This window comes from Formivibrio citricus (assembly GCF_900115065.1).
Classification (GTDB): Bacteria; Pseudomonadota; Gammaproteobacteria; order Burkholderiales; family Chitinibacteraceae; genus Formivibrio; species Formivibrio citricus.
Genome location: NZ_FOVE01000002.1, coordinates 169,089 through 226,142, shown reverse-complemented (window position 1 = coordinate 226,142; position 57,054 = coordinate 169,089). Strand labels below are relative to the sequence as shown.

Annotated in this window: 54 protein-coding genes and 1 pseudogene (2 of these 55 running past the window's edge); 17 read left to right on the top strand and 38 right to left on the bottom strand. The window is 60.5% G+C overall.

The features are described 5' to 3' along the window. A protein-coding gene (locus BMZ36_RS02275; RefSeq protein ID WP_091190693.1) for a cation-translocating P-type ATPase crosses the window boundary here: on the top strand, positions 1-159 show its 3' portion. 2,370 nt of this gene lie to the left of the window's left edge; the window shows 159 of its 2,529 coding nt (coding positions 2,371-2,529); its start codon lies off the left edge, out of view; its stop codon occupies positions 157-159. Between the two features lie 4 nt (positions 160-163). On the opposite strand, the gene rlmD is transcribed toward BMZ36_RS02275, so the two are convergent. Then, positions 164-1,489, bottom strand: coding sequence for a 23S rRNA (uracil(1939)-C(5))-methyltransferase RlmD (gene rlmD / locus BMZ36_RS02270; protein WP_091190687.1), 1,326 nt, complete (start codon positions 1,487-1,489; stop codon positions 164-166). A 66-nt stretch (positions 1,490-1,555) separates the two neighbouring features. On the opposite strand from rlmD, the gene BMZ36_RS02265 reads away from it, so the two are divergent. Continuing rightward, a complete protein-coding gene (locus BMZ36_RS02265; RefSeq protein ID WP_308417361.1) occupies positions 1,556-3,205 on the top strand; it encodes an electron transfer flavoprotein-ubiquinone oxidoreductase in 1,650 nt (549 codons plus the stop codon). Between the two features lie 68 nt (positions 3,206-3,273). On the opposite strand, the gene BMZ36_RS02260 is transcribed toward BMZ36_RS02265, so the two are convergent. Beyond that, entirely contained in the window at positions 3,274-3,477 is a 204-nt protein-coding gene (locus tag BMZ36_RS02260; RefSeq protein ID WP_091190683.1) for a cold-shock protein, read from the bottom strand. A gap of 275 nt (positions 3,478-3,752) precedes the next feature. Between BMZ36_RS02260 and clpS the strand changes: the two genes are divergently transcribed. After that, a complete protein-coding gene (gene clpS, locus BMZ36_RS02255) occupies positions 3,753-4,064 on the top strand; it encodes an ATP-dependent Clp protease adapter ClpS (RefSeq protein WP_091190680.1) in 312 nt (103 codons plus the stop codon). Then, on the top strand, positions 4,061-6,322 hold the full coding sequence (gene clpA / locus BMZ36_RS02250; RefSeq protein ID WP_091190676.1) for an ATP-dependent Clp protease ATP-binding subunit ClpA: 2,262 nt from the start codon (positions 4,061-4,063) through the stop codon (positions 6,320-6,322). Before clpS ends, clpA begins: the two co-directional genes overlap by 4 nt. Positions 6,323-6,438: 116 nt before the next feature. On the opposite strand, the gene rpoD is transcribed toward clpA, so the two are convergent. The 7 genes from rpoD to BMZ36_RS02215 form a co-directional block, all read right to left on the bottom strand. Beyond that, positions 6,439-8,391: an RNA polymerase sigma factor RpoD gene (gene rpoD, locus BMZ36_RS02245; RefSeq protein ID WP_091190673.1), complete on the bottom strand. Its 1,953-nt coding sequence runs from the start codon at positions 8,389-8,391 to the stop codon at positions 6,439-6,441. A gap of 96 nt (positions 8,392-8,487) precedes the next feature. Next, the gene (gene dnaG, locus BMZ36_RS02240; protein WP_245747747.1) at positions 8,488-10,287 is read right to left on the bottom strand and encodes a DNA primase; all 1,800 of its coding nucleotides are present in this window, start codon (positions 10,285-10,287) and stop codon (positions 8,488-8,490) included. Positions 10,288-10,291: 4 nt separating this feature from the next. Continuing rightward, positions 10,292-10,732, bottom strand: coding sequence for a GatB/YqeY domain-containing protein (locus BMZ36_RS02235; RefSeq protein WP_091190864.1), 441 nt, complete (start codon positions 10,730-10,732; stop codon positions 10,292-10,294). A 74-nt stretch (positions 10,733-10,806) separates the two neighbouring features. After that, positions 10,807-11,019 (bottom strand): 30S ribosomal protein S21, encoded by a 213-nt coding sequence (gene rpsU, locus BMZ36_RS02230; RefSeq protein WP_091190669.1) that lies wholly within the window; start codon positions 11,017-11,019, stop codon positions 10,807-10,809. A gap of 12 nt (positions 11,020-11,031) precedes the next feature. Further along, positions 11,032-11,928, bottom strand: coding sequence for a dihydropteroate synthase (gene folP, locus BMZ36_RS02225; RefSeq protein WP_091190859.1), 897 nt, complete (start codon positions 11,926-11,928; stop codon positions 11,032-11,034). A 60-nt stretch (positions 11,929-11,988) separates the two neighbouring features. Next, on the bottom strand, positions 11,989-13,899 hold the full coding sequence (gene ftsH / locus BMZ36_RS02220) for an ATP-dependent zinc metalloprotease FtsH (protein WP_091190665.1): 1,911 nt from the start codon (positions 13,897-13,899) through the stop codon (positions 11,989-11,991). A gap of 49 nt (positions 13,900-13,948) precedes the next feature. Next, on the bottom strand, positions 13,949-14,569 hold the full coding sequence (locus BMZ36_RS02215) for an RlmE family RNA methyltransferase (protein WP_091190662.1): 621 nt from the start codon (positions 14,567-14,569) through the stop codon (positions 13,949-13,951). Between the two features lie 36 nt (positions 14,570-14,605). Here BMZ36_RS02215 and yhbY point away from each other — a divergent pair, with 36 nt between their 5' ends. Continuing rightward, positions 14,606-14,917, top strand: coding sequence for a ribosome assembly RNA-binding protein YhbY (gene yhbY / locus BMZ36_RS02210; RefSeq protein ID WP_091190660.1), 312 nt, complete (start codon positions 14,606-14,608; stop codon positions 14,915-14,917). 117 nt (positions 14,918-15,034) lie between these two features. Here yhbY and BMZ36_RS02205 read toward each other — a convergent pair whose 3' ends face one another. The 4 genes from BMZ36_RS02205 to carA form a co-directional block, all read right to left on the bottom strand. After that, entirely contained in the window at positions 15,035-15,472 is a 438-nt protein-coding gene (locus BMZ36_RS02205; protein ID WP_091190657.1) for a DUF4149 domain-containing protein, read from the bottom strand. Between the two features lie 95 nt (positions 15,473-15,567). Beyond that, entirely contained in the window at positions 15,568-16,050 is a 483-nt protein-coding gene (greA, locus tag BMZ36_RS02200; RefSeq protein ID WP_177187740.1) for a transcription elongation factor GreA, read from the bottom strand. A 103-nt stretch (positions 16,051-16,153) separates the two neighbouring features. Further along, the gene (gene carB / locus BMZ36_RS02195; RefSeq protein WP_091190653.1) at positions 16,154-19,363 is read right to left on the bottom strand and encodes a carbamoyl-phosphate synthase large subunit; all 3,210 of its coding nucleotides are present in this window, start codon (positions 19,361-19,363) and stop codon (positions 16,154-16,156) included. A 137-nt stretch (positions 19,364-19,500) separates the two neighbouring features. After that, entirely contained in the window at positions 19,501-20,631 is a 1,131-nt protein-coding gene (gene carA / locus BMZ36_RS02190) for a glutamine-hydrolyzing carbamoyl-phosphate synthase small subunit (RefSeq protein WP_245747746.1), read from the bottom strand. A gap of 230 nt (positions 20,632-20,861) precedes the next feature. Here carA and BMZ36_RS02185 point away from each other — a divergent pair, with 230 nt between their 5' ends. Beyond that, positions 20,862-21,503: a cysteine hydrolase family protein gene (locus BMZ36_RS02185; RefSeq protein ID WP_091190645.1), complete on the top strand. Its 642-nt coding sequence runs from the start codon at positions 20,862-20,864 to the stop codon at positions 21,501-21,503. Here BMZ36_RS02185 and BMZ36_RS02180 read toward each other — a convergent pair. From BMZ36_RS02180 to BMZ36_RS02160, 5 genes are all read right to left on the bottom strand, one after another. Then, a complete protein-coding gene (locus BMZ36_RS02180) occupies positions 21,494-21,946 on the bottom strand; it encodes a GNAT family N-acetyltransferase (RefSeq protein ID WP_091190642.1) in 453 nt (150 codons plus the stop codon). The two genes, BMZ36_RS02185 and BMZ36_RS02180, sit on opposite strands and share 10 nt — an antisense overlap. Positions 21,947-22,061: 115 nt before the next feature. Next, on the bottom strand, positions 22,062-23,132 hold the full coding sequence (gene mnmA / locus BMZ36_RS02175) for a tRNA 2-thiouridine(34) synthase MnmA (RefSeq protein WP_177187745.1): 1,071 nt from the start codon (positions 23,130-23,132) through the stop codon (positions 22,062-22,064). After that, positions 23,116-23,568 (bottom strand): NUDIX hydrolase, encoded by a 453-nt coding sequence (locus tag BMZ36_RS02170; protein WP_091190633.1) that lies wholly within the window; start codon positions 23,566-23,568, stop codon positions 23,116-23,118. Before BMZ36_RS02170 ends, mnmA begins: the two co-directional genes overlap by 17 nt. Before the next feature lie 68 nt (positions 23,569-23,636). Further along, a complete protein-coding gene (locus BMZ36_RS02165; RefSeq protein WP_091190628.1) occupies positions 23,637-24,482 on the bottom strand; it encodes a pirin family protein in 846 nt (281 codons plus the stop codon). Between the two features lie 25 nt (positions 24,483-24,507). Next, on the bottom strand, positions 24,508-25,104 hold the full coding sequence (locus tag BMZ36_RS02160; protein WP_091190624.1) for an FMN-dependent NADH-azoreductase: 597 nt from the start codon (positions 25,102-25,104) through the stop codon (positions 24,508-24,510). A 94-nt stretch (positions 25,105-25,198) separates the two neighbouring features. On the opposite strand from BMZ36_RS02160, the gene BMZ36_RS02155 reads away from it, so the two are divergent. Together BMZ36_RS02155 and BMZ36_RS02150 are read left to right on the top strand one after the other, a co-directional pair. Next, entirely contained in the window at positions 25,199-26,107 is a 909-nt protein-coding gene (locus BMZ36_RS02155) for a LysR family transcriptional regulator (RefSeq protein WP_091190620.1), read from the top strand. A gap of 101 nt (positions 26,108-26,208) precedes the next feature. After that, positions 26,209-26,589, top strand: a complete 381-nt coding sequence (locus BMZ36_RS02150) for a 50S ribosome-binding protein YggL (RefSeq protein WP_091190617.1) — start codon at positions 26,209-26,211, stop codon at positions 26,587-26,589. A 118-nt stretch (positions 26,590-26,707) separates the two neighbouring features. Here the strand turns inward: BMZ36_RS02150 and BMZ36_RS02145 are convergent. Further along, positions 26,708-27,241: pseudogene (locus BMZ36_RS02145) on the bottom strand (rRNA large subunit pseudouridine synthase E); the annotation flags it as partial. A gap of 268 nt (positions 27,242-27,509) precedes the next feature. Here BMZ36_RS02145 and icd point away from each other — a divergent pair. Further along, entirely contained in the window at positions 27,510-28,781 is a 1,272-nt protein-coding gene (icd, locus tag BMZ36_RS02140) for an NADP-dependent isocitrate dehydrogenase (protein ID WP_091190614.1), read from the top strand. A 121-nt stretch (positions 28,782-28,902) separates the two neighbouring features. Here icd and BMZ36_RS02135 read toward each other — a convergent pair whose 3' ends face one another. From BMZ36_RS02135 to ubiE, 7 genes are all read right to left on the bottom strand, one after another. Then, positions 28,903-29,487 carry a tetratricopeptide repeat protein gene (locus BMZ36_RS02135; protein WP_091190611.1) on the bottom strand — a complete coding sequence of 195 codons (585 nt, stop codon included), beginning with the start codon at positions 29,485-29,487 and terminating at the stop codon, positions 28,903-28,905. A 106-nt stretch (positions 29,488-29,593) separates the two neighbouring features. Further along, complete coding sequence (gene murB, locus BMZ36_RS02130) at positions 29,594-30,610, bottom strand: UDP-N-acetylmuramate dehydrogenase (RefSeq protein WP_091190846.1); 1,017 nt, start codon at positions 30,608-30,610, stop codon at positions 29,594-29,596. Positions 30,611-30,783: 173 nt separating this feature from the next. Then, positions 30,784-31,227: a hypothetical protein gene (locus tag BMZ36_RS02125; RefSeq protein WP_143085951.1), complete on the bottom strand. Its 444-nt coding sequence runs from the start codon at positions 31,225-31,227 to the stop codon at positions 30,784-30,786. 37 nt (positions 31,228-31,264) lie between these two features. Further along, complete coding sequence (gene ubiB / locus BMZ36_RS02120; RefSeq protein ID WP_091190604.1) at positions 31,265-32,785, bottom strand: ubiquinone biosynthesis regulatory protein kinase UbiB; 1,521 nt, start codon at positions 32,783-32,785, stop codon at positions 31,265-31,267. Positions 32,786-33,058: 273 nt separating this feature from the next. After that, positions 33,059-36,238: a PAS domain S-box protein gene (locus BMZ36_RS02115; protein ID WP_091190600.1), complete on the bottom strand. Its 3,180-nt coding sequence runs from the start codon at positions 36,236-36,238 to the stop codon at positions 33,059-33,061. A gap of 243 nt (positions 36,239-36,481) precedes the next feature. Then, positions 36,482-37,030, bottom strand: coding sequence for a ubiquinone biosynthesis accessory factor UbiJ (locus BMZ36_RS02110; RefSeq protein WP_091190596.1), 549 nt, complete (start codon positions 37,028-37,030; stop codon positions 36,482-36,484). Further along, positions 37,030-37,764, bottom strand: coding sequence for a bifunctional demethylmenaquinone methyltransferase/2-methoxy-6-polyprenyl-1,4-benzoquinol methylase UbiE (gene ubiE / locus BMZ36_RS02105; RefSeq protein ID WP_091190593.1), 735 nt, complete (start codon positions 37,762-37,764; stop codon positions 37,030-37,032). Before ubiE ends, BMZ36_RS02110 begins: the two co-directional genes overlap by 1 nt. Before the next feature lie 167 nt (positions 37,765-37,931). Here ubiE and ushA point away from each other — a divergent pair, with 167 nt between their 5' ends. Further along, positions 37,932-39,569 carry a bifunctional UDP-sugar hydrolase/5'-nucleotidase UshA gene (ushA, locus tag BMZ36_RS02100; RefSeq protein WP_091190589.1) on the top strand — a complete coding sequence of 546 codons (1,638 nt, stop codon included), beginning with the start codon at positions 37,932-37,934 and terminating at the stop codon, positions 39,567-39,569. 7 nt (positions 39,570-39,576) lie between these two features. Here ushA and BMZ36_RS02095 read toward each other — a convergent pair whose 3' ends face one another. From BMZ36_RS02095 to glyQ, 6 genes are all read right to left on the bottom strand, one after another. Then, complete coding sequence (locus BMZ36_RS02095) at positions 39,577-40,260, bottom strand: M48 family metallopeptidase (RefSeq protein ID WP_091190585.1); 684 nt, start codon at positions 40,258-40,260, stop codon at positions 39,577-39,579. After that, the gene (locus tag BMZ36_RS02090; RefSeq protein ID WP_091190582.1) at positions 40,257-40,994 is read right to left on the bottom strand and encodes a lysophospholipid acyltransferase family protein; all 738 of its coding nucleotides are present in this window, start codon (positions 40,992-40,994) and stop codon (positions 40,257-40,259) included. Before BMZ36_RS02090 ends, BMZ36_RS02095 begins: the two co-directional genes overlap by 4 nt. Beyond that, entirely contained in the window at positions 40,991-41,554 is a 564-nt protein-coding gene (gene gmhB / locus BMZ36_RS02085; protein ID WP_091190579.1) for a D-glycero-beta-D-manno-heptose 1,7-bisphosphate 7-phosphatase, read from the bottom strand. The genes BMZ36_RS02090 and gmhB overlap by 4 nt, the downstream gene beginning before the upstream one ends. 112 nt (positions 41,555-41,666) lie before the next feature. Next, positions 41,667-43,736, bottom strand: a complete 2,070-nt coding sequence (gene glyS / locus BMZ36_RS02080; protein WP_091190575.1) for a glycine--tRNA ligase subunit beta — start codon at positions 43,734-43,736, stop codon at positions 41,667-41,669. A gap of 40 nt (positions 43,737-43,776) precedes the next feature. After that, positions 43,777-44,262, bottom strand: coding sequence for a surface-adhesin E family protein (locus BMZ36_RS02075; protein WP_091190572.1), 486 nt, complete (start codon positions 44,260-44,262; stop codon positions 43,777-43,779). A 31-nt stretch (positions 44,263-44,293) separates the two neighbouring features. After that, positions 44,294-45,184, bottom strand: a complete 891-nt coding sequence (glyQ, locus tag BMZ36_RS02070) for a glycine--tRNA ligase subunit alpha (protein ID WP_091190567.1) — start codon at positions 45,182-45,184, stop codon at positions 44,294-44,296. 239 nt (positions 45,185-45,423) lie between these two features. On the opposite strand from glyQ, the gene pstS reads away from it, so the two are divergent. The 7 genes from pstS (at position 45,424) to phoR (ending at position 52,031) form a co-directional block, all read left to right on the top strand. Further along, positions 45,424-46,479, top strand: coding sequence for a phosphate ABC transporter substrate-binding protein PstS (gene pstS, locus BMZ36_RS02065; RefSeq protein ID WP_091190563.1), 1,056 nt, complete (start codon positions 45,424-45,426; stop codon positions 46,477-46,479). Positions 46,480-46,676: 197 nt separating this feature from the next. Further along, positions 46,677-47,633, top strand: a complete 957-nt coding sequence (gene pstC / locus BMZ36_RS02060) for a phosphate ABC transporter permease PstC (protein ID WP_091190556.1) — start codon at positions 46,677-46,679, stop codon at positions 47,631-47,633. A gap of 6 nt (positions 47,634-47,639) precedes the next feature. Further along, positions 47,640-48,479 (top strand): phosphate ABC transporter permease PstA, encoded by an 840-nt coding sequence (gene pstA / locus BMZ36_RS02055; protein ID WP_091190552.1) that lies wholly within the window; start codon positions 47,640-47,642, stop codon positions 48,477-48,479. A gap of 11 nt (positions 48,480-48,490) precedes the next feature. After that, positions 48,491-49,273, top strand: a complete 783-nt coding sequence (gene pstB, locus BMZ36_RS02050) for a phosphate ABC transporter ATP-binding protein PstB (protein WP_177187739.1) — start codon at positions 48,491-48,493, stop codon at positions 49,271-49,273. A 69-nt stretch (positions 49,274-49,342) separates the two neighbouring features. Further along, positions 49,343-50,041: a phosphate signaling complex protein PhoU gene (phoU, locus tag BMZ36_RS02045; RefSeq protein WP_091190549.1), complete on the top strand. Its 699-nt coding sequence runs from the start codon at positions 49,343-49,345 to the stop codon at positions 50,039-50,041. Beyond that, complete coding sequence (phoB, locus tag BMZ36_RS02040; RefSeq protein WP_373277396.1) at positions 50,035-50,739, top strand: phosphate regulon transcriptional regulator PhoB; 705 nt, start codon at positions 50,035-50,037, stop codon at positions 50,737-50,739. The genes phoU and phoB overlap by 7 nt, the downstream gene beginning before the upstream one ends. Further along, positions 50,736-52,031, top strand: a complete 1,296-nt coding sequence (phoR, locus tag BMZ36_RS02035; RefSeq protein WP_091190541.1) for a phosphate regulon sensor histidine kinase PhoR — start codon at positions 50,736-50,738, stop codon at positions 52,029-52,031. The genes phoB and phoR overlap by 4 nt, the downstream gene beginning before the upstream one ends. Positions 52,032-52,097: 66 nt before the next feature. Here phoR and siaD read toward each other — a convergent pair whose 3' ends face one another. From siaD to BMZ36_RS02005, 6 genes are all read right to left on the bottom strand, one after another. Next, complete coding sequence (gene siaD, locus BMZ36_RS02030) at positions 52,098-52,904, bottom strand: biofilm regulation diguanylate cyclase SiaD (RefSeq protein ID WP_091190537.1); 807 nt, start codon at positions 52,902-52,904, stop codon at positions 52,098-52,100. Then, positions 52,894-53,274 (bottom strand): biofilm regulation phosphoprotein SiaC, encoded by a 381-nt coding sequence (gene siaC / locus BMZ36_RS02025; RefSeq protein WP_091190531.1) that lies wholly within the window; start codon positions 53,272-53,274, stop codon positions 52,894-52,896. Before siaC ends, siaD begins: the two co-directional genes overlap by 11 nt. A gap of 21 nt (positions 53,275-53,295) precedes the next feature. Next, positions 53,296-53,838 (bottom strand): biofilm regulation protein kinase SiaB, encoded by a 543-nt coding sequence (gene siaB / locus BMZ36_RS02020; protein WP_091190525.1) that lies wholly within the window; start codon positions 53,836-53,838, stop codon positions 53,296-53,298. Positions 53,839-53,850: 12 nt separating this feature from the next. Next, the gene (gene siaA / locus BMZ36_RS02015; protein WP_091190523.1) at positions 53,851-55,845 is read right to left on the bottom strand and encodes a biofilm regulation protein phosphatase SiaA; all 1,995 of its coding nucleotides are present in this window, start codon (positions 55,843-55,845) and stop codon (positions 53,851-53,853) included. 288 nt (positions 55,846-56,133) lie between these two features. Next, positions 56,134-56,694, bottom strand: coding sequence for a hypothetical protein (locus BMZ36_RS02010; RefSeq protein WP_091190521.1), 561 nt, complete (start codon positions 56,692-56,694; stop codon positions 56,134-56,136). Then, on the bottom strand, positions 56,694-57,054 hold the 3' portion of the coding sequence (locus BMZ36_RS02005) for a hypothetical protein (protein WP_091190518.1). Its footprint extends 209 nt past the window's final position; 361 of the gene's 570 nt are visible here — the last part of the coding sequence; the start codon falls outside the window, past its right edge — the gene reads right to left on this strand; the stop codon is at positions 56,694-56,696. Before BMZ36_RS02005 ends, BMZ36_RS02010 begins: the two co-directional genes overlap by 1 nt.

Here is a 57,054-nt window from a genome sequence, read left to right as displayed (position 1 = left end):
TCCATCTGCGCCGCCTTCGCCTTCCGCCCGCCGCCGCTTCAGGAGTGGCTACAGGCTTTCCTGATTGGAATCGGAATGATGGCGCTGTTCGTTATCGCCCAAAACCTGCTGCAAAAAAAAGGGGAAGGAACCATGTCCTTCCCCGGAAATACAAAGTGAAAGATCAATCTTCCTTTTCAAACCACGCCATGCTTTCGACATGCGCGGTATGCGGGAACATGTTCACCACGCCCGCCGCCTTGAGCGTATAGCCCTTCACGTGCACCAGCACGTTGGCATCGCGCGCCAGCGTTGCGGGGTTGCAGGACACATACACGATGCGCTTCGGCCCACTCGTTTCCGGAATCGACTTGCACAGCTCCATCGCACCGTCGCGCGGCGGGTCGATCAGCATGCGATCGAACGGACCAAGGCGGGCGAGCCAATCTTCGGTCATCTCGAACAGGTTGGCGACCTGGAACTGCACGCGGTTGGCCAAGCCGTTCTTCTGTGCGTTTTCCAGTGCCCGGTCGACCAGTTGCTGACTGCCTTCCATGCCCAACACCGTGGCGCCGCTGCGCGCGATCGGCAGCGTGAAATTGCCCAGTCCGCAGAACATGTCGGCGATGCGCTCGCCCGGTTGCGGATCAAGCAGGCGGATAGCGCGCTCGACCATGACGCGGTTGATGTGCGGATTGACCTGGGTGAATTCGGTCGGTTTGAACGGCATGGTAACGCCGAATTCGGGCAGGCTGTAGGTCAATGCCGGCGCATCGAGCGGATACAGCGGGTAGGCGGTGTCCGGCCCCTTGGGCTGCAGCCAGATCTGCACGTTCCACTCATCGGCGTACGCCTTGAACAAGGCCTCGTCTTCCGGCGTGATCGCGTCCATGTTGCGAAACACCAGTACGTCGACATGGTCGCCCGCCGCGAGTTCGATCTGCGGCATGCGCTCACGGATGGAGAGCTGCATGACCAGCTCGCGCAGCGCGGGCAACTGCTTCGAGATGCGCGGGGGCAGGATGTGGCATTCGGTCATGTCGGCGATAAAGCTTGAGCGCTTTTCATGGAAGCCGACCAGCACCGTTCCTTTCTTGGCGACATACCGCGCCGACAGGCGGGCGCGATGCCGGTAGCCCCAGGCCGGGCCGTAGATCGCCGGCAGCAGGGTTTCGGCCTGCACGTTGCCGATGCGCTTGAGGTTTTCTTCCAGCACACGCTGCTTGGCCGCGACCTGCGCGGTGAATTCCATGTGCTGCATCGAGCAGCCGCCGCACACGCCAAAATGCGGGCAACGCGGCGTAGTGCGCATGAAGCATTCCTGCAGGATCGCCATCGCCTGCGCATTCTCAAAATTGGGTTTCTTGCGGTAGGTGCTGTATTCCACGGTTTCGAACGGCAATGCGCCGTCGATGAAAATGGTCTTGCCTTCCACTCGGGCAATACCATGCCCCTCGAAATCAAGCGATTCGACATGGGCGATGCGGGGGGGATATTTCTGCGCAGACATTTTTTGCTAAGGTGCTGAAAAACGGGGATTATACCGGCAACGGACACCATCCGACCGACCCGATTCATGGAAAATATGACCCGCGAAACGCTTGACTACGACGTGCTGATCGTTGGCGCCGGCCCGGCCGGCCTTGCGGCAGCCCTGCGCCTGGCGCAACGAGCACACGACACAGGCAGCCCCGTGCGCATCTGCGTACTGGAAAAGGGCGCTACCGTCGGTGCGCACATCATGTCCGGCGCAGTCATTGACCCGTCCGGGCTGGACGAACTGGTTCCGGACTGGCGCCGGCGCAACGGCTTTGCCTTTGCCGAAGCCGGCACCGAGCACTACCACATCCTGAACGCAGAAAACGCCACGCCTCTGCCGGCTTTCCTGCTCCCGCCCATGCTGCGCCAACGTGGCTGCATCGTTGCCAGCCTGGGCGACATCTGCCACTGGCTGGGCCGGGAAGCCGAGAAACTGGGGGTGGACATTTGCGCGGGCTATGCGGCTTTCGAGCCCGTCATCGAAAACGGCGCGCTGGTCGGCGTCGTGACCGGCGACATGGGGCGTGATCGCGACGGCGATCCCAAGCCTGACTTCACGCCCGGAGTGGCCATCCGCGCCCGCTACACCCTGGTTGCGGAGGGTGCGCGCGGCTCGCTGGCCCGGCAGCTCGAATCCCGTTTCGAACTGGCTTCCACTCCGCAAAAATACGCGCTGGGGCTCAAGGAACTGTGGCAACTCGATCCGGCACGCCACCAGCCCGGACTCGCACTTCACGCCACTGGGTGGCCGCTGGGCAAAGAGGCTCACGGCGGGGCCTTCATGTACCACATGCCGGGCGGCTTGGCTGCAGTGGGGCTCGTGGTTCATCTCGATTACCGCAACCCGTATCTTTCGCCGTTCGGCGAATTCCAGCGCACCAAGCGTCATCCCGCCCTGCGCGAATACCTTCAGGACGGGCAACGCGTGGGGTTCGGCGCGCGGGCCATTGCCTGCGGCGGACTGCAGGCCATGCCCAAACTGGCGTTCCCCGGCGGGGCGCTGCTCGGCTGTTCGGCCGGCCTGCTCAACCCGGCGCGCAGTAAAGGCATTCACGGCGCCATGATTTCCGGCGTCGCCGCAGCCGAGGCGGTTTTCGCCGCCTGCGAAGCCGGCCGCCGGCATGACGAGCTGGCAGACTATGCCGATGAACTGATGGATTCCCCGCTATGGGATGAGCTTGAGGCGGCCCGCAATTTCAAGCCCTGGCAATCCCGCTTGGGCAAAGGGGCTGGCGCATTCGCCGCGGGGGCGGAGCTATGGGCGGCGAGACTCGGCGTTCGCCTGCCCTGGACGCTGCCGCACCGCCAGGCAGACCACGAAACCCTGCTGCCGGCGCATGCGGCAAACCCGGTCGACTATCCCGCCGCCGACAGCGTCATCAGCTTCGACTTGGCCAGTTCGCTGCATGCCGCCGGCGTCGCGCACAAGGAAGATCAGCCCTGCCATCTGCACCTGAATAATCCGGTCTTGGCGCTGGAAGTCAATTTGAAGAGATACGCCGCACCGGAAACGCGCTATTGCCCAGCCGGCGTTTATGAAATCGTTGGTCGAAACGATCAAAAACAGCTACAGATCAACGCCGGCAATTGCCTGCATTGCAAGACCTGCGACATCAAGGATCCGGAGCAGAACATCGTCTGGATGCCACCGGAAGGTGGGGGCGGCCCCAACTACCGCAGCCTGTGAGCCGACCGGGGTCTACAATGAAAAAACCCCGCTTGCGCGGGGTTTCCTAACATCAGTCCGCTGAAAAATCAGACGGCCTGGATGTTGGCAGCTTGCTTGCCCTTTTGACCAACAGTGATCTCGAAAGAAACACGTTGACCTTCCTTCAGGGTCTTGAAGCCGGGCATGTTGATTGCGGAGAAGTGGGCAAACACATCCTCGCCGCCTTCGTCCGGAGTGATGAAACCGAAGCCCTTGGAGTCATTGAACCACTTGACGGTACCGATAGCCATTGCTGGTATTTCCTATTCAAAACTGTATTAAAACCTCAACGAGGCGACGCTGGGTTTGAGGTGCAAGACAAGTAATCGGCAAGACCGTCACTGCGTAAACTTGTACATCAAACTTGAGAGTGCTTTTTACGCGACTTTTGCACAACGGGTCAAGCTCCCGTGGCGAATAAACAACAAATTGTCACGCTTGACGCGCCTTGAAAAGCGTACCCGCTGCGCCAAAATTGAAATAGAGTACGGACATTGATCCAATCCTCCTTCAGAAACGGATACAGATGGCCACCCGGCATCAACACGAAACCGAGCTCGCTGTACGCGCCACACAGACCACGCCGCCGCCGATGTGGCGTGTGGTGCTGCTGAACGACGACTTTACCCCGATGGATTTTGTAGTCATGGTGCTGCAAACATTCTTTGGACTGGAAATCGAACGCGCAACCCAAATCATGCTCAAAGTACATACGGAGGGACGCGGCATCTGCGGCGTCTACCCGCAGGATGTCGCCGCAACAAAAGTATCGGACGTCACGCGCTGCGCCAGACAGCACCAGCATCCGCTGCAATGCATCATGGAGATCGAAGAATGATTGCCCAAGAACTGGAAGTCAGCCTGCATATGGCATTCATGGACGCGCGACAGAAACGGCATGAATACATCACCGTGGAACACCTGCTGCTTGCGCTTATCGACAATCCGTCGGCAAGCGAAGTACTGAGGGCATGCGGAGCCCATGCCGATGAACTGCGCCGCCAGTTAACCGACTTCATCAACACCCATACCCCGATCGTTTCGGGCAGCGGCGAAGTGGAAACCCAGCCCACGATCGGGTTCCAGCGCGTGATCCAGCGCGCCATCCTGCACGTGCAGTCGTCCGGGAAGAAGGAAGTCGCCGGAGCCAACGTGCTGGTCGCCATTTTCGGAGAAAAAGACAGTCATGCCGTTTATTACCTGCACCAGCAGGGCATCACCAGGCTCGACGTCGTCAACTTCATCGCCCACGGCATTGCCAAGAACAGCAGTACGCCACAACACCCGAAACACGAAAACGCCGAAGAGCAGGAACAGGCAGCCGCGCAAGGCAGCGTGTTGGAAAACTACACCCAGAACCTGAACCAGATGGCGCTGACCGGCAAGATCGACCCGCTGATTGGCCGAGAACCTGAACTTGAACGCGTGATCCAGACCCTGTGCCGGCGGCGCAAGAACAACCCGCTTCTGGTCGGGGAGGCTGGCGTCGGCAAGACCGCGATTGCCGAAGGGCTGGCGCGACGCATCATCGAGGGGCAGGTTCCGGACGTGCTGAGCAACGCCACCGTCTATGCGCTCGACATGGGGGCATTGCTGGCCGGGACCAAGTACCGGGGCGACTTCGAACAGCGCCTCAAGGCAGTCATCAAGCAACTGACCGACGAGCCGGGCGCGATCCTGTTCATCGATGAAATCCATACGCTCGTCGGTGCCGGCGCAGCCTCCGGCGGCACGCTCGACGCCTCCAATCTCCTGAAACCGGCGCTGTCGCACGGCGCGCTGAAATGCATCGGCGCAACGACCTATAGCGAATACCGCACCATTTTCGAGAAGGACAACGCATTATCGCGCCGTTTTCAGAAAATCGACGTGGTTGAACCTTCCATTGAACAGACCGTGGAAATCCTCAAGGGACTCAAAGACAAGTTCGAGCAGCACCATGGCGTCAAGTACACGCAGGCCGCACTGAATTCGGCGGCCGAACTTTCGGCCAAATTCATCAACGACCGCCACCTGCCGGACAAGGCCATTGACGTGATCGACGAAGCCGGCGCCGCACAGAAGATCCTGCCCAAGTCGAAACAGAAAAAGACCATCAACAAGCACGAGATCGAGGAAATCGTCGCCAAGATTGCACGCATCCCGCCGAAGAACGTCTCGACCGACGATCGCAACGCGCTGAAAACGCTCGATGCAGACCTCAAGCGCGTCGTATTCGGCCAGGGGCCAGCCATCGACGCACTGGCCACCTCGATCAAGATGGCCCGCGCGGGGCTCGGCAATCCGCAAAAGCCCATCGGCAACTTCCTGTTCTCCGGCCCGACCGGGGTCGGCAAGACCGAAGTCGCGCGGCAACTGGCCTACATCATGGGCGTGGAACTGATCCGTTTCGACATGTCGGAATACATGGAAGCACACGCCGTCAGCCGCCTGATCGGCGCCCCCCCCGGCTATGTCGGCTTCGAGCAGGGCGGGCTTTTGACGGAATCGATCAACAAGCACCCGTATTCGGTGCTGCTGCTCGACGAAATCGAAAAAGCCCACCCGGACATCTTCAACGTGCTGCTGCAAGTCATGGATCACGGCACGCTGACCGACAACAACGGACGCAAGGCCGATTTCCGCAACGTCATCGTGATCATGACCACCAACGCGGGAGCCGAATCACTCAACCGTGCCGTGATCGGTTTCACAACCAAAAAGGAAACCGGCGACGAAATGCAATCGATCAAGCGCATGTTCACGCCGGAGTTCCGCAACCGGCTTGATGCAATCATCTCGTTTGCACCGCTCTCCCCGCAGATCATCCTGCAGGTCGTGGACAAGTTCCTCATGCAACTGGAAGCCCAGTTGCACGAGAAAAAGGTGGAAGCGCACTTCACGCCGGAACTCAAAGCCTGGCTCGCCGAGAAGGGTTTCGATCCGCTCATGGGCGCACGCCCCATGGCACGGCTCATCCAGGACACCATCCGCAAGGCACTTGCCGATGAACTCCTGTTCGGACGGCTGGTTCAAGGAGGGGAGGTCATCATCGACATCGACGAGAACGGCCATGCTGTGCTCGATTTTCCGGAAAAAGCGCCGCTTACTGTCTGAGCGGCCCATGAGCCCCGATCACGGTTTTGCAGCAAGATCGTGGACAGGCTCTGGCCACCTCCCGACAACAAAAAACCCTGCGCTGACGCAGGGTTTTTTGTTGGTACAGAAGAAAATCAGCTGTTGCTGCCGGGCGTACCTGCCGCCTCGCTGGCAGCTGCTTCAATGAAGCTCTTCAACCGCTCGGAACGGGTCGGATGGCGCAGCTTGCGCAACGCCTTGGCTTCAATCTGGCGGATCCGCTCACGAGTCACATCGAACTGCTTGCCCACTTCTTCCAGCGTATGATCGGTATTCATGTCGATACCGAAGCGCATGCGCAGCACCTTGGCCTCGCGCGGGGTCAGCGTGTCGAGCACTTCCTTGGTCGCCTCTCGCAGGCCGGCATAGATCGCTGCCTCGGCCGGGGCCAGATTGTTCTGGTCCTCAATGAAATCACCCAGATGCGAATCGTCGTCGTCACCGATCGGCGTTTCCATCGAGATCGGCTCCTTGGCAATCTTGAGGATCTTGCGGATCTTGTCTTCCGGCATTTCCATCTTTTCTGCCAGCTGATCCGGGGTCGCTTCCTGGCCGCTTTCCTGCAGGATCTGACGCTGGATGCGATTCATCTTGTTGATCGTTTCGATCATGTGCACCGGGATACGGATGGTGCGCGCCTGATCGGCAATCGAGCGGGTAATCGCCTGGCGAATCCACCAGGTCGCGTAGGTCGAGAACTTGTAGCCACGGCGGTATTCGAACTTGTCCACCGCCTTCATCAGACCGATGTTGCCCTCCTGGATCAGATCAAGGAACTGCAGGCCGCGGTTGGTATATTTCTTGGCAATCGAGATCACCAGACGCAGGTTGGCCTCGATCATCTCGCGCTTGGCACGACGGGCCTTGGCTTCTCCGGTCGACATCTGCCGGTTGATTTCCTTGAGCTCCTTGATCGGCAGCATCGCGTTTTCTTGCAGATCGGCAAGCTTCTGCTGCTTTTCCATGACCGCGTGCTGGTAGCGAGCCAGGATTTCCGAGTATTTCTGGCCGGCTGCGATTTCGTCCTGCACCCAAGAGGCATCGCATTCACGCCCGACGAATGTCTTGATGAAGTGCTCGCGCGGCATCTTGACCCGCTGCGTGCAGATATCCATGATTTCGCGCTCAAGGCAGCGAATCTCGTCGACCATGTCGCGCAGGCTGTCGCATTGCGCCTCAACCTGGCGCGCCGAGAAGCGGATGAACTGGAACTCCTCGACCACGGCCGCATGCGCCTTGGCGTAACCCTTGCTCCCCACGCCTTCCTTCTTCAGTGCCTTGACCATGGCATCGTAGTGCTGGCGCACCAAGGCAAAGCGTTCACGCGCCTGGTTCTTCAGAAGTTCCAGATTGGCGGCCGCCATGGCGCTGCCACCATCGTCATCCTCTTCGTCTTCTTCACCCTCTTCGGCGGCCACTTCTTCAGGCAAGGAGATCGGTTCTTCTTCCTCGACGGCATTCGGATCAATGATGCCGTCGATCACTTCGTCGATACGGATCTCGTCATTGAGCCCCTTGTCGACCAGTTCGAGGATCTGGCCCAAGGTGGCCGGACAGGCGGAGATCGCCTGGATCATGTGCTTGAGGCCTTCCTCGATCCGCTTGGCGATTTCGATTTCACCCTCGCGGGTCAGAAGCTCGACCGTGCCCATTTCGCGCATGTACATGCGCACCGGATCAGTGGTACGGCCGAATTCCGAATCGACCGAAGACAGCGCCGCTTCGGCCTCTTCGACGGCGTCTTCGTCCGCCACCGCAGGAGCGGCATCGGACATCAGCAACTCTTCGGCATCCGGTGCCACGTCGCAAACCTGGATGCCCATGTTGGTAATCATGCCGATCACGCCTTCGATCTGCTCAGCGTCGAGCATATCCTCAGGCAAATGGTCGTTGATTTCGGCGTAGGTGAGATAACCGCGCTCCTTGCCGAGCACGATCAGCTGCTTGAACTTTGCCTTGCGCGCTTCCGGATCGGCCTTCTCGGCCTCCTCGCGGTTTACTTCCCGAAAATCAAGGTCTTCTTTCTCGAACTCGTGATCTGCAGCCATATTCTCAACTACCGCTTCATGTGTTAAGCGAAACTCGCAATTATGCCATACACGGACCGCTTTGTCCCGTCAACCGGACAGGCGCCCGCCCCGAGGCTACTTCCTGAGCGCCAGCGCCAGGTATTCGGCCTTTTCTTCTTCGGTCAAACCGCCATTGGCATGGCGATACTCCAGCTCGGCTTTCCGGTCCCGTGTCGCCGGGCGCCCCAGCTCCTGACCGACCATCGTCAGTGTAGACAGAAACTCCGCCTCCAGCTCTTCGCCGGAGAACTTTTCGAACGTTTGCGCAGCATGGCGGCACATGGCAAGCAAGCGGTCATATTCGGGCTCACCCCGCCAGCGCTCCACCAGAACCACGCCCGTAAGCTCCGGAGCTTCGCGCGCCATTTCCAGCAACGCCGCCACCAGATCTCCACGCCCCGACGGCCAGTCGCGCCACACCGGGCCGCCTTTCGTTGCCAGTTCCGGCGCAAACAACACCAGTTCCTGCAAACGCGACAATGAATCCTGCCGGACTTTTCTGGCTTGAGGCACAAGACGGGGGCGCACCTGACGCACTTCCCTCTCCGTCTTGCCCGCGCCAGCGCCGGACTTTTTGCCTTTACCCGACTGCAGCAATCCAACTTCTTCAAACGTAAGCTGACAGATTTCCGCCAGCCTCTTTTTCAACAGCATCTGCAAGGCCGGCGCATGCGCCATGCGCGCGAGGTACGGCTGCGCCACATGCAAAAGGCGCGCACGCCCCTCTTCCTTGGTCAGATCAATCTGCGCCGACAGCTCGCGCAACAGGTATTGCGACAGCGGCAGCGCATCCTGCACCAGCAAGGCTTCGAAACGCTCCCGACCGAATTCGCGCACGAAGCTGTCAGGATCGTGCTCGGTCGGCAGGAACAGGAAGCGCAACTCCTTACCGTCCGCCACCTCGGCCAGACTGTTTTCCAGCCCGCGCCATGCCGCCCGGCGCCCGGCCGCATCGCCGTCGAAACAGAACACCACCTCGTCGGCAAGCTTCAACAACTTTTTCACATGCTCGGGCGTGCACGCCGTTCCCAGCGTCGCCACCGCATATTCAACGCCATGCTGATGCAGCATGACGACATCCATGTAACCTTCGACCACCAGTACCCGGCCACGATCGCGAATCGCCGCCCGCGCCTGCGGCAAGCCGTACAATTCGCGCCCTTTTTCGAACACCGGCGTTTCCGGCGAATTCAGGTACTTGGGCTCGCCCTGCCCCATCACCCGCCCGCCGAATCCGATCACCAAGCCTTTCTGGTTGAGAATCGGGAACATCACGCGATCGCGGAAACGGTCGTAGCGGCGTTTGGTTTCTTCCTTCTCAATGACGAGACCGGCTTCAGGCAACTGCTTGCTCCAGTCGTAATCGGGAAAAACCTGTTTCAGCGCCTGCCAGTCTTCGCCGCCGGGGGCATACCCCAACCCGAAGCGCGCAGCAATCGCCCCTGACACGCCGCGCCCTTTCAGATAGTTGATAGCCACAGGCGCGGTTTTCAACTGGGCACGGTAAAAGTCGCACGCATCCTTGAGCACATCCGTCAGACGCGGTCCGGTCTTTTCTTCGACCGGCACATCGCCCACTTCAAGCGGAACCGGCATGCCTGCCGCCTCCGCCAGCAGCTTGATCGCCTCGGGATAGTTCACCCCCTGGTATTCCATCACGAAACCGATAGCGGTTCCGTGCGCACCGCAACCGAAGCAGTGATAGAACTGCTTGGTCGGACTCACGGTAAAGGAGGGCGATTTCTCCTTGTGAAACGGACAACACGCCGCATAGTTCTGCCCCGCCTTCTTCAGAGGCAGGTAGCGCTCAATCACTTCGACGATGTCGACGCGGTTGAGCAAATCCTGGATGAACGACTCCGGGATGCGCGCCACAGGATCAGCTCATGCGGGACTTCACCAGTTTGGAAACCTCGGCCATGTCGGCACGGCCGGCCAGCTGCGCCTTGAGATCAGCCATGATCTTGCCCATGGCGGCAGGCGTCTTGCCATGCGCAGCAAATGCCCGATCGACAGCTGCGGCAATTTCTTCCGCAGACATGCGCTGCGGCATATACACCATCAGCACTTCGACCTCGGCCTTTTCCTTGTCGGCCAGATCGGCACGATTGGCAGCTTCGTATTGCTCGATACTATCCTTGCGCTGTTTGAGCATCTTCTCGATCACGGCCATGACCGCGGCATCGTCCAGCTCGACCCGTTCGTCCACTTCTTTTTGCTTGATGGCAGCCAACAGCAGGCGGATCGTCCCGAGGCGGTCCATTTCCTTGGCCCGCATGGCCGACTTCATGTCTTCCTGGATTTGCGCTTTAAGGCTCACGACTTTCTCCAAACAGCAAATTAGAAATACCAAAAGGCCGCACAAGGCGGCCTTTCAGCATACCGAAACCGGTCTTAGTAGAGCTTGGTCGGCAGCTGTTGGCTACGCAGGCGCTTGTAGTGGCGCTTCACGGCAGCAGCGAGCTTGCGCTTGCGCTCGGCGGTCGGCTTTTCATAGAACTCGCGGGCACGCAGTTCGGTGAGGAGACCGGTCTTTTCCACGGCGCGCTTGAAACGGCGCATGGCTACTTCGAACGGTTCGTTTTCTTTGACGCGGACGGTAGGCATTGAAGAATCCTGTTAATCGTTCGGCCCCAACACGGGACCTTTTACGGAAAGGCGAGCATTATCACGCAAAGCTTCGCAACATGCAACACCAAGCGTGCGCAAAACCTTGAGCGCATCGACAGTCCCGGCCACATCATGCACCCGGATCACCTCCGCGCCAGCCTGTGCCGCCAACACCGCAGCCGCAACGCTGGCGCTGGCGCGCTCACCCACCGGCTTGCCCGTAATTTGCCCCAGCATCGACTTGCGCGACACGCCGACAAGCAAGGGGCAGCCCAACTCCTGCCGCATCGCGGCCAGCGCACGAAACAGGGCCACGTTGTGCTCGAACGTCTTGCCAAAGCCGAACCCCGGATCGAGCAGGATGCGCTCGCGCGCAATACCGGCAGCCAGCGCTGCATCGCGCCGCGCGGCCAGATAATTTGTTACCTCAGCCACTACGTCAGCATATTCAGGAGCGGACTGCATACTCCGGGGATCGCCCTGCTTGTGCATCAGACAGACAGCCGCTCCCGATTGCGCAACGAGCTCCAGCGCGCCGACACCCTCCAATGCGGCAATGTCGTTGACGAGATCGACTCCAGCCTCCAGCGCCGCGCGCATCACTTCCGGCTTGCGCGTATCGACCGAGAGCGGTACGTTCATCGACTGCAAGGCCTGCAATACCGGCACCACGCGCCGGATCTCTTCTTCGACCGGAACCGTTGCCGCGCCCGGGCGCGTCGACTCCCCGCCGATGTCGAGAATATCCGCGCCCGCTTCAACCAGCTTCCGGGCATGCGCTGCTGCCGCCGCAGTCGAATCGAAGCATCCGCCATCCGAGAACGAATCCGGCGTGACATTGACAATCCCCATGACCAGCGGGCGGTGCAGCAATAACTCGAAACGACCACACAACAATTTCTGCATTGCAAACTCCACAAAAAACAAGGCGGCGCATGCGCCGCCTTGCATCCAAACTCGCCAGAATCAGACTTCAGTCGCCGGCGTAGTCGTCGCCGCCGGCGCATCGCCACTCGGACGATCTCCGCTATTCGACTGCTTGCGCGGCTTCCAGTCCTTGGGCGGACGCGGTTCGCGATCCTGCATGATGTCTTCGATCTGCTCGGCATCGATGGTTTCCCATTCGAGCAGCGCGGCAGTCATGCGCTCGACCTTGTCGCGATTTTCTTCCAGCAGGCGACGCGCCAGCGCATACTGCTCATCGATGATGCGACGGATTTCCTGGTCAACCTGTTGCATGGTCGCCTCGGAGACATTCTTGTGCGTCGTGATCGAGCGCCCCAAAAACACTTCGCCGTCGTTCTCGCCATAAACCATCGGCCCCAGCTTGTCGCTCATGCCGTAGCGCGTCACCATGTCGCGAGCCATCGAAGTTGCCCGCTCGAAATCATTGCCCGCGCCGGTCGTCATCTGGTTCATGAACAGCTCTTCGGCGATACGCCCGCCGAACAGGATGGCGATTCGCGACAGCAAGTAGGTACGGTCATAGCACCAGCGATCCTCTTCCGGCAGCTGCATGGTCAAGCCCAGCGCACGACCGCGCGGGATGATCGTAACCTTGTGAACCGGATCGGACTTGGGAACCAGCTTGCCGACGACCGCATGGCCCGATTCATGGTAGGCCGTATTACGGCGCTCTTCCTCGCTCATGACCATGCTGCGACGCTCTGCACCCATCATGATCTTGTCCTTGGCGGATTCGAAATCCTCCATGTCAACCAGGCGCTTGTTGCGGCGCGCGGCAAACAAAGCCGCTTCGTTGACCACGTTCGCCAGATCGGCGCCGGACATGCCCGGCGTACCGCGCGCCAACACCGCCGGATCGACGTCATTGGCAATCGGCACCTTGCGCATGTGCACGTTGAGAATCTGCTCGCGGCCGCGAATATCGGGCAGCGGCACCACCACCTGGCGGTCGAAACGCCCCGGACGCAGCAGTGCAGGATCCAGCACGTCCGGACGGTTGGTCGCAGCAATCACGATGATGCCGGAATTGCCCTCAAAACCATCCATTTCGACCAGCATTTGGTTCAGCGTCTGTTCGCGCTCGTCGTTGCCGCCGCCCAGGCCGGCACCACGCTGGCGGCCAACCGCATCGATTTCATCGATAAAGATGATGCACGGCGCATTCTTTTTGGCGGTATCAAACATGTCGCGCACACGCGCCGCCCCCACGCCAACAAACATTTCCACGAAATCGGAGCCGGAGATCGCGAAGAACGGCACTTTGGCCTCACCTGCAATCGCCTTGGCAAGCAGGGTTTTACCGGTACCAGGCGAGCCGACCATCAGGATACCGCGCGGCATGCGGCCGCCCAGACTCTGGTACTTGGACGGATCGCGCAAATAATCGACGATCTCCTTGACCTCTTCCTTGGCTTCGTCACAACCCGCCACATCGGTAAACGTTATCGTATTGGTCGAATCATCAAGCATTTTGGCACGCGACTTGCCGAAGCTGAACGCCCCGCCCTTGCCGCCGCCCTGCATCTGGCGCATGAAGAACACCCAGACGCCAATCATGAGCAGCATCGGGAACCAGCTCACGAAGATGTTCATGAGCACCGACGGTTCTTCTTCGGGCTTGGCCTCGAATTTGACGTTGTGCTTGAGCAGCGTGTCGACCAAACGGAAGTCAAACGGCGCGAAAGTGGCAAACGTACCGCCGTCATTGCGCTTGCCGCGAATCCACTGGCCGCGCAACGGGTAGCCTTCAATCGTCACGGTCGCGATCTTGTTGGCTTCCACTTCCGCCATGAATTGCGAATAGGCTATTTGCTGCGAGGTATCCTGACGCTTGTTGAACTGGTTGAACACCGTCACCAGCACCAGACCGATAATCAACCAGATGGCGATATTCTTGCCAATATTGTTCACAACCTGACTCCTGTAGCCCCACTTGGGCTCTTACCCGGATTGTACCTGCTCAAGCACGCTTCTGTTTGCCGAGCAAATAAATTTCACTACTGCGATCACGCGAGGCCTTGGGCTTGCGACTGACGACCGAGGCAAAAGTTTCCCGCATCGCCGCCATATACTCATTGAAACCGTATCCCTGAAACACTTTGACAAGAAAATTGCCACCCGGTTTCAGGTGATCCTGCGCAAACTGCAGGGCAAGCTCGCACAAATAGATGCTGCGCGCCTGATCCGTAACCGCATTACCGCTGATATTGGGCGCCATGTCACAGATCACAAGGTCCATCTGTCGGCCGCCCAGCAAGGCCGTGAATTGTTCCAGTACCGCGTCTTCGCGAAAATCGCCCTGCACGAACTCAACACCCGGAATGAAAGGCATCTCCAGAATATCAAGCGCAAAAACCCGCCCGGAATTCCCCACAAGTTTTGCCGCCACCTGCGACCAGCTCCCCGGCGCAGCCCCCAGATCGGCCACCCACATGCCCGGCTTGATGAGCTTGTCTTTTTCGTTTATTTCCAGCAATTTATAGGCCGCGCGAGCGCGATAGCCGTCCTTTTGCGCCTGATGCACATAGTGATCGTTCACATGTTCCTGCAACCATGCATTGCTGGTCTTGCTGCGAGCCATCGTATATAATTCTTTGTTTAATAAAGGAATTGAAAAATGATCGAACTCACGCCCGATCAGCGCCGTTACCTCAAGAGCCAGGCCCATCACCTCAACCCGGTGGTCATGATCGGCAACAATGGTCTGACCGACGCCGTGATCCGCGAAATCGCAGCCAATCTCGACGCGCACGAACTCATCAAGATTCGCGTACTGGGCGACGACCGCGAGCTGCGCGAACAATTCCTGCAGCAGATCTGTGCCGACCTCGACGCCGCTCCAGTGCAACACATCGGCAAACTGCTGCTGGTTTACCGCCCCGGTGCCGAAGGCAAACGCAAGATCGTTTTGCCAAAAGCCAAAAAATGAATCAGACGGTGAGGTGACCGGCGTCACCTCACACCACATCTGCCTCCCCGCTCCCGGCTCAATACTCCGAGATCTGGAGCCTATTCAGCAGGCGCAGCCGCCTGATGAAACAGGCTCTTACTTGGCCTCTCCACGCCAGACATAGATCAAACCCAGCACACTCTGCACCAGGTAAATCAGGCTGGAGATGGTATGCCAGCTCGAAAGCCCGCCACCGAATACGCCTTCCGTAACATTGCTGACTGCGGGCTTGATTTTGGCGATCAGCGGGAATACGGCAAACTGGTTAGCCAGCGTACAGGCCAGCATCCCCATCACCAGCCAGAAGCGCGCTGACTGGAATGCGCGCAGGCCATCGGCCCAGATGCACCAGACCAGCAGGTACACGCCAGCAACGATGCCGACCCAACCAATCGCGTGAAACAGCTTCCCGGCAACCGCGCCAGCCAACGCCCCATCCAGGGCACGAAACAAAATGGGGGCGACCAGAAGGCCGGCCACCCACATGCCGCCGATCCAGAGCGTTGCCAGAAGATTCTTGAGTCCGTTGCCCATTTAGTCCGCGAAGGGGGAAGGGGGAAGAGAGAAGGGAAAAACCGGTCAGTGGCGCTCACCCTTCTCTCTCCTCCCTACCTCCTTCCCTCCCCGTATCAGATGTATTTGACGTCCAGCACTTCGTATTCGCGAATACCGCCGGGAGCCATGACTTCGGCGACATCGCCTGCGTACTTGCCGATCAGCGCACGGGCAATCGGGCTGGAAACCGAAATCTTGCCGTCCTTCAGATCCGCCTCGTCGTCGCCGACGATCTGGTAGGAAACCTTGCTGCCGGCATCCAGATCTTCAAGATCCACCGTAGCGCCGAACACCACCCGCCCCTCGGCAGTCACGGCCAGGGCGGCGGGATCGATGATCTGCGCATTGGACAGCTTGCCCTCGATCTCGGCAATCCGGCCTTCGATGAAACCTTGCTTTTCCTTGGCGGCATCGTATTCGGCGTTTTCCGAGATGTCGCCATGAGAACGTGCCTCGGCAATCGCCGCGATCACGGCGGGACGCTCGACGCTTTTCAGGCGCTGCAATTCGGTCTTGAGTTTTTCCACGCCAACGATGGTCAGTGGCACCTTGATCATGTTTCTGTCTCCTCACGAAAAGCGAACGACAGATCGCTTTCCCGTACCAAAAGAAGAGCCGCCATCCCTCGGGATGGCGGCTTGTTGTTATAACGCTAAATTATCAGGATTTGATCCGGCGATGCAAGCCCTGCAGGTCATAAACCTTCATTTCGCCCATGTCGCGCAAGCCGAAGCACGCAGCGCGGGCACCGGCCAGCGTGGTGTAGACCGGCAGTTTGGCCTTGAGCGATTCGTGGCGGATCGAGTAGGAATCCTGGATTGCCTGGCGACGCTCTTCGACCGTGTTCACAATCATGGCCATTTCGCCGTTCTTGATCATGTCCACGATATGCGGACGGCCTTCCATCACCTTGTTGACCTGGGTCACCGGCACGCCGGCGCGCGTGATCGCTGCGGCCGTACCACGGGTGGCGAACAGGTGAAAGCCGAGCCCGGAGAGAATTCGCGCACACTCGACCACGCCCGCCTTGTCGCCGTCGCGCACCGAGAGGAAGACGTTACCGGAAGCCGGCAGGCGTTCGCCTGCCGCCATCTGGCTCTTCACGAAGGCTTCGGCAAAGCTTTCGCCCACGCCCATGACTTCGCCGGTCGACTTCATTTCCGGCCCGAGGATGGTATCCACGCCCGGGAACTTGATGAACGGGAACACGGCTTCCTTGACCGAGTAGTACGGCGGAATGACTTCCTTGGTCATACCCTGCGACTTCAGTGACTGACCGGCCATGCAGCGCGCAGCCACCTTGGCCAACGGCACGCTGGTGGCCTTGGATACAAACGGCACGGTGCGCGAAGCACGCGGGTTCACTTCCAGCACGTAGACGGTTTCGCCCTGGATCGCGAATTGCACATTCATGAGGCCGCAAACCTTGAGCGCCTTGGCCATGGCCACGGTCTGGCGGCGCAGCTCGTCCTGCAGCTCCTTGGCGAGGCTGTACGGGGGCAGCGAGCAGCCCGAGTCGCCGGAGTGCACGCCAGCCTGCTCGATGTGCTCCATGATGCCGCCGATCAGCACTTCTTCGCCGTCGGACAGCGCATCGACGTCGACTTCAATCGCATCGTTGAGGAAGCGGTCGAGCAGCACCGGGCTGTCGTTCGAAACCTTGACTGCCTCGCGCATGTAGCGCGCCAGATCGTCTTCGGAGTGCACGATCTGCATTGCACGGCCACCGAGCACGTAGGACGGGCGTACAACCAGCGGATAGCCGAGCTTGGCGGCGAGGGCCAGCGCATCCTTCTCGTTGCGCGCGGTGGCGTTCGGCGGCTGCAGCAAGTTGAGTTCGTGCAGCAACTTCTGGAAACGCTCGCGGTCTTCGGCGGCGTCGATCATGTCCGGACTGGTACCGATGATCGGCACGCCATTGGCTTCCAGCGCGCGAGCCAGCTTGAGCGGCGTCTGACCGCCGTACTGCACGATCACGCCGAACGGCTTCTCGACATTGACGATTTCCAGCACGTCTTCAAGCGTCAGCGGCTCGAAATACAGACGGTCGGAGGTGTCGTAATCGGTCGACACGGTTTCCGGGTTGCAGTTGACCATGATGGTTTCATAACCATCTTCGCGCAGCGCCAGCGCGGCGTGCACGCAGCAGTAGTCGAACTCGATACCCTGACCGATACGGTTCGGGCCGCCGCCAAGCACCATGACCTTCTTCTTGTTGGTCGGCTGCGCCTCGCACTCTTCCTCGTAGGTCGAGTACATGTAGGCGGTGTTGGTCGCAAATTCGGCAGCACAAGTATCGACGCGCTTGTATACCGGGCGGATGTTGAACGCATGGCGTGCGCGGCGCACGGCGTTCTGGTCAGTGCCCAGCAGCGCGCCAAGACGACGATCGGAGAAGCCCTTGCGCTTGAGGCGACGCAGTTCGGCTGCGGTCAGCGAATCCACATTGCGGCCGCGCAGTGCGTTTTCTTCGTTGACGATGTCCTCGATCTGCACCAGGAACCAGCGGTCGATCCTGGTGAGCTGGTGGATTTCTTCCATGCTCAAACCGACGCGGAAGGCATCAGCCACGTACCACAGGCGTTCCGGACCGGGGTTGACGATCTCGGACTTGATCACGGACAGATCGGTGGTGATCTCGTCGAAGCCGGACATGCCGGTTTCGAGGCCACGCAGGGCCTTGTGCAGCGATTCCTGCTGGGTGCTGCCAATCGCCATGACTTCGCCAACCGACTTCATCTGCGTGGTCAGGCGGCTGTTGGCTTGCGGGAATTTCTCGAACGCGAAACGCGGCACCTTGGTGACCACGTAGTCGATCGACGGTTCGAACGAAGCCGGGGTCAGCCCGCCGGTAATTTCGTTCTTGAGTTCGTCGAGCGTGTAACCGACGGCCAGCTTGGCAGCCACCTTGGCAATCGGGAAGCCGGTCGCCTTGGACGCCAGCGCCGAGGAGCGCGACACGCGCGGGTTCATTTCGATCACGATCATGCGGCCATCGGCCGGGTTGACCGAGAACTGCACGTTGGAACCACCGGTATCGACGCCGATCTCGCGCAGCACCGCAATGGATGCGTTGCGCATGATCTGGTACTCCTTGTCGGTCAGCGTCTGGGCCGGCGCGACAGTGATCGAGTCGCCGGTATGCACGCCCATCGGGTCCAGGTTTTCGATCGAGCAGACGATGATGCAGTTGTCGTTGCGATCGCGCACGACTTCCATCTCGTACTCTTTCCAGCCGAGCAGCGACTCTTCGATCAGCAGTTCGTTGGTCGGAGAAAGGTCCAGACCGCGGGTGCAAATCTCGATAAATTCTTCAATGTTGTAGGCAATGCCGCCCCCCGAACCTCCCATCGTGAACGAAGGACGAATGATCGCCGGGAAGCCGATCTGGTGCTGCGCGGCCATCGCTTCTTCAAGCGTATGGGCAATCGCGGAGCGGGCCGAGCCCAGACCGATCTTGGTCATGGCGGCCTTGAACTTCTGGCGGTCTTCGGCCTTGTCGATGGCCTCCGGCTGCGCGCCGATCAGCTCGACCTTGTACTTGTCGAGCACGCCGTGGTGCCACAAGTCCAGCGCACAGTTCAGCGCGGTCTGACCGCCCATGGTCGGCAGGATCGCGTCGGGACGCTCCTTCTCGATGATCTTCTCGACCATCTGCCAGGTGATCGGCTCGATGTAGGTCACGTCCGCCATGTTGGGGTCGGTCATGATCGTGGCCGGATTGGAGTTCACCAGGATGACCCGGTAACCCTCTTCGCGCAGCGCCTTGCAGGCTTGCGCGCCGGAGTAATCGAATTCACAGGCCTGGCCGATGATGATGGGGCCGGCGCCAATGATCAGGATGGATTGAATGTCTGTACGTTTTGGCATTTCTATGTGAGGTGTGAGGGGTGAGGGGTGAGGAGAAAAACCTCGAACCGACTCACCTTTACACCGTACTCCTATTCAATATTTCAATAACAGTTCCGCGAAGGTGCGCTACAAGCGCGCACCTCACACCTCACTCCTCACGCCTTACGTTCGGCCATGGCCGAGATAAAGCGGTCAAACAGATACGCCACATCGTGCGGCCCCGGGCTGGCTTCCGGGTGCCCCTGGAAGCTGAATGCCGGCTTGTCGGTCAGTGCGATACCCTGCACGGTGCCATCGAACAGCGAGCGGTGCGTGACGCGCACGTTGGCCGGCAGGCTGGTTTCGTCGACCTGGAAGCCATGGTTCTGGCTGGTGATCATCACGCGCTTGGTGTCGAGATCCTGTACCGGATGGTTCGCGCCATGGTGGCCGAACTTCATCTTGCTGGTCTTGCCGCCAGCGGCGAGGCCCAGCAACTGGTGCCCCAGGCAGATGCCAAACACCGGCAGGCCCTTGGCCAGGAATTCCTTGATCGCGGCAATCGCATAATCGCAAGGCTCGGGATCGCCCGGGCCATTGGAGAGGAACACGCCGTCCGGATTCATCGCCAACACCTCGGCGGCCGGGGTCTGCGCCGGCACCACGGTCAGGTGGCAGCCACGCTCGGACAGCATGCGCAGGATGTTGTGCTTCACGCCGAAGTCGTAGGCCACAACCTTGAACTTCGGGTGGCTCTGCAGCGGATAGCCGACACCCAGACGCCATTCGCGAATATCCCACTCGTAGGACTTGTCGCTGGACACCACCTTGGCCAGATCCTGGCCGGCCATCGAACCGAAGGACTTGGCCTTCTCGACGGCAGCGGCAGCATCGATGTTGTCGCCAGTCACGATGCAACCCGGTTGCGCGCCCTTTTCGCGCAAGATGCGCGTGAGCTTGCGGGTATCGATGTCGGCAATCGCCACGGTCTTGTTGGCTACCAGATATTCCGACAGGCTCATTTCGCTGCGAAAGTTGGATGCCAGAAGCGGCAGATTGCGAATGATCAGGCCGGCGGCGAACACACCGCGCGATTCGGCATCTTCAGCGTTCACGCCATAGTTGCCGATGTGCGGGTAGGTCAGGGTGACGATCTGGCGGCAATAGGACGGATCGGTGAGGATTTCCTGATAGCCGGTCAACGAGGTATTGAACACCACTTCGCCGATGGTTTCACCATCCGCGCCAATGGAAGTACCATGGAACAGGGTGCCGTCGGCAAGTGCGAGAAGTGCTGGTTTGGACACTGGCGGCTCCTGGGCATTGCGCCCAATTGATGTGATTTCCGGGGTGCGTATGTAGAAAAACGGGACAGAGCGAACCCATCCCGTTTTTATCACGCAAAATTGGCTGGATTCTACCGGAAAACCCCCAACCATTCAACGCGAAAGCTTCCCCGATCAGCGCCCCCGCTCCTGCCAATCGGCTTGAAGTACGGAACCGCGCCACCTATTCTGGCTCAAAAAGGAGCGCTGCCATGAAACCACTGCACTTGATCCTCTCCGCCGGCCTGCTCGCCTTTCCGGCTCTTGGAGAAACCCTCCCGCGAACAACAAACGTCATCGAAGAATGGAGCGCCATCAAGGCGCCGCCAGCGCCGCCCGTCGCATCCGTCACGGTCGACGCAAAAACCGCTGCGCTGCTGGTGCTCGACATGCAAAACAACCTCGTCAACCCGCAATCCCGCCCGCGCGCCGTAGCTGCCGTGCCCGGCATCGCCCAACTCCTGGGCCGCGCCCGCGCTGCCGGAATGCTGGTCGCGCACAGCAATACGCCGACCGGCGCGCCAGCCGACATCGTTCCCGCACTCGCTCCGCTTGCCGGCGAACCCGTAGTGCGCTCCGGCGTGGACAAATTCTTCCGCACCGATCTGGAAAAAATCCTGATGGAGCGCGGAATCAAGACCGTGATCGTGGTCGGCACCGCGCCCAACGGCGCGGTACTGCACACCGCCACCGGCGCCTCGCTGCGCGGGATGAAAGTATTGATCCCGGTCGACGGCATGCCGGGCGCGGAAAGCTATTCGGAACAGTACACGGCCTGGCACATGCTCAATGCGCCGGGAACGCGGGCCAATGCCACGCTGACGCGGCTGAACTGGATCAAAATTCAGCAGTAAAGCCGCTTCTCCATAAACACCGAAAGCGGGTCTTCCGCATAATCGCCGAACGGGCCAATGCGCACGAAGCCGCATTTTTCGTAGAGCGCCAGCGCGGCATCCTGCTTGATGCCAGTCTCCAGGCGCAGGAACGGGATGCCGACGGCGCGTGCATGGCTTTCGAGATGCGCCATCACGGCACGGCTGATGCCGCGACTGCGCAGGCGCTGCGGGACATACATGCGCTTGACCTCGGCATAGTCGCCGCACTTCTTCAACGCGCCAATGCCGACCACCTCCCCTTCAACCCGCACCGAAGCGAAGTAGATTTCGTCGCGCAACAATTCGTCGATCGAGAGGAAATGATTCGATTCCGGCGGATAGAGCGAACTCTGGTAGGCATCGAGTTCCTCGATCAGCCTGACGATTTCCGGCCTGGCCGGGTTGTCCTGTTCAATGATCACAATTCAACTCTGCAAGTAATTTGGGGAGGCCGCATTTCGCGGATTTCATCCGCTCCCACGGGAGGGCGGCCCCAGCCAAAGCACGAAGTCTGCTTCAGCAGGCGAGCAAGTTGGCTCAGATGATGATCCCACCACCCAGGCAGACCTCTCCATCGTAGAGCACCATCGACTGCCCCGGCGTCACCGCCCATTGCGGCTCATCGAACTTCAGCTCGCAACGCCCGTCATCGAGATAAACCAGTTCGCAGGGCGCGTCGGCTTGGCGGTAGCGGGTCTTGGCGGAATAGCGCCCGGCCTTGGGCGGCTCGCCCAGTATCCAGCTCAGATCCTGCGCGACGAGCGTCGGCTTCAGCAGCAGCGGATGGTCATGCCCCTGCACGACGATCAGCTCGTTCTTCGCCATGTCCTTGCCCGCAACGAACCACGGCTCGCCGGGACCGCCGATGTTGAGCCCCTGGCGCTGGCCGAGGGTGTAGTACATCAGCCCCATGTGCTCGCCGACAGCCTTACCCTCGGGCGTGACCATCGGCCCCGGCACCTTGGGCAGGTAGCGGTTGAGGAATTCGCGGAACGGGCGCTCGCCGATGAAGCAGATGCCGGTGCTGTCCTTTTTCTTGGCATTCGGCAGGCCGATCTTTTCGGCGATGCGGCGCACTTCGGGCTTGTCGATCTGCCCGAGCGGGAACACCGCGTGCGAGACCTGCTCCTGCGAGAGCCGGTAAAGGAAGTAGCTCTGATCCTTGTTGCGGTCATGCCCGCGCAGCAATTCGGTGCGGCCATCGGGACGCACGCGGTTGTCGGCGTAATGGCCGGTCGCCATCTTCACGCCGCCGAGCTTCATCGCGTAATCGAGGAAGCATTTGAACTTGATTTCGCTGTTGCAGAGGATGTCCGGATTCGGCGTGCGCCCGGCCGAGTATTCGGCGAGGAAATAGCTGAACACGCGGTCCTTGTATTCCTTGGCAAAGTTCACGAGTTCAATATCGATGCCCAGCAAGTCCGCCACCGCAATGGCGTCCATGCTGTCTTCCTTGATCGAGCAATACTCGTCGGTATTGTCGTCTTCCCAGTTCTGCATGAACACGCCGATGACCTCGTAGCCCTGCTCCTTGAGCAGGTACGCGGTCACCGAGGAATCGACCCCGCCCGACAAACCGACAACAATTTTTTCACGCACGGTCGTAATCCCGGATCAGGTCGAGCGGATAGCGCCGCCCGGCGAAGTAATCGTCGATGCACGCCATGAGCAGCGGACTGCGGTGCTGGTCGCGCCGCGCCACGATCTCGTCATAGGTCAGCCAGACCGGGCGCTCGATGCCTTCGTCAAGCTGGTAGCCGGGCTCTTCGCCCAGCACGTCAACCGCAAAAGCAAAGCGCAGGTAGGTAAGCTCCGGGCGCTCAGGCGGCGTCCACTGGTAGATACCGACCAGCGCCGTCGGGCGGAGATGATGGCCGGTTTCTTCCAGCCCTTCGCGGACGCAGGCGTGCAGGATGCTTTCGCCCTGATCGACATGACCAGCCGGCTGGTTGAGCTTCAATTCGCCGTGGATGCGCTCTTCCACCAGCAGAAAACGGCCGTCGCGCTCGACCAGCGCGGCGACCGTGGTATTGGGTTTCCACATGATTTTGATACCGACAGGGGAACAGCCGGCATTTTACCTGAAGCGGCCAACTGCCAGCGCAGCAAACATTACCCTGCCAGCCGCCCCATCTGATAATCGGCCACCGCCTGCTGCAATTCCTCTTCGGTGTTCATCACGAACGGCCCGTGCTGGGCAATCGGCTCGCCCAGCGGCCGTCCGGCAATCAGCAGAACCCGGCTTGCCTGGATGGCCTGAATTTCCACCGCCTCGCCGTCGTTCGCCAGAATCGCCATGCGGCGCTCGGCAACCCGCTCGCCGGCCACTTCGAGTTCGCCGCGGTATGCATAGAGGAAAGCATTGTGCGTCGATGGGACCGGGTGGCTGCACCTAGCGCCCGCCGGCAGGTGGATATCCAGGTACAGCGGCTCGGTGACCGAGCGCTTCACGGCACCGGCGACTCCCACGCTCGTTCCCGCCAATACACGCACCCGGATACCGTCCGGTGTGGTGTATTCGGGAATCGCTTCAGCCGGGAAATCGCGATACCACGGCGCCTGCATCTTGTCCTTGGCGGGAAGATTGAGCCAGAGCTGGAAGCCTTCCATCAGGCCGTTTTCCTGCTCGGGAAGCTCGCTGTGAATCACGCCGCGCCCGACCGTCATCCACTGCATTCCGCCGTTTTGCAACAGCCCTTCGTGCCCGGCGCTGTCGCGATGGCGCATGCGCCCGGCGATCATGTAGGTGATCGCCTCGAAACCGCGGTGCGGGTGATCGGGAAACCCGCCGATGTAGTCGTCGGGATTCTCGCTGGAAAAGGCATCGAGCATGAGGAAAGGATCGAGCCGTCGTTGCAACCCGCCGGTCAGCACTCTGGTGAGGCGCACGCCCGCACCGTCGGAAGTGGCCCGGCCCGCCACCAGACTTTCAACATGCCGGATCGAAGTGGTACTCATGATTTGACTCCTTTCCTCGTAACCATCACGCCAACGTCGCGATTTCCTCCCGGGCAGCGGCCAAGGCTCGGGTTACAGCCTCTTCGCCATACCCCAGTCCTTCGGCATAAACGAACTGCACGTCATCGATCCCGAGGAAACCCAGCACGGTGCGCAGGTAAGGCACTTGCGTATCCAGCGGCGAGGTGCGATGCATGCCGCCGCGCGCCAGCGCCACGTAGGCGCGCTTGCCCTTCAACAACCCTTCCGGCCCCTTTTCGGTATAGCGGAAAGTCACGCCCGCGCGGCAGATGGAATCGATCCAGTTCTTGAGCTGCGAGGTCACGCCGAAGTTGTACATCGGCGCGCCCAGCACCAGCACATCGGCGGACTGGACCTCGGCAATCCGGGCATCGTGCTCGGCAATCCGCTGCGCCTGCTCCGGAGTGCGCGTTTCCGGGCTGATCATCAAGGCTTGCAGGACGGCTTCATCGACTGGCGAAACCGGATTTTGCGCCAGCTCGTGCACGGTCAGGCTGCCATGCGGTTTTTCCGTGCGCAGCCGTGCGACTATCTCGTTCGCGAGCAGAGTGGAAACGGCTCCCTGGCTGCGGGCACTGGAATTGATTTGCAGGATGTTCATGTTGTTTGTCCTTCGTTTGCTTGTTCGACAAGCACACTTTATTGGAAACAAATGCGACAATAAATACTCCAAAACCCATTTCACCATTCCAAAAATGGAACAATACAATCTGGACGCCAACGACCTGCTGCTGTTCGCCGCAATTGCTGAAGCCGGCAGCTTCGTGCGTGCGGCCGAACGCCTGCAACTGCCCAAATCCACCCTGTCGCGCCGGCTCACGGCACTGGAAACCCGGCTTGGCGAGCGCCTGCTCACGCGCACCACGCGCAAGCTGCAACTGACCGATTTCGGCCAGGCAGTGCTGGCGCATGCCCGCCAGATCGCCGACGAGGTCGATGCCGCAACCGCCCTGGCCCAGTCGCGCCAGGCCAGCCCGAGCGGACGACTGCGCATCTCGATGCCCTCAGATCTTGCCAACCAACTACTGGCCCCGATGCTGGAGCAATTCATCCGGCAATACCCGGCGGTCGAGCTGCAGATCGACCTCTCGCCCCGGCGCGTAGACCTGGTAGCGGAAAACTACGATCTGGCAATCCGCGTCGGCGAAATGCCGGAAGACAGCACGCTGGTTGCACGGCGCATCTGGCGCTATACCCCGGCCCTTTATGCTGCACCAGCCTATCTGGAACGTCACGGCGCGCCGCAAACCCCGCAGGATCTGACCGGGCACGCGCGGCTGTGCATTCTCACCCGCGACCGCGAGCCCGCAGAGTGGCTGCTGCAAAGCGGGGAACAGCAACACCTCATCGGCGGCCACGCGGCGGCGGCGATCAACTCGCCGGAAATGCTGACGCGGCTTGCCGCCGCCGGCTTGGGCATCGTCGCCAGCAACCGGCTGTTTGCGATGCCTTACGAAGAAAAAGGGGAACTCGTGCGCGTGCTGCCCGATTGGCACCTGCCGCTGGTCACCATCCGGGCTGTTTATCCGGAACGACGGCTACTGCCCGGCAAGACGCGAGCGTTTCTGGATTTGCTGGAGGCGTGGTTGAGGCCGGATAGCTGAATCCGGCTCGAAGCCGCTACAATTCCCGTTTCGCTCCACAAGAACCTGTTCCAAGTAATCACAAGAAGCGCTCGCGATGGGCGCACAACACGGGAAAACTCATGAAGCACTGGATTGAACGCAACTCCAAAACGCGTCTGCACCGCCTGAACACACGGCAACGCAAGAAATATCACCTGGGCGAATTCCGGGAAACGGGCTTCCATGCCGCCGTACGCTTCCAGCATGCGCTGAGCGACATCGAACTGAGTCAATGGCTGGATGATCTGGTGACCTGGATCGAGGCCAACGGGCTGATGATCGGCGGATTTGGCGGATCGACTGGCCTGGAGGAAACCAGTGGTTATGTAGTCTGCGAAACGGGCTCTGCCACCGATGCGCACCGCGAAGCCTTCGCCGCCTGGAGCAAAACCCATCCGCTGGTCGCTTCGGCCGAATGCGAACCGCTCAGTGATGCCTGGTACGACGATCAGGCCTGTTGATCGACCGTTACCTCGTCTTGTTCGGCCCGCGCCGCCCGCGTTGTTTGGGGCGGCTTTTTTGCGCCGGCTTGGGATGCGGCAGCATGCGCGGCAACAGCTCACGAAACTCTTCAGGCGCAGCTTCGCGCCACTGACCCGGTGCCAGCCCGTCCAGCGCGAAATCGCCGATGCGGGCGCGGATCAGGCGTAGCGTGGGAAAGCCCACCTTGGCAGTCATGCGCCGCACTTGGCGGTTCTTGCCTTCGCGGATGGTCAGCTCCAGCCAGGAGGTCGGGATATTGGCACGAAAACGGATCGGCGGATTACGCGGCCACAGGTCGGCGGGCTCGACGATCAGCCGCGCATCGGCGGGAAGGGTGACGAAATCGCCCAGGTCCACGCCTTGGCGCAAGGCTTCGAGCGCGGCCTCGTCCGGAACGCCTTCGACCTGCACCCAGTAGGTCTTGGGCAGCTTGTGTTGCGGATCGGCGATGCGCGCCTGCAGCGGACCAGTATCGGTCAGCAGCAGCAAGCCTTCCGAATCGGTATCGAGCCGCCCTGCCGGATAGACCCCTTTGATCGCCACGTGATCAGCCAGACACTGGTGCGGCGGAGAAGGCGTGAACTGGCAAATAACGCCGTAGGGCTTGTTGAGCAAGATCAGCTTGGGCATTTCGGAAATCAGGCACGGGGAAAGGCCTTCATGATAACGGTTTACCCTCCATTGCAGCAGCCCGTCTCTGCCATGCCCGACGCCCCCCGGCCCGAAAATTGCGTTGCCGTTTTTCGTAATATGTTGCACAATATGTACTTATATTAAAAACATATAATTCAGATTGTGCCTGCGCCGCAACGACCATCGCGGCGCCTGTTTCACCGGCAACCGAATCTGTCTTATCCGGGCCCTTTTTTGTCAACCCACTGATTTTCAGGATTTTTCAATGAGCCATATCGAGATTCCGCAAGGCGGCAGCAAGATCGTTCCGGGCCAGCCGATCCCGGACAACCCCATCATCCCGTTCATCGAAGGCGACGGCGTGGGCGTTGACGTGACGCCGGTCATGCGCAAAGTTGTCGATGCGGCCGTTGAAAAAGCCTATGGCAGCCAGCGCAAGATCCACTGGATGGAAATCTACGCGGGCGAAAAGGCCGTCAAGCTTTACGGCAACGAAGACTGCCTGCCGAAGGAAACGCTGCAGGCCATGAAAGACTACGTGCTGTCGATCAAGGGCCCGCTCGGCACGCCGGTCGGCGGCGGCATCCGCTCGCTCAACGTCGCGATGCGCCAGCAACTCGATCTCTACGTTTGCCTGCGCCCGGTGCGCTGGTTCAAGGGTGTGCCCTCGCCGGTCAAGCACCCGGAAAAGGTCGACATGGTGATCTTCCGCGAGAACATCGAGGATGTTTACGCCGGCATCGAGTGGAGCGCCGGCACCCCCGAAGCGCAAAAGATCGTTGAATTCCTGCAAAAGGAAATGGGCGTCAAAAAGCTGGCCTTTCCGGAGACCACCAGCATCGGCATCAAGCCGATCTCCAGGACCGGCACCGAGCGCCTGGTGCGCAAGGCGCTCAAGTACGCCATCGACAACAAGCGCAAGTCCGTGACCATCGTGCACAAGGGCAATATCCAGAAGTTCACCGAAGGCATGTTCCGCAAGTGGGCCTACGACATTGCCAAAAACGAATTCGGCGCGACCGACCTTAATGGCGGCCCGTGGATGCAGTTGCCGAACGGCATCGTCATCAAGGACGTGATCGCGGATGCGTTCCTGCAGGAAATCCTGATGAACCCGGCCGATTTCGACGTGATCGCCACGCCGAACCTCAACGGCGACTACATTTCCGACGCGCTCGCCGCGCAAGTGGGCGGCATCGGGATTGCTCCGGGCGCCAACATCTCGGAAAGCGTGGCAATTTTCGAAGCCACGCACGGCACTGCACCGAAGATCGCCGGCAAGAACACCGCCAACCCCGGCTCAATCATCCTTTCCGCTGAAATGATGCTGCGCCACATGGGCTGGACAGTTGCGGCCGATCTCATCGTTGACAGCATCGAGAAGACCATCGCCGACAAGGTCGTGACCCACGATTTCGCCGCGCTGATGGACGAAGCCAAGGAAGTTTCCTGCTCCGACTTCGGCGATGCACTGATCGCCCACATGTCGACCTGCCGAGCCGAGATCGATCATCTCAAAGGCGTGATGCCGATCTGATCGTCAGCATCCGCGTAGAACTAAAAACCCCGCCGAAGTTTCATGGCGGGGTTTGTTTTTGAGGACCTGCTCCCGATCTTGCTGCGAAGCCGTGAGCGGGGCTCTGGGGCTCCGATACAACTCACAGCTTTTTGACAGGCGGCTCCCACTGCATGGCCAGTTCCATCGCCTGCTCGATCTGCTTTTTGGACATCTGCTTTTCGGCATTGTCGCGGTTGCGGTCGGCGTACGGTTCGCCGGACAAGGCCGCCAGGTGGAACCACTTGTAGGCTTGCACCAAGTCCTTTTTCACGCCCAGACCGCGGGCATACATCAATCCCAGACTGAACTGGGCCTTGCCGTACCCCTGTTCGGCGGCCTTGCGGTACCACTCCGCAGCCACGGTCTCGTCACGCCATACGCCGATGATTTCCTCGTAGGCTTGACCGAGGCTGTGCTGGGCGGGTGCGAAGCCCTTTTCCGCCGCCTTGCGGTACCACTCCACGGCCAGCTTTTCGTCCTTGTCCACGCCCAAGCCGAAGGCATACATCATGCCCAGATTCTGCTGCGCATGCAGATCCCCCTTCTCGGCAGCAGCCTTGAATTCTCGCAACGCCACGGTGTAATCGCCCTTGCCGTAGGCTTCCATGCCTTCGTCAAACCCCGCATGGGCACTCAAAGCCGCAGCAAAACAGGCAGCCACCAGCAATCCACGAACCATTTTCATTCATCTCTCCATCAAAAATTGGGCGCCAGTTCCGGCAGGTAAGCGAGCACATGAGGGTTTCGAGCTCCGTCCGACTGCCCGACGCGAAGGTACAGCCGCCTGACGACTACCAGCGCACCGGTTCGGCGATCAGATCGACACCAAACCGTTGCTTCACATCTCTCTGCACGGTTTCTGCCAGCCGCGCCACATCGGCGCAGCTCGCGCCGCCCAGATTCACCAGCACCAGCGCCTGCTTTTCGTACATCGCCACCGGGCCCAGCGCGTGGCCTCTCCAGCCGCATTGCTCGATCAGCCAGCCAGCGGCCAGCTTCCAGCGCCCGTCGGGCTGCGCATACGAAACCAGATCGGGATACTGTGCCAGAATCCGTTCGCGGATGGCAGACTCGACTATCGGATTGTGAAAAAAACTGCCCGCATTGCCCAGCTCCGCCGGATCGGGCAGCTTGCGGCGCCTCACGGAGCTGACAGCCTGCGCGACAGCTTGCGGCGTAGCGGGCAAACCTGCTGCCGCCAGCTCCTTTCCGATCTCGCCGTACCCCGTTGCAGGTTGATGATGTTTGGGCAAGCGGAAGGTCACATTGGCAATCAGCCACTTGCCGGCTTCCTCGTGCTTGAAAATACTGTCGCGGTAGGCAAAACGGCATTCGGCATGGCCGAATACGCGCCGCTCGCCGGTCTTGAGATGGAACGCGGTCAGGTCATGCAGACAGTCCTTGACCTCGACACCGTAAGCACCGATGTTCTGTACCGGAGCGGCCCCTACCGTACCAGGAATCAGTGCCAGGTTTTCCAGTCCGCCCCAGCCTTGCTGCAAAGTCCAGAGAACGAATTCATCCCAGTTTTCGCCTCCCCCAGCGCTCACATACAACGCATCGTTCGTCTCGCGCAGCAGATGCCGTCCAGGGATTTCCACCTTGATGACGAGCGCATCGAGATCGCCCTGTAACCAGAGATTGCTACCGCCGCCCAAGACCCGCCACGGCAAATCGGCCAGACGGGAATCAGCGCGCAAACCCGCCAGTTCTTCTGCAGATTCCAGGCGAACGAAATGGCGCGCCCGGCCGGGAAGGCCCAGCGTATTGAAAGGAGTCAGATCGATATCGGATTCAACGAGAGGCATGAAGAAAATCTTTGCTCGGCAGGCAAAGACGTCATTATCCTCCATGTCGCCGGGCGAAGGTGGCGCACCGACAATTCTACCGGTGTGAAATTTCGCGGGACGGTTGCAAACCGCGAAATACCGGCGGTTTTTCGCGGTTTTCATCCGCTCTTACAACAACCGGCAATTCAGGATCACGGGCGGTTGCCGAGGTTCCAGCGCGCGCAATACCATTTGGTCTGCGGCTTCTGCGGGTTGGCGAGCCCCACGAGCACGCTACCGGTTTTCGACAGATAGCGGGGATACGGGCCGGGCAGTTCGACAAAAGCCATACCGAGCTTTTCCTGGATTTTCTTGCGCACGTCCGCCACCGGTGCCTCGATCAACACCCCCACCATCAGCGCAGTCGATTCAGGCATGTTGACGAAAGCTTCCTTCGCCTGATTGCCGGCCAGCTCCGCGCCTTCGACCTTGTACCACTCCGCCTCGCCCCAGACGCGCAGCGGCTTCCCCAAATAAGTCTGGAAGTAGCTGCGCCAGTATGCCGGCGACCATTCGCTACGGCAGGCCAGCGCTGCTTCGACCTTGTCGGAGAAATGAGAAGGCAATCCCGCCGCCGGCGATACTCCGGCCGCCATCAGCATCACCAGGAGAAATAGCGCCCTCGACCCCATGTCAGAACCGCTGCGAGAGCAGGATCAGCACGGCCGCGCCCAGCATGCCGGAGATCGCCCCCAGCCAGAGGTTGCGTTTTTTCTGTTCGCGCAACAATCCCGCATACCCCTTGAGCAGCAGCGGAACCGGATCGTGGCTGACCAGCTCGTTGATGCGGCGCGGCAGGCCCGGCAGCAGCGCAGCCCATTGCGGCGCTTCGGTGCGCAAATTGTTGAGCAGTGCGCGCCAGCCGACCTGTTCGTTCATCCAGCGCTCAAGGTAAGGCTTGGCGGTCTGCCACAGATCAAGCTCCGGATCGAGCTGGCGCCCCAGCCCTTCGATGTTGAGCAGCGTTTTTTGCAACAGCACGAGCTGCGGCTGAATCTCGACGTTGAAGCGACGCGAGACCTCGAAAAGGCGCATCAGCACCAGGCCGAAGGAAATCTGCGCCAACGGCTTGTTGAAGAACGGCTCGCACACCGTACGCACGGCACTGGCAAGCTCTTCCGGTCGGGTATCGGCCGGCACCCAGCCGGACTCGATGTGCGCGGTGGCGACGCGCAGGTAGTCGCGGTTGAAGAAGGCCAGGAAGTTGATCGCGAGGTAGCGCTTGTCCACGTCCGAGAGCGCACCGACGATACCGAAATCGAGCGCGATGTACTGCCCCTGCGGGGTGACGAGGATGTTGCCCGGATGCATGTCGGCATGGAAAAAGCCGTCGCGGAATACCTGGGTGAAGAAAATCTCCACACCGTTTTTCGAGAGCTGCTTGAGATCGACACCCTCGGCCCTGAGCCTGTCGATCTGGCTGACCGGGATGCCGTCCATCCACTCCAGCACCAGCACCTCGCGCGAGCAGTAGTCGTAAAACACCTCGGGCACGATCAGCTGTTCCGATCCCGCGAAGTTACGACGCAACTGCGAGGCATTGCCGGCCTCGAACATCAGGTCGAGTTCATCGTGCAGGTATTTGTCGAATTCGGCGACCACCTCGCGCGGGCGCAGGCGCCGGCCATCGGCGGAGAATTTTTCCACCCAGCCCGCCAATGTACGCAGCAATGCCAGATCGCTCTCGATCACCGGCAGGATGCCAGGCCGCAGCACCTTGACCGCGACCTTGCGCCCGTCTGGCAGGGTCGCGGCATGCACCTGCGCCACCGAGGCCGAGGCCACCGGCTCGCACTCGAAACTGGCAAAAAGTTGCGATACCGGCTGCTTGAGGCTGGCCTCGATCATGCGCACGGCCGTTTCGGCCGGAAACGGCGGCACCCGGTCCTGCAGCCTGGCGAGTTCGTCGGCCAGGTCTTGCGACAGCAGATCGCGCCGTGTCGAAAGCACCTGCCCGAATTTGACGAAAATCGGCCCCAGCGTCTCCAGCGCACGACGCAGCCGCTCCGCGCGCGGCGTGGCCAGCCTGCGCCAGAAAAACAGGATGCCCAGCAGGCAGCGCAGTCCGCCGTTTTGTTGGCGAACGAACAGGAACTCGTCCAGGCCGTAAAAAATGACGACACGGAGAATCTTGAACAGCCGGAAAAAGCGCATGATGGAAACGCAATGGAAAGATCGTGCCATTATCGCAAGATTCCCGGTCATTTCCACTGCGGCAAGTGAAATATAGAGTCGGCCAAATATTGTTTGAACTCGTCAGCCCGGCGCAGACCGGGGTCCAGTGGTTTGAAGTAGCTTCGTTGCTGGATACCGGCCTGCGCCGGTATGACGACAACAATTCAAACTTCACTTGGCCAGATCAAAATGCGGGCCTGTTTCAGCGGCCGGATAGCGCGGCAGACGCTATCGTTTTATCTGGAACTGGAATCATCCCGTCACAAAACTGTAGGCATTGCGCCCCTTGGCCTTGGCAAAATACATGGCCCGGTCCGCCTGCTTGAGCAGGACACGGTCTTCCGTTCCGTCCCGCGGAAACAGGGCGATCCCCACGCTGGCCGAAATGCAGACCTGTTCGCCGTCCAGGTCGAACGGCAAGGCCAGCGCATCGAGCATGGCCTGCGCGACCTCGGATGCCCGTTTGTCATCGACCTGTTCCGGCAAAACCACGGTGAACTCATCGCCCCCCATGCGGGCAACAGTATCGCTGTCGCGCACGCAACGTTGCAGGCGCTGCGCGACCTCCGCAAGCAGCCGGTCGCCGTAATCGTGCCCCAGCGTGTCGTTCACGTTCTTGAAGTGATCGAGATCGACGAACAAGAGCGCCAGAGTGCGTTCGGCTCGGCGGGTTTTCTTGATGTCGATCTGCAGGCGGTCGCGGAAGAGGCGGCGGTTAGGCAGTCCGGTGAGGCTGTCATAATTGGCCTGGCGCCAGATGAGCTCTTCAGCCTGCTTCTTGTCGGTAATGTCGGAGAACAGCGCAAAGCGCCACTGCACCTCGCCATTGCGGTTGCGCAGCGTGCTGATGGTCATCCAGAGTGCGATGTCGGAGCCATCCTTGCGACGCCCCCATATCTCGCCCTGCCAGACTCCCGACTCTTCAACCGCACGCCAGACCTGCTCATGGACGGACTGCAAATCGCGGCGGGACGCCAGTACATCCGGGGTTCTTCCCAAAACTTCGGCCGATTCATATCCCAGCAGCGTCGTGAATGCAGGGTTGACCGAAACGATGTGCATCCTGGTATCGAGTACCATCACGCCTTCACCGCAGGCTTCGTAAATCGAAGCGGCCAGCTTGAGTTGATTCTCGGCTTCCTTGCGCTCGGTAATGTCCAGAATGGCCACGATCGCACCGGAAATGGCACCGCCGGCGTCGCGCATCGGCACGCCGTGGCCAAGTACCCAGACGACCCGCCCACCGGGCAGAACGCGCCGGTATTCGATGTTTCCGGGCACCCCTTCTGCGATGGTCTGGCGCCGGACCTCCTCGACCCGTTCCTTGTCCCTGGGATGCACATCCAGCTTCCAGCCCTCGCCGCGCACCTGCTCAAAAGTCACACCGAGCATGTCCAGATAACGCTGGTTCGCATACACACAGTTGTCTGCAGCATCGAGTTCGATGACGCCAAAGGGCGAAGCATCCAGCAACGCCTGGTAATGCGCCTGGCTGGCACGCAGCGCGGCCTCGCTGCGCTTGCGCTCGGTGATGTCGCGGGAAAACCCCGCCGTGCCCAGCAATGCGCCGTCGTCGGCCAGAATCGGCGTCTTGAAGACCTCCTCCCAGTGCCCCTCGTCGTCGACCGGCGCTTCCACGGTTTTGTGGACCAGTGTCTGCATCACTTCACGATCTTCGGCAACGTAGTACGAGGCCTTTTCCGGAGGGCAGAAATCAAAATCGGTTTTCCCGACCAGCGCCTCGGGAGTGGTTTGCCCGTACAGGCGAGCCAGCCGGTAATTCGCGTCCAGATAACGCCCTTCGCGATCCTTCAGCCAAACCAGGAAGGGGAAATTGTCGAGGATCGCGCGAAGCTGCGCCTTTTGCCTGCGCAGCAATTCTTCGGCCCGGCGCTGCTCCGACGAATCCTTGACGATGCCGGCAAAAAATCCGCGCTGCGGGCAAAACAAATTGACCTTCAGCCAGCGTCCCAATCCGGCTGCGTAGCCTTCAATGACCTGCGATTCGCCGGTCATTGCAACACGTCCCCCCGCCTCGAGCCAGTAGCTCTCCATATCGGGATAGACTTCGCGCATCGTCTTGCCGAGGAGTTCCTGGGCCGGTTTGCCCACGATCTGTTCGTAAGCCGGATTGACTTCGACATGCCGCGCATCGATCGGTTTGCCTGCCAGGTCCAGCACGACCTGCATCAAAACGAAGCCGGAATTCATGTTCTCGAACAGGCGCCGGTAACGCTCCTGGCTCTTGCGCAATTCCTCGTCCAAACGACGGCGCTCGGTAATGTCACGGGCAACGCCCAGCAACCCCATGATCTTGCCGCCTGCGCCACGAATCGGGGTTTTAATGGTTTCGAGCAAGACGCGGCGGCCATCCGGGTAACGCACCCACTCTTCGTTGATGCAGGTTTCTCCACTCTGCATGGCCAGCTGGTCTTTTTCGCGGAAGAGATCGGCCAGTTCTGCGTTGACAAAATAAAAATCCGTGCGTCCGACGATCTGGTTTTGTGGTTTGCCGAAATATTTTTCAAAAGCGCGGTTGCACCCTTGGTAAACGCTGTTGGTATCCTTGAAAAAAATCAGGTCCGGGATCGTATCGAGAACCGAACGCAAGACCGCGCGCTCGTTGCCCAGAGCGTTTTCGGCCTGCCGGCGGGCCGTGACGTTGCAGCCTTCGGCCAGAATGTAACGCACCTTGCCTTCGTCGTCGAAAATCGGACGCGCAGCAAAATCCACGTTCAGCAGGCTGGAATCAGCGACCTTGTTGGTTACTTCGAAAGCTTGCGTTTCGCCTTGCCTGCATTGCTGGATGGCTTGGCGGAGCTTTTCCTGCTGCTGCGGATCGTGCTGCCACCCCGGCGTTTCCCAGAAAGGTTTGCCGACCACGTCTTCCCGTCGCGCCCCTACCATGTCCAGGGCAACCGAATTGATTTCCAGGACAGTCCCGTCCGGCTCCAGCACACCCAAAAGCACTTGCGTGGAATTGAATACCGCTTGCAGGCGCAACTCGGAATCGCGACGCGATTCGATCAGCTTCTGGGCATCGACAATCCGTTGCAGGCCGAGCTGGCGGCAGAAATCCTCCTCGTTCAGCACCCCCAGCAACTTGCCGGATTCGTCCTGCACGACCAATACACGATCCGGCCCTTGGGAAATCAGGCCGACCACCGCCGTATGCCAAGCGGCGGACGCGGGCTGAACGCAAGTCTTGACGCCGGCCACCTCGCGCAGCAGCGTGCTCAGTGTCACACCCTCAAGCCACAGGCGCGGCAAAGTTTCAGGCATCAGCGCCATCAACGGCGTGCCGTCGCCTTCCATCACCAGAACGGCTTGAGCGGGTTCGGCAGCCAGCATTTCCAGCGCGTGCCCCAAAGAATCTTCGGGCCGCAGGCAAACCGCGCGACGCATGACGAAATTGGCCAGCGTTTCAGACAAGAGGCGCTCCCATTCAAATAATCCCTAATTCCAGATGAAACGAAATGCGGAAAAAGCATGCAAACAGCATCGCAAGCGCCGATGACAAAGTATCGTTTTAATCTGGAATTGGAATAAAACCTGTCAATCTTTACAGGGAATGATTCAAGGTTAACTTTTTGGGCTATGGTTTTCCAGCGCCCGGCTCATAAAAAGGAAAACCCCGCTGACGAGCGGGGCTGCGGACAGAGGGCACGGCAAACGCTATTCCAGGTGCTGAACCCGATTTTCGAGTTCGGTTACACCCCGGCTCAATGCATTCACTCCATTGGCCCAGCGCCCCACTTCGACGGGATGTGCCAGAATGCCACGCTCGTCGCGCAGGTATTCAGCATATGATTTCACCAGCCGCCCGCCGATCGCACCAGGAATGCCGCCGAATACGCCGGCCAACTTGACGAGCCGGTTTGCCAGCACATCGCCCACCAGCTCGGAAAGGTCTTCCGCCGCATCCCAGCGCAGAAGCGAGAGCGCATGCGCCACCCGCCCGCCCAACGCAGCATCGCCGGAAAGCTCGATTTGCTGGGCGGCGGTAGCGGGATCATGGGTACGCACGATGAAGAACGACAGAGACAACACCAGGGTGGCCTCGGGAGGCGCTTCGCTGTGCGCCAGCAGCCCGTCCGGCATCATCACCAGCGTTTCGTTCTTCAGCGGCGTTTCAATCCGCACCGTGCAACCCGATTGCGCGGCCAATTCCGATTGAGCGACGGGAGAATGGGCAAGAAGGCGGTTCAGCACGGCAGCAAGCATCACAGTTTCACCCCCTTGTGCAGCGCCACGATACCGGCGCTAAGGTTGAAATATTCGACCCGTTCGAATCCGGCGTCGCCCATCATGCCCTTGAGCGTTTCCTGGTCCGGGTGCATGCGGATCGATTCGGCCAGATACCGGTAGGAGTCGGGATCGTCGGTCACCCATTTTCCCATCAGCGGCAGGAGCTTGAAGGAATAGAGATCGTAGGCGGGCTTGAGCGGTGCCCAAACCCTGGAAAACTCCAGCACCAGCAGGCGTCCGCCCGGCTTGAGCACCCGGTACATCTCGCGCAAGGCGGCATCCTTGTGCGTCATGTTGCGCAAACCGAATGCCACGGAAACCACATCGAAATAATTGTCGGGGAAGGGCAGTTTTTCCGCATCGCACTGCGCAGCCGGCAGGGACACCCCTTCGTCGAGCAGGCGGTCGCGCCCCACCGCCAGCATGGAGCTGTTGATGTCGGTCAGCCAGACTTCGCCGGTCGGCCCCACTTTTTTGGCAAACGCCCGCGACAGGTCGCCCGTGCCGCCGGCGATATCGAGCACTTTGTTTCCGGATCGAACACCGCTGGTTTCGACGGTGAAGAATTTCCACGCCCGATGCAGGCCAGCCGACATCAGATCGTTCATCACGTCGTACTTGCGGGCCACGGAATGAAATACGTCGGCCACCATTTGGGCCTTTTCCGATTCTTCTACAGTCTTGAATCCAAAATGCGTTTCAGAGGTCATGGCCGTCAGCCGGAGAACAATCAAGGGATGCGCATAATCATAACGCGACAGATCATGTTGCGGTGAACAATTGCTGCTTTCTGCCTGTTCCGATCCGCTGTTGCAGCCTCTATTTCAGCGAGAAAAACAGGTTCATAATGCCCGCAGACTTTTCCCGGTAAACCGCTATGAACCTGTTGAAACATGCGACCTGGCTGCTCATCGTCGCGCTTGCGTCCGGCTGTGCAAACCTCTCCACTCCCGAGTCCGGCAAGGACAAGGCCTACCGCATCACCATCATGCATACCAACGACCATCATGGCCGGTTCTGGAAGAACGAGCTTGGCGAATACGGTATGGCCGCACGCAAGACCATCGTCGACCGAATCCGCAAGGAAGTGGCCGAACAGGGCGGCCACACCCTGCTGCTCGACGGCGGCGACATCAACACCGGCGTTCCCGAGTCGGACATGCAGCATGCCATTCCGGATTTTGTCGGCATGAACCTGCTCGGCTACCAGGCCATGGCGGTCGGCAATCACGAATTCGACAAGCCGCTGTCCGTGCTGAAAATGCAGCAGCAACTGATCAAGTTCCCGATGCTGTCAGCCAACATTTACCGGAATGGCCAGCGCATGTTCCGTCCTTATGAAATTTTCAGCTTGGGCGACGTACGCGTCGGCGTACTGGGGCTTTCCACCGAAGACACCGCCAAGCTGGTCAACCCGGATCGCATCAAAGGAATCGAATTTCGCAATCCGCAATCCGAAGCCGCCTCGCTGCTCCCGGAACTGCGCAACCAGGCGGATATCGTCATTGCCATCTCCCATATGGGGCATTACGAGAACGGCGACCATGGCACCCTCGCGCCGGGCGACGTTGAAATGGCCCGTTCAGTGAAAGGCATCGACCTGATCATCGGCGGCCACTCGCAGAATCCAGCCTGCATGAAAGCGGAGAACGTGCGGAACAACGATTACGTTCCCGGCACCGCTTGCCAGCCGGACCGCCAGAACGGCACCTGGATCGTACAGGCGCACGAATGGGGCAAATATGTCGGCCGGGCAGATTTCGAATACCGCAAGGGCACGCTCAAACTGGTCAACTACGCCCTGATCCCGGTCAATCTGAAAAAGCCGGTAACGGCTGCAAACGGCAAGATCGGCTATCGCCCCTATACCGAGGAAATCCCGGAAGACCCGGACATGCTGGCGCTACTGAAACCCTTTCAGGCTTTCGGCCAGCAGCAACTGGACAACACCATCGGCAGCACCGATGCGGCCATCGCAGGGGGACGCGACATCGTGCGCTCGCGCCCGGCCGCCATGGGAAAATTGCTGGGCCGCGCCATGCTGAAAAAAACCGGCGCCGACTTTGCCATGATCAACGGCGGCGGCATCCGGGATTCCCTGAAAGCGGGCAAGATCACCCGCAAGGATGTGCTCAAGGTGCTTCCTTTCGGCAGCACGCTGGTCACCGTCAAGCTGACAGGCAGGGAAGTGATGGACTACCTGGACGCCGCGGCGAAAATGACGCCGGGTTCGGGCGGATTCCCGCAATTTGCCGGAATCGAACTGGCCATCCGGAGCGGCAAGGTCGAAAGTGCCCGCATCAAGGGGGCGCCGGTCGAGCCGGGGAAAACCTATCGCCTGGTGCTCAACAGCTTCCAGGCTTCCGGCGCCGACCAGTATCCGGCCCTGTCAGGCCACCGGCATTATGCCGACACGGGCTTGGTGGATGCCGACGTGCTGAGCGAATTCATTGCCGCCCGCAGCCCGCTCAAGGCATCGGACTATGCTCCGGCAGGCGAAATCATCCGGCATTGACCCGGAATCACCACCCCAGCAACTGCGCCCCATGCCGCTTGAGCCAGTCGCGTTGGTGTTTCCAGTCCGGGCAATGGACCTCGACCAGCGCCCAGAAGCGCGGCGAGTGGTTGAGTTCGGCCAGATGCGCCAGCTCATGGATCACGACGTAATCGATCGCGGCAGGCGGCGCCTGCATCAGCCGCCAGTTGAGGCGAATCCCGCCATGCGCGGCGCAACTGCCCCAACGCCGGCGCGCCGAGGACAAACCCACCCGCGCCGGTTGCAAGCCCATGCGCGCGCTCCAGTACGCCACGCGCTGCGGCAGGAATTCCGCGGCGCGGCGCTTCATGAAACGGGCCAGCGCCACGCTCATGCCGGCCTCATCTTCCGCAGCCACGTGCAACAGTTCGCCATCGAGCCGGGTACGCCCCGCACCGGCAGCCAGCACCACCGCTTCGCCCAGCCAGAAAAACGGCGCGCCGGCGCGTAGCTGTGGCGTTTCGGCGCTTGGCCGCGAGACAAGGCGGGGAAGAATCCAGTCGAGTTTCTGGAAAATGGCGCGCTCGGCATCGGCCTGCGGGGCGCGCAGCGGCAAGGTGATGCTCAGTCCGTCCGGCCCGATGCGCAAGCCGATGCTGCGCCGGGCGCTGCGCTTGAGCGTATAGGCCAGCTCGCGTCCATCGGGCAAGCCAATACGGGCCGATTTCATTTTTTTAGGTAGCAGGGGCCACGCATCTCGGGCGGGATGCGCGCCATCTCGCCTTCGATGAAGGCTTCGACCTCGGCGGTGATGTCGGCCGCTTCGCGGCCTGCGGTCGGGATCGGCTTGCCGATCTTGACGGTGATGACGCCGGGCCATTTCAGCAACGAATTGCGCGGCCAGAATTCGCCCGCATTGTGCGCAATCGGCACCACCGGAATTTCCAGATCGGCAGCCAGACGCGAACCGCCGTGTTTGTACACTCCGCGCTCGCCGGCACCGACTCGCGTCCCTTCGGGGAACACGATCAGGCAAAAGCCTTTGGCCAGCCGGTCATGGCCTTGGGTCATGATCTGCCGCTGCGCCTGCACCTTCTTCTGGCGGTCGATGGCAATCGGCGAAGTGGCGCGCACGGCCCAGCCGAAGAACGGAATCAGCAGCAGCTCGCGCTTGAGCACCCACGCCACGGGCGGAATGAAACACTGGAACGCCATGGTTTCCCACGCCGACTGGTGCTTGGGCATGAACATCGCCGGCCCTTCCGGCAGATTTTCCAGCCCTTCGACGCGGTAGCTCAACCCGCAGGACAGCGCCAGCCAATGAGTGACCAGCTTCGACCAGGTGGACATCACCCGGTAGCGCGGCACCGGCGACATGGGCATGATGACCAGCGCGATAAGGGTATAGACGACTGTCAGCAACGCCCAGCCGGCCCAGAAAATCAGCGAACGAATCAGGATCATTTCGGGAAAACACTCATCCCCATATCGTGGGCCAACAAGTAAGTGGCCACCGCCTGGAGATCGTCAAATATCAGTGTATTGAGCGGTAGATTGCCTGCCGCTTCGGTTTTCTTGCCCTTGCCGGTCCGTACCAGAATGGGCATGCCATCCATGGAAGCCACCGCTTCGAGGTCGCGCAACGAATCGCCGACCATGATGAGATCCATGGCGTTGACATGATAACGGTGGGCAATTTCCTGCAGCATGCCGGGCTTGGGCTTGCGGCACTCGCAGTCCTCCTCCGGATGGTGGGGACAGAAGAAGATGGCATCGATATGCCCGCCCGCCGCCGCCACCACGCGGTGCATTTTGGCGTTGATGCGGTTGAGTGTATCGACGCTGATCATGCCGCGACCGACCGCGGACTGATTGGACGCCACGACAATCGACCAACCGGCACGAGACAGTTCGGAAATTGCCTCGATACTGCCAGGAATCGGATGCCATTCATCCGGCGCCTTGATGTATTCCGGGCTGTCTTCGTTGATCACGCCATCGCGGTCGAGTACAAGCAGTTTCATGGATTCAACCCTTTTTTCACCACCCAGGACACCAAGAGCACAAATAAAACCATATTCATATTAGCCGCCCGACCACCAGATGCGAAGGCGCAGCCGCCTGATGAACAGGCGCTTATTCGGCCAGCAGCGACAACTCCGCAACCCGGTTCATCAGCTCGGCCAACGCATTCAGCAAGGCCAGACGGTTGCCGCGCACGGCCAGGTCGTCAGCCATCACCATCACGCCATCGAAGAAGGCATCGACCGGCGTCTTGAGCGCAGCCAGCGTCTTGAGCGCGCCGGTAAAGTCGCCGGCCTTGAGCTGGGCTTCGACGCCCGGAGCAAGCTTCGCGAATTCGGCATGCAGCGCGGTTTCCGCGGCCTCGGCGAACAACGCGGGGTTGAGCGCCGGAATCTTGCCTTCGACCTTCTTCAGGATGTTGCGGATACGCTTGTTCGCAGCGGCGAGCGCAGCGGCTTCCGGCAGCGCCTTGAACGCCGCCACGGCCGAGAGACGCGCAGCCACGTCGTCGAAACGGGTCGGCTTCAGCGCCAGCACCGCATCGATGTCGGCAAGCGGGTGCTCCGCAGCCAGCAGGTTCTTAAGGCGTTCCAGCATGAATTCGTACACACCCTCAACCGTCCCTTCTGCGATCACGCCAGCCGGGAAGGTGGCGGCAGTCGCCATCAGCAGCGAATGCAGGTCGAGCGGCAAGTTCAGCAGCATGCGCAACACGCCAAGCGCGGCGCGACGCAGCGCGAACGGGTCCTTGTCGCCGGTCGGGATCAGGCCGATGCCGTAGATACCCACGATGGATTCCAGCTTGTCGGCAAGCGCCACGGCAGTGGCCACCGGGCCTACCGGCAGACTGTCGCCCGCGAAGCGGGGGTGATAGTGGCCTTCAATCGCCGCCGCCACTTGTTCATCTTCGCCGTCGATGCGCGCGTAATACATGCCCATGATGCCTTGCAGCTCGGGGAACTCGCCCACCATGTCGGTCAGCAAGTCAGCCTTGGCCAGGAATGCCGCACGTTCGGCGATCTTGCGCTCGGCACCGAGCGCCGGGCCAATCTCGCCGGCGAGCTTCTGCAAGCGCTGCACACGCTCCATCTGGCTGCCGATCTTGTTGTGGTAAACAACCGAGCCGAGCTTGGCGACGCGGCCTTCGAGCGGGGTTTTCTGGTCCTGCTCGAAGAAGAACTTGGCATCGGACAAGCGCGCACGCAGCACGCGGGCGTTGCCCTGGATGATGTGCGACGGATCGGCGGTTTCGAGGTTGGAAACCACGAGGAAGCGCGGCAACAACTTGCCGTTTGCATCGAGCAACGGGAAATACTTCTGGTGCTGCTGCATGGAAAGGATCAGGCATTCCTGCGGCACCTTGAGGAAGTCGGCAGAGAACTCGCCGACATACACCACGGGCCATTCGACCAGCGCGGTCACTTCGTCGAGCAGGCCTTCGGACGGGGCGATATGCGCGCCCTGCGCCGCGGCAGCAGCAGCCAGCGCTTCTTCGATCTGGTGACGGCGTGCGGCGAAATTTGCCACTACGCGGCCCTGTTCGTAGAGTTTTCCGGCGTATTCGTCGGCGTTCGCCAGCGTAATCTCGCCTTGCGAGAGGAAGCGGTGGCCGAGCGTGGTGCGGCCGGATTCCAGATGCAGCACCTTGGCCGGAATCACATCCGCACCGTGCAGCACGGTCAGGCGATGCACCGGACGGATAAACTGTCCGTCGCGGTCGCCCCAGCGCATCATCTTCGGCGCTGGCAACTTCTTCAGCGCGGCCTCGATGATGCCGGAGAGCACGCCAGCCAAAGGCTGGCCCTGCTTCACCGAACGGAACAGGAAGACTTCCTGCTTGCCGTCCGAGGCCTTTTCCAGTTGATCGAGCTGATCGGTGGCAAGACCGACCGACCGGGCAAAGCCGAGCAGCGCCGGCGTCGGCTGACCATCCTTGAAACCGGCCGCCACGGCCGGGCCTTTCTTTTCGACCTGCTGATCGGGCTGGACGGCCAGCACGCCCGGAATCGACACCGCAAGGCGGCGCGGGCTGGCATGGGTGGCATATTCGGCCTCTTTCGCAACAAAACCGAGCTTCGCCAGTTCCTCGAAAACGGTTCCGGCAAAGGACGCTCCCAGCCGGGATAGCGCCTTGGGTGGCAGTTCTTCGGTCAACAATTCAATCAGCAGTGTTTGGGACATATCGCGTCATCCAGTTGTTCAGGTCCGGGGCTACCCGGAATCATTGTTTCTTGGCCGCTTCCTTGTCTGCATGGATCTGGCAGACCTGGCGCATGAAGTCGGCTCCGTAGGTATTCGGCGTCGGCGTCGAGAATTCCCACTGATAACCCGGCACGTCATAGCGCGCCACTTCGGCGTTGTTTTCGTCGGTCAGCACGGCAGTCGTCGCCGCCATGCGCCCGCTCTTGCACTCGATGGCCTGGCGGGTGAACTTCTTGCGGTACTTGCCCTTCGAGACACCATCGATCTGCGCCGTGCGGAAGCTTTGCAGCATCCAGACGTAGACATACTTGTCCTTGGCATAGCGATCGTCGCGCGAAATCGCGTCCACGTTCACCAGCACGTCGAAGTCCGGCATCGTGCCGTAGCGCCGCCACTCGCCCTTGAAGGGCGGGGGATCGCCGGGGCGGCCCTGTTCGTAACCGAGCTTGCCGTCACAAGCAGCCACCAGCATCACGGGCAACAGCAGGATCAGGAACTTTCGCATCGGTTTCACTCCGGAAAAGGAATTACTCGGCTCACTCGGCTCGGCACATCGGGAAGCCCAGGGCTTCGCGGCTGTCGTAGTAGGCTTGCGCCACCTGCCGCGCCAGCGCCCGCACCCGGCCGATATAGGCCGCGCGCTCGGTCACCGAAATCGCGCCGCGCGCATCGAGCAGGTTGAAGGTATGCGAACACTTCATCACCATCTCGAAGCCCGGAAGCGCCAGCCCGGCATCCATCAGGCGCTTGGCCTCGGATTCGAAATCATTGAAGAGGCGGAACAGCAACTCGACGTTCGAATGCTCGAAGTTGTAGGTGGACTGTTCGACTTCGTTCTGGTGGTAGATGTCGCCGTAGGTCACCTTCTGGCCGTTCGGGTACACGGTCCAGACCAGATCGTAGACGTTCTCCACGCCCTGCAGGTACATCGCCAGACGCTCGACGCCGTAAGTGATTTCGCCCAGCACCGGCTTGCAATCGAGGCCGCCAACCTGCTGGAAGTAGGTGAACTGCGTCACTTCCATGCCGTTGAGCCACACTTCCCAGCCCAAACCCCAAGCGCCCAGTGTCGGAGATTCCCAGTCGTCTTCCACGAAGCGGATGTCATGCACGGTCGGGTCGATGCCCAGCTCGCGCAGCGAACCGAGATACAGGTCCTGGATGTTGTCAGGGCTGGGTTTGAGCACCACCTGGTACTGGTAATAGTGCTGCAGACGGTTGGGGTTCTCGCCGTAACGGCCGTCCTTGGGGCGGCGCGAAGGCTGCACGTAGGCAGCATTCCACGGCTCCGGGCCGAGCGCGCGCAGGAATGTGGCCGTATGGAATGTCCCCGCGCCAACTTCGATATCGTAGGGCTGCAGCAAAGCGCAGCCGTGGCGGGCCCAGTATTTCTGGAGGGTAAGCAGGATTTCCTGGAATGTCAGCATGATTCTTTTCTCTGCCGCTCTCGGGCGGCCGGATTTGCACCAAAGGTGGGATTTTACTTTCTTTTCAAGGCTGAGGGGAAATCGACGCGAATCACACAACCTCGCGGGGTTTCTTCACCCCCTCCTTTTGTCGGAGGTTGGCAAAAATCACCTGTCACACCGCTGCAACATGTCACATTGTTGTAACAATCAATTCGTACAGTGGCGCCATCACCAACAGCCAAACAAAGGACTCCCCGATGTTGCGCAAATTCAAGTTGCTCCAGATTTCCGCCCTTGCCCTGGCGATGGGCGCCGCCTCCCTGGCCGTGCAAGCCGCCGAGATCACCGGCGCGGGCGCTTCCTTCCCGGCTCCGCTGTACGCCAAGTGGGCCGATGCCTACCAGAAAGCCACCGGCAACCGCGTGAACTACCAGTCGATCGGCTCCGGCGGCGGCATCAAGCAGATCACCGCCAAGACCGTCGATTTCGGCGCTTCCGACATGCCGCTCAAGGCTGAAGACCTGAACAAGAACGGGCTGACCCAGTTCCCGGCCGTGATCGGCGGCGTGGTGCCGGTCGTCAACGTGGCCGGCGTTCAGCCCGGTGCGCTTCGCCTGAGCGGCCAGGTGCTCGCCGACATTTATCTGGGCAAGATCAAGAAGTGGAACGACAAGGCGATTGCCGATCTGAACCCGGGCGTGAAGCTGCCTGGCACCAGCATCGCCGTGGTACGCCGCGCCGACGGCTCCGGCACCACCTTCATCTTCACCAACTACCTCTCCAAGGTTAACGCCGAATGGAAGCAGAAAGTCGGTGAAGGCACCGCTGTGAAATGGCCGGGCACCGGCATGGGCGGCAAGGGTAACGAAGGTGTGGCTGCCTTCCTGCAGCGCATCCCCAATTCGATCGGCTACGTGGAATACGCCTATGCCAAGCAGAACAGGCTGGCTTGGGTGAAACTGCAGAATGCCTCCGGCAACTTCGTTGCTCCGGACGATACGACCTTCAAGGCTGCCGCAGCCGGCGCCAACTGGGCCAAGTCCAACTTCGGCGAGATCCTGACCAACCAGCCGGGCAAGGATAGCTGGCCGATCACGGGTGCAACCTTCATCTTGATGCACAAGAGCCAGGCCAAGCCGACTCAGGGTGCGGAAGTGCTGAAGTTCTTCCAGTGGTCGTTCAAGAACGGCGGCAAGATGGCGGCTGATCTGGAATACGTGGCCCTGCCGGACAACCTGGTCAAGCAGATCTATGGTTCGTGGACTGCCGGCATCAAGGATGGCGCGGGCAAGCCGGTACTCGTGGCCAAGTAATTTATGCAACCCGGGCCGGCGGTTGCCGGCCCTCTACAAAGGAAATACTGAACAAGTCAGCGAGAAGACGCAGGGCAAGGAGCCCGGAGCGCAGAAACCGCAATGTATATGCGAATACATGAGGATTTCGAGCACCGCGCGACGCCGCCATGCGCCTTCGCAGCAATTGTTCAGCGTTTCCCAGACAAACGGAACCCATGAAAAACTCACCCTCCAAGAGCAAGCTGGGCGACCTGTTGTTCTTCAACCTGACCCGCGCCGTGGCCATGCTGACGCTGCTGGTGCTGGCCGGGATCATCGTTTCCCTGACCATCAGCGCCTGGCCTTCGATCAAGACCTTCGGCTTCGGCTTTCTCACCAGCAGCGAATGGAACCCGCCCGCCGAGCAGTTCGGCGCACTGGTGCCGATCTACGGCACGCTGGTGACTTCGCTGATCGCGCTGGTCATCGCGCTGCCAATCAGCTTCGGCATCGCGCTCTTTCTGACTGAGCTTTCGCCCACTTGGTTGCGCCGCCCACTCGGCATCGCCATCGAGTTGCTGGCCGGCATTCCCAGCATCGTCTACGGCATCTGGGGGTTATTGGTTTTCGCGCCGGTGTTCGGTGAACACGTGCAGCCCAAGATCGCCGAAACGCTCGGCGAAGTGCCGGTCATCGGCGAACTCTTTTCCGGCCCGACCTTCGGCATCGGCCTTCTGGCTGCCGGCATCATTCTGGCTATCATGATCATCCCGTTCATCACCTCGGTCATGCGCGACGTGTTCGAGCTGACCCCGGCCATGCTCAAGGAATCGTGCTACGGCCTCGGGGGAACGACCTGGGAGGTGGTGCGCAACGTGGTGCTGCCCTACACCCGCGTCGGCGTGATCGGCGGCGTGATGCTCGGCCTGGGCCGCGCACTCGGCGAAACCATGGCCGTGACCTTCGTAATCGGCAATGCGAGCCTGCTCGAAAGCCCGTCGCTTTTCATGCCGGGCAACAGCATCACGTCCTTGCTCGCCAACGAATTCGCCGAAGCCTCGCCGGGGCTCTACACCGCCGCACTGATCGAGCTCGGCCTGATCCTGTTCGTGATCACGTTCATCGTGCTCTCGCTGTCCAAACTGCTGTTGCATTCGCTGGAAAAGAATTCCGGCGGAAAGCACGTCGGGTAAGAACCAATGAAACTCTCGACCAAACGCAAAGCCGTCAATTTTTTTGCGCTCTCCATGTCGCTGGCAGCCATGGCTTTCGGCCTGTTCTGGCTATTCTGGATTCTGTGGATGGTGCTCGACCTGGGCGTTGGCGCGCTCAAGCCCACGCTGTTCACCGAAATGACGCCGCCTCCGGGCGAGGCGGGCGGACTGAAGAATGCCATCGCAGGCAGCCTCATCATGGTGGGCCTGGCAATGCTGATCGCCACCCCGCTCGCCACGCTGGCCGGCATCTACCTGGCCGAATACGGTCAGCGCAGCTGGCTCGGCAAGGTCACGCGCTTCGTCAACGACATCCTGCTCTCAGCGCCCTCCATCGTGATCGGCCTGTTCGTCTACGCGATCTACGTCGCCAAGGCCGGCAAATTTTCCGGCATGTCCGGCGCGCTGGCACTGGCGCTGCTGGCGATTCCGGTCATGGTGCGCACCACCGAAAACATGCTGGCGCTGGTCCCCAATTCGCTGCGCGAAGCCGCGTTCGCGCTCGGCGCGCCGAAGTGGCGGGTGATCCTGATGGTGACACTGCGCTCTGCCAAATCGGGCATCGTGACCGGCATTCTGCTCTCCGTAGCGCGCATTTCCGGCGAAACTGCCCCGCTCTTGTTTACCGCGCTGTCCAACCAGTTCTGGAGTACCAATCTCTCCGAGCCGATGGCCAGCCTGCCGGCCACCATTTTCAAGTTCGCCATGAGCCCGTTCGCCGACTGGCAGCAACTCGCCTGGGCCGGCGTATTCATCATCACTCTCGGCGTACTCATCCTGAACATCATCGCCCGCGTCATGTTCAGAAGCAGCCCGCAACGTTAAGGAAATAAAAGATGCCTATCGAATCCTCCGCCCAGGCACTGGTCCCGCAGATCAGCATCCGGAACCTGAACTTCTATTACGGCAAAGCGCAAGCCCTCAAGGGAATCAATCTGGATATCTACAAGGGCAAGGTCACCGCCTTCATCGGCCCGTCCGGCTGCGGCAAATCGACGCTGCTGCGCACCATCAACCGCATGTACGACCTCTACCCCGGCCAGCACGCCGAAGGCGAATTGCTGATCGACGGCGAGAACATCCTGCACGGCAACGTGGACACCATCGCGCTGCGCGCCCGTGTCGGCATGGTGTTCCAGAAACCCACGCCCTTCCCGATGTCGATTTACGAAAACATCGCTTTCGGCGTGCGCATGCATGAAAAGCTCAACCGCAGTGCAATGGACGACCGCATCGAATGGGCGCTGACCAAGGCCGCGCTCTGGAACGAGGTCAAGGATAAACTCAAGCAGCCCGGCACCAGCCTTTCCGGCGGCCAGCAACAGCGTCTGTGCATCGCGCGCGGCGTAGCGGTCAAACCGCAGGTGCTGCTGCTCGACGAACCGACCTCGGCGCTCGACCCGATTTCCACCGGCCGCATCGAAGAGCTGATCCACGAACTCAAGTCGGAGTTCACGATCGCCATCGTGACCCACAACATGCAACAGGCCGCGCGGGTTTCGGATTTCACCGCCTACATGTATCTGGGCGAGCTGGTCGAATTCGGCAAGACCGACGATATTTTCGTCAAACCCAAAGACAAACGCACGGAAGACTACATCACCGGTCGCATGGGTTAACGAGGCAGCCGCGCCCGATCCCTGAAAACATTGGCCGAACCTGCACAGGATTGCCATAAAGGAACCAACATGAACGAATTCGAAAAACACGTTTCCCGCGCTTTTGACGACGAGCTCACCACCCTGCGCAGCCATGTGCTGGAAATGGGCGGGCTGGTCGAAGCCCAATGTCTGGCCGCAACGCAGGCTTACACCTCGGGGGAAATTTCCACGGTTTCCGACATCGTCGAAACCGACCGCAAGATCGACGTCTTCCAGACACTGATTGAGGACGAGTGCGCCCAGGTCATCGCCAAGCGCCAGCCCGCAGCCACCGATCTGCGCCTGATCCTCGGCGTGACCAAGATCGTCACCGACCTGGAACGCATCGGCGACGAAGCCAAGCGCATCGCCAAGGGCGCGCGGCGCATCCACGGCGAAGGGCCGAAATCGCTGCCGCCACATACCGCAGACGTGCGCCACATCGCCAAGGCCGCGGCCGACATGGTACGCCGCTCGCTCGACACCTTCTCCCGGCTCGACACCGAAGAAGCGCGCCAGATCATCCGCAGCGATGCCGAGGTCGATACCGAATTCAAGGCCGTGATCCGCCAGCTCGTCACCTACATGATGGAAGACCCGCGCACGATCACCACCTCGATCGACATCATCTCGATTGCGCGCGCCATCGAGCGCATCGGCGACCATGCCAAGAACATCGCCGAGCACATCATCTACATCGTCGAAGGACGCAACAACCCGCCTGCGTTCAAGGAGTCCGCATCTTGAACCCGAACATTCTTGTGATCGAGGACGAGCCGGCGATCCAGGAACTGCTCGCCATCAACCTCAAGCACGCTGGCTTTCTGGTCATTCGCGCCGGTAGCGCCGAAGAAGGCGAATCGGCCATTCGCGCCGCACTGCCCGACCTGATCCTGCTCGACTGGATGCTGCCGGGCAAATCGGGCGTAGCGCTGGCCAAGAAGTTGCGCGCCGACGAGCGCACCCGCGAGATCCCCATCATCATGCTGACTGCGCGCGTGCACGAGGAAGACAAGATTCAGGGACTCGAATCCGGCGCGGACGATTACATCACCAAACCGTTCTCGCCCAAGGAACTCATCGCGCGAGTACGCGCCGTGCTGCGCCGCCGCGCGCCGCATCTGGCCGGTGAAGCGGTCGAGATCGAAGGACTGGCCATCAATCCGGCCACGCACCGCATCACCTGCAACGGCGAACCGCTGGAACTCGGCCCCACCGAATTCCGCCTGCTGTTTTTCTTCATGACGCACCCGGAGCGCGTCTACAGCCGCGCCCAGTTGCTCGACAGCGTCTGGGGCGACCACGTGTTCATCGAGGAGCGTACCGTGGACGTCCACATCCGCCGCCTGCGCGCCGCGCTTGAAATCACCGGGCACCACAAGCGGCTGGAAACCGTGCGCGGCACCGGCTACCGCTTCCGCGGCGCGGAGAAAGTGGAATCATGAATTTCCACCCCGTGGTACGCGCACTGGGCTACACCCTGCTCACCCTGGCAATCGCCGCCGTGGTCTGGCTGTTCGGGTCGGCCCATGCAGCTTGGGCCACGCTGGTACTGGGGCTCCTGCTGCAGCTTGCCTACCATCTTCGGCAATGGATCGCTCTGGAACGCTGGGCGCGCAATCCGTCCCCGGCGACCGAACTCGTCGGCAGCGGCGTCTGGAGCGAGCCGTTTGCCCACCTCTACCGGCACGAACGCGACCTGCGCCGCCAGATCGCCTACTGGCAGGAAGAACTCGCGCGCTTCGGCGCCGCGGGCCAGGCGCTGACGGTTGGCGCCATCATCGTCGGCGAGGGCTGGCGCATCGAATGGTGCAACCGCATGGCCGAGCAGCAACTGGGCCTGAACCAGCAAACCGACATCGGCGAACCGATCACCCACCTCGTCCGGCAACCGCTATTCCTGAACTACCTGACGGCCGGCGATTTCGCCGCCCCGCTGCAAATGCGCTCGGAGCGCGCCGGCGATGCGCTGCTGTCCGTGCACGTCATCGCCTACGGCAAGAAACGGCAACTCATCCAGATCACCGATATCACGCAGACCGAACGCGTCGACCAGATGCGCCGCGATTTCGTCGCCAACGTATCGCACGAACTGCGCACACCGCTCACGGTGCTGCACGGCTTCATCGAAACGCTGCGCGAGCTGGATCTGAACCCCGAGGAACGCAACCATTACCTCGGCATCATGGCCGAGCAATCGGACCGCATGCAGCGCATCGTGCAGGAACTGCTGCTGCTCTCGACCATGGAAGCCGCTCCGCCGCCCCCGACCGACGAGCGCATCAACATGACCTCGCTGCTCGATAAACTGCGCCGCGATGCCGAAGCGCTGTCGAACGGCCAGCACCAGGTCGAATTGATCCAGGGCTGCCATGCCGACCTCTTCGGCTCGGAAGGCGAGATCACCAGCGCACTGAGCAACCTGGTTTCCAACGCCGTGCGCTACACGCCCGCCGGCGGTTCGATCCGTATTCACTGGAGCAGCAGCGCCGAAGGGGCCGAATTCGCCGTCGAGGATACCGGCATCGGCATCGACCCCGCACACATCCCGCGCCTGACCGAACGCTTCTACCGCGTTGATCGCGGCCGTTCGCGCGAATCGGGCGGCACCGGGCTGGGACTCGCCATCGTCAAGCACGCCATCACCCGCCACCAGGCCTCACTGCACATCCACAGCAAACCCGGTCAGGGCAGCTGCTTCGCCGTGCGCTTTCCTGCTGCGCGCGTGGCACTGTAAATCAACAGGAAGAATCCCCGCGCTCAGAACCGGTCACGGCTTCGCTGCAAGATCGCGAACCGGTTCTTATAAACGGGACTCTACCCTGTTGCGCCCGGCTTCCTTGGCATGCCGCAAAGCCTCGTCCGCGCGCTTGATCGTATCGGAATAGTGTTCCCCATACCGATAAAGGGTGACGCCTATGCAGGCCGTGATGCGGTAGTCGATGTGGTCGTGTCGAATATTCTCGATGCCGAGGCGCACCCGCTCGGCGACCTGAACGGCAAGGTCGAGCGGCGTCTCGGGCAGGATGAACAGGAATTCCTCACCGCCCCAGCGTCCGCAGATGTCATATTCGCGGAGCGAATCCCTGATCGCGCAGGAAACCTCGCATAGCGCCTTGTCGCCAGCGTCGTGCCCATACCGGTCATTGATGGATTTGAAAAAATCAATATCGATAATGCCGAGGGAGTAAGGCGTGCTGTTGCGGACTGCGCGCCCCGTCTCTTCACCAAGCCGCTCCATCAGGAAACGGCGATTGCCCAGACTGGTCAAAGGATCGTGCAACGAAGCTTCCCTGAGCGCTTCGCTGATTTCCCGCAGGCTTTGCTGGTAGCGATCCGAGATTCGCATCAGCTTTTCGACTCGTCTCAACTGGCGGTCATATTGCTGCGACAGGGTTTCGCTGTTGGCCCTGGACAGCAAGTGATAGCCATCGGAAATCCTGACCAGACGTTCCAGCCGCTGCCGTTGCCCTGCGTTCTGCTCAAGCAACCGTGCAAGCGGCTCGCGCAGCGGGTTGCCCTCGTGCGCCGGATCGGCCAGCAGCGTTTCGATGTGCCGGATGAGTTCCTTTTCGGCGTCGATCTGCGGCAATGACGGTTTATCGGACATCGGCAGCGATCTCGAAGGGGAAACTGCAGTCCTCGCGAAACTCGTCGGCCAGATCCAGTACCCGCTCGTTGCGGGGATCGTAGAACCAGTTCACGCTGACCTGGCGCCCCTGTGTGTACGCATCTTCGAGCAGATCGAAGATGTCCATCATCGCTTTGACCGAGCTGGTGTTCATGTAAACCAGCTTCAGTTCGAGCTTCAACGGCATGGATGAGTCCTTGAGAAAACGTTCGACCCAGTCAATGACCGGACCGAAGAATTCGAAGGAATTTTCCGGGTAGGAATCCCCTTCCATGGCCAAGGTTCCTTGCTCCCAATCGCCGCGGATGCAGGGCGTCGATTGGCTTCCTTGAACGTTCAATTCATTCATCGTTACATCCAGAGAGGGATTTCAGATAACCGCGCGCAGGCTGAAAAACGAGCGCGTGGTGCTGACTGGCGCCAAGCTCCCGCGGAGCGGCTCCACCGATTTTCTTGCCATATCGATCAGGCCCAGTCCCGCCCCGCTGGCGGCTTCTTCGGTGCGAGGCAGCCGCAATTGGGTTTTGTAGGCGGCCTTGAGCCCGGTCTTGTCCATTGTTGCGAGTTCTTCGATTCTGGCGAGCAGCGCCTCGCCATCGCTCTTTTCCACCTGGTTACAAGCTTCGACCAGATAACGGCCTTCGGCATCGCGTGCAACGATAACGGTGGCCGAACTGTCTTTTTCGTCGTAGCCCCGCGCGAGCGCATAGTGGCGGATGTTTTGGGTCATCTCGACATAAACACCGAACACGTCCATGGCAGCCGAGGGTTGGGCATTGTCCGCCTGCAGATAATTCTTCAGGGCGTTGCCGATTTCCTCGATCAGGCTGCGGGAAATGGGGCCGTTGAAGCAGAGCAGGATTTGCCTGCTGTTGAAATGCTCGCGCAGCGCAAAAATATCGATTGATTCCATCGCAGCCCCCGTTCAGTCGAATCGGAAAGATAATATCGTGATGTCGTCCCGCTGGGGACACTCCCCACGGTAATCGTCCAGCGCCCGGTCCAGCGCCGCGGCCTGCGCCTCCATCGGCAAGCGCGCATGCTGCAGAAGCAGCTGGGTAAAGCGGGTATTGCCAAAGCCATAGCCCAGTTCGCCGCCAGCCTGATCGAGGAAGCCATCGGTGACCAGATAGTATGTCGCATCGGGCCGCACGGCGATTTCCGTGTCGGCATAGCATCCCCGCCGACGGTCTCCGATCGCCCGGCGCACGCCTTTAATCTCTTCGACTTCGCGGCCATCACTCCAGTACAAACCAATTTTGGCACCGGCGAAACGCAGGATGTTCCTTGACCGATCGACATAGACCAGCCCGGTATCCATGTTGGTCGCAATCGCCCGCGGAAAGTCGCACTGGCCGATCATGCTACGGATCGACTCGTCTGTCTGTTCAAGGATCGCCGCAGGCGATTCAATCCCGACTCGATTCGTTGCATTATCCAGCGCCGATCGCGCCAGCATGGTCATCAACGCGCCCGGAACGCCATGCCCGGCACAATCTACCACGCCGATCAGACAGCGCTCGCCTTCCGCCCTGAAAACGTAAAAATCGCCGCCCACCACATCGCGCGGACGCCAGAGGACGAAGTGATGCCGTCCCAATGATTGTTTCAGTTGTTGATCGGGTAGCGTAGCGCGCTGGATAAGGCTGGCATAGTCGAGAGAATCCCCGATTTTCTGCTGAGCGCGCCGCATTTCCATGTTTGCAGCTTCAAGCGCCTGCGTGCGGGCCAGGACCTTGTTTTCAAGCTCTTCGGTATTACGGCGAACCTGGTCAGCCATGACACCGAAAGCCCGGCTCAAATCACCCAGCTCATCCTGCGAGGGGGGCGGCAGGGACACATTGAAATCGCCCTGCGCCATGGCAGCAGCCGAAAGCTTCAGCTTGTTCAGGGGATGCAGCACCAGCCTCTCCACTGCCCAGGCGAAAGCAACCAGCAAAAAAGTCAGCAATGCGGCGAACACTGCGACAGCGGCATTGGTCCAGGTCTTGTCCAGCACCTGCGCCGTCTGCAAATCCACTGCAGTGACGACATGCCACTTCAACTCCGGTATGTAGGACAAGGCGAGCAATTGCTCCCGGCCATCCAGCGAGACATGCAATGTGAATACTTTCCCTGGCTGGGAAAACGCCTTTCCCATCGCTTCTGCCAATGCGCCGCGCTGTTCGCCTTCCGGCAGGAGCCCTGCCAGGGTCTGGCTCGCGCCGGCATCGCTGGCCGCGGTGTTGTAGGCAATCAAGCGTTCGTCGCCATGCGCCTGGATGGCTCCGGCCTGATTGATGACGATCGAAGCGACGCCCGGTTCGCTGCTGGCGATGAAATCCTTGAGAAAACTGCTCAGGTCGATGCCGGCCCCAGCGACGCCAAGCTTGCGTTCGCCATCGCGCACAAGGACATTGAACCAGACACGCGTCACCTGCAAGACGCGGTCATAATCAACGTTGATGTTGTAATCTTCGTTGCGCGCCAGTGAACTGAAAAACCAGGAATCGCCACTATTGTCCCGACTCAGGTTGTACCGGGGCTGTTCACTGTAGGGTTTGCTGTTATCGTTGGCGTAATAGCTCCGGCTACCCACGCTGGCGATGGAATAGGCATGGTCGCGAAAATCCTTGCGGTATCTCTCGGCCTCCTTGAAGAACAGCGCCCTTTTTTCAGGATTGTTCTCATCCTGCAACCATTGAATGGCAACCACCGAATCGGCAAGCCGCCGGGAAAGCGCCAATTCGCGGGAGATCGGCGCCAGGATGCTTTGACGCTTGAGCAGCGTGAAATTGACCGCGTAGGCTTCGCCGAAATGATTGCGTACCCGCTCGAATAACTGCCAGCCAATCAAACCTGCCGGCAACATCGCCAGCAGGCAAGCAAGCAACAGCGCCGATATCGCTTTAGCCCTCAACCCGAAACGCCAGAGTGCCATCCTTTTTCCTGCGAGGCTCAATATATCAAGTTGCAATTATAACTTAGAGCCCATTTCATCAGACCGTTGCGTCTTCGCATCTGGCGGGCGGGCGAGGCTCGGAAGCCTCACGTACTTCCATGTACATGCCGGCTATTGCTCCAGGGCCGACCGAGCCGCCATCTCCAAGATGGCGGGAGTGTGCCAATGGCCGGGATGCACGGCAAAACGAATGGAGACACGGGTGAGCCGAGCATGGCAGTGCCCGCATGACCGACTACCCGGAATCAGAGATGGGCGGGCTGGAATTTACTGTTTCCAGCCTATCAGTTCATGAGCATGGCTCAGGCAAGCACTGGCAACATCCGAGCCAGCCAGCGATTCGCGGATCGCCATATTCCAGTGAGCGAGCGCAGAACGAAGTTGCGTCGCATCGTCCGTCTGTGCGATTTCCTGCTGCAATTTTGCAGCCATCAATCCGAGATGCTGCTGGCTGGTTTCGATGAGGTAGGCTTTGGTGCGGGTAAGCCGCACGGGATCAAGCGGCGGTTCGGGCGCTTGCTCTGCAATGAGATTTGAATGCTCCGCCGGAAAAACCTGAATGGGCTGGATGGCCTTTGGTGGCCCGCCAGCGATTTGGCGCTCGATGAAGCCGCCTTCGCGAAGATCGTGCAGCAACCCCCGCAATTCCTGCGAGGGCATCATGCCGGACAACGCCCCCAGCGGACGGTTGCCGTCCAGCAGCACCAGCAATTGCCGGGCCTTGGCCCTCAGCCCGTAGCGCCGTTCGGCAAGCTCTTCGAGCGCCTTGCCGGTCTTCGAATAAACGGCCTTTTCCCAGTCCGCCTCGCCCTTAGCCAATTCAGTCATCAGAAAAACTCCAACTCGCCGCTCATGGCCTCTTCCTGAACAACCTCGTCCGCCGAAAAATCCAGCGCGATGCCGTCAGCAGTACAGGTGCATACCGTCAGCCCGAACCATTCGGCACCATCGACACTCACGGTGAACGATTGCGTCAGCGATGGCTCCAGCATGGCGAGGTATTGCGCGCAGGTATTTTCCAGAACAAACGGCGTCGACATGCCGACATGCCGGAACTGTTTGCACAGGCTGCGGTTGACCGCGCCGCAGAGCATGTTGGCAAATTCCGCACAGGCATCGCGCAAGGCCTGCCCTTCCAGCTTGGCCGGGCTGCGTGTAGCCCGCGCCAGTTGCTCGATGGCTCGCGCA

Excerpts from the sequence above, each read along its gene's own strand:
- carB (WP_091190653.1), bottom strand. The coding sequence starts at position 19,363 with ATGCCAAAACGTACAGACATTCAATCCATCCTGATCATTGGCGCCGGC.
- greA (WP_177187740.1), bottom strand. The coding sequence starts at position 16,050 with ATGATCAAGGTGCCACTGACCATCGTTGGCGTGGAAAAACTCAAGACC.
- siaC (WP_091190531.1), bottom strand. The coding sequence starts at position 53,274 with ATGAATGAATTGAACGTTCAAGGAAGCCAATCGACGCCCTGCATCCGC.
- BMZ36_RS02160 (WP_091190624.1), bottom strand. The coding sequence starts at position 25,104 with ATGAACATCCTGCAAATCAATTCCAGTGCCCGCAGCCAGGGAGCCGTT.
- BMZ36_RS02110 (WP_091190596.1), bottom strand. The coding sequence starts at position 37,030 with ATGCTTGCTGCCGTGCTGAACCGCCTTCTTGCCCATTCTCCCGTCGCT.
- pstB (WP_177187739.1), top strand. The coding sequence starts at position 48,491 with ATGCCTATCGAATCCTCCGCCCAGGCACTGGTCCCGCAGATCAGCATC.
- icd (WP_091190614.1), top strand. The coding sequence starts at position 27,510 with ATGAGCCATATCGAGATTCCGCAAGGCGGCAGCAAGATCGTTCCGGGC.
- clpA (WP_091190676.1), top strand. The coding sequence starts at position 4,061 with ATGATTGCCCAAGAACTGGAAGTCAGCCTGCATATGGCATTCATGGAC.
- rlmD (WP_091190687.1), bottom strand. The coding sequence starts at position 1,489 with ATGTCTGCGCAGAAATATCCCCCCCGCATCGCCCATGTCGAATCGCTT.
- BMZ36_RS02135 (WP_091190611.1), bottom strand. The coding sequence starts at position 29,487 with ATGAAAATGGTTCGTGGATTGCTGGTGGCTGCCTGTTTTGCTGCGGCT.
- pstS (WP_091190563.1), top strand. The coding sequence starts at position 45,424 with ATGTTGCGCAAATTCAAGTTGCTCCAGATTTCCGCCCTTGCCCTGGCG.
- BMZ36_RS02125 (WP_143085951.1), bottom strand. The coding sequence starts at position 31,227 with ATGGCGGCCGGAGTATCGCCGGCGGCGGGATTGCCTTCTCATTTCTCC.
- siaA (WP_091190523.1), bottom strand. The coding sequence starts at position 55,845 with ATGGCACTCTGGCGTTTCGGGTTGAGGGCTAAAGCGATATCGGCGCTG.
- siaB (WP_091190525.1), bottom strand. The coding sequence starts at position 53,838 with ATGGAATCAATCGATATTTTTGCGCTGCGCGAGCATTTCAACAGCAGG.
- BMZ36_RS02155 (WP_091190620.1), top strand. The coding sequence starts at position 25,199 with ATGGAACAATACAATCTGGACGCCAACGACCTGCTGCTGTTCGCCGCA.
- gmhB (WP_091190579.1), bottom strand. The coding sequence starts at position 41,554 with ATGAAACTGCTTGTACTCGACCGCGATGGCGTGATCAACGAAGACAGC.
- BMZ36_RS02170 (WP_091190633.1), bottom strand. The coding sequence starts at position 23,568 with ATGTGGAAACCCAATACCACGGTCGCCGCGCTGGTCGAGCGCGACGGC.
- pstC (WP_091190556.1), top strand. The coding sequence starts at position 46,677 with ATGAAAAACTCACCCTCCAAGAGCAAGCTGGGCGACCTGTTGTTCTTC.
- ubiE (WP_091190593.1), bottom strand. The coding sequence starts at position 37,764 with ATGACCTCTGAAACGCATTTTGGATTCAAGACTGTAGAAGAATCGGAA.
- folP (WP_091190859.1), bottom strand. The coding sequence starts at position 11,928 with ATGCAGAAATTGTTGTGTGGTCGTTTCGAGTTATTGCTGCACCGCCCG.
- BMZ36_RS02090 (WP_091190582.1), bottom strand. The coding sequence starts at position 40,994 with ATGATCCTGATTCGTTCGCTGATTTTCTGGGCCGGCTGGGCGTTGCTG.
- clpS (WP_091190680.1), top strand. The coding sequence starts at position 3,753 with ATGGCCACCCGGCATCAACACGAAACCGAGCTCGCTGTACGCGCCACA.
- pstA (WP_091190552.1), top strand. The coding sequence starts at position 47,640 with ATGAAACTCTCGACCAAACGCAAAGCCGTCAATTTTTTTGCGCTCTCC.
- rpoD (WP_091190673.1), bottom strand. The coding sequence starts at position 8,391 with ATGGCTGCAGATCACGAGTTCGAGAAAGAAGACCTTGATTTTCGGGAA.
- rpsU (WP_091190669.1), bottom strand. The coding sequence starts at position 11,019 with ATGCCTACCGTCCGCGTCAAAGAAAACGAACCGTTCGAAGTAGCCATG.
- BMZ36_RS02165 (WP_091190628.1), bottom strand. The coding sequence starts at position 24,482 with ATGAGTACCACTTCGATCCGGCATGTTGAAAGTCTGGTGGCGGGCCGG.
- ubiB (WP_091190604.1), bottom strand. The coding sequence starts at position 32,785 with ATGCGCTTTTTCCGGCTGTTCAAGATTCTCCGTGTCGTCATTTTTTAC.
- phoU (WP_091190549.1), top strand. The coding sequence starts at position 49,343 with ATGAACGAATTCGAAAAACACGTTTCCCGCGCTTTTGACGACGAGCTC.
- BMZ36_RS02205 (WP_091190657.1), bottom strand. The coding sequence starts at position 15,472 with ATGGGCAACGGACTCAAGAATCTTCTGGCAACGCTCTGGATCGGCGGC.
- phoR (WP_091190541.1), top strand. The coding sequence starts at position 50,736 with ATGAATTTCCACCCCGTGGTACGCGCACTGGGCTACACCCTGCTCACC.
- siaD (WP_091190537.1), bottom strand. The coding sequence starts at position 52,904 with ATGTCCGATAAACCGTCATTGCCGCAGATCGACGCCGAAAAGGAACTC.
- BMZ36_RS02150 (WP_091190617.1), top strand. The coding sequence starts at position 26,209 with ATGAAGCACTGGATTGAACGCAACTCCAAAACGCGTCTGCACCGCCTG.
- BMZ36_RS02215 (WP_091190662.1), bottom strand. The coding sequence starts at position 14,569 with ATGGCTCGCAGCAAGACCAGCAATGCATGGTTGCAGGAACATGTGAAC.
- yhbY (WP_091190660.1), top strand. The coding sequence starts at position 14,606 with ATGATCGAACTCACGCCCGATCAGCGCCGTTACCTCAAGAGCCAGGCC.
- ushA (WP_091190589.1), top strand. The coding sequence starts at position 37,932 with ATGAACCTGTTGAAACATGCGACCTGGCTGCTCATCGTCGCGCTTGCG.
- BMZ36_RS02260 (WP_091190683.1), bottom strand. The coding sequence starts at position 3,477 with ATGGCTATCGGTACCGTCAAGTGGTTCAATGACTCCAAGGGCTTCGGT.
- BMZ36_RS02075 (WP_091190572.1), bottom strand. The coding sequence starts at position 44,262 with ATGCGAAAGTTCCTGATCCTGCTGTTGCCCGTGATGCTGGTGGCTGCT.
- BMZ36_RS02265 (WP_308417361.1), top strand. The coding sequence starts at position 1,556 with ATGGAAAATATGACCCGCGAAACGCTTGACTACGACGTGCTGATCGTT.
- BMZ36_RS02095 (WP_091190585.1), bottom strand. The coding sequence starts at position 40,260 with ATGAAATCGGCCCGTATTGGCTTGCCCGATGGACGCGAGCTGGCCTAT.
- BMZ36_RS02185 (WP_091190645.1), top strand. The coding sequence starts at position 20,862 with ATGAAACCACTGCACTTGATCCTCTCCGCCGGCCTGCTCGCCTTTCCG.
- glyQ (WP_091190567.1), bottom strand. The coding sequence starts at position 45,184 with ATGCTGACATTCCAGGAAATCCTGCTTACCCTCCAGAAATACTGGGCC.
- BMZ36_RS02010 (WP_091190521.1), bottom strand. The coding sequence starts at position 56,694 with ATGACTGAATTGGCTAAGGGCGAGGCGGACTGGGAAAAGGCCGTTTAT.
- murB (WP_091190846.1), bottom strand. The coding sequence starts at position 30,610 with ATGCCTCTCGTTGAATCCGATATCGATCTGACTCCTTTCAATACGCTG.
- glyS (WP_091190575.1), bottom strand. The coding sequence starts at position 43,736 with ATGTCCCAAACACTGCTGATTGAATTGTTGACCGAAGAACTGCCACCC.